The 57,671-nt window shown below is 67.0% G+C and carries 50 protein-coding genes, 4 tRNA genes, 1 pseudogene and 1 riboswitch (2 of these 56 cut by a window edge); of the genes and pseudogenes, 43 read left to right on the top strand and 12 right to left on the bottom strand.

The features are described 5' to 3' along the window. Positions 1-861: the 3' portion of an energy-dependent translational throttle protein EttA gene (ettA, locus tag AB0280_RS15835; protein ID WP_159631783.1), read on the top strand. 822 nt of this gene lie to the left of the window's left edge; the window shows 861 of its 1,683 coding nt (coding positions 823-1,683); its start codon lies beyond the left edge, outside the window; it ends in the stop codon at positions 859-861. Between the two features lie 126 nt (positions 862-987). On the opposite strand, the gene AB0280_RS15840 is transcribed toward ettA, so the two are convergent. Beyond that, positions 988-1,908, bottom strand: coding sequence for an acyl-CoA thioesterase (locus tag AB0280_RS15840; protein WP_224026317.1), 921 nt, complete (start codon positions 1,906-1,908; stop codon positions 988-990). Between the two features lie 64 nt (positions 1,909-1,972). Between AB0280_RS15840 and AB0280_RS15845 the strand changes: the two genes are divergently transcribed. Further along, positions 1,973-2,632, top strand: coding sequence for a hypothetical protein (locus AB0280_RS15845; protein WP_224026316.1), 660 nt, complete (start codon positions 1,973-1,975; stop codon positions 2,630-2,632). A 33-nt stretch (positions 2,633-2,665) separates the two neighbouring features. Here the strand turns inward: AB0280_RS15845 and AB0280_RS15850 are convergent, their stop codons facing one another. Both AB0280_RS15850 and AB0280_RS15855 read right to left on the bottom strand, forming a co-directional pair. Next, positions 2,666-3,124 (bottom strand): globin, encoded by a 459-nt coding sequence (locus AB0280_RS15850; protein ID WP_275180260.1) that lies wholly within the window; start codon positions 3,122-3,124, stop codon positions 2,666-2,668. Between the two features lies 1 nt (position 3,125). Then, positions 3,126-3,809 carry a mechanosensitive ion channel family protein gene (locus tag AB0280_RS15855; RefSeq protein WP_159631787.1) on the bottom strand — a complete coding sequence of 228 codons (684 nt, stop codon included), beginning with the start codon at positions 3,807-3,809 and terminating at the stop codon, positions 3,126-3,128. A gap of 66 nt (positions 3,810-3,875) precedes the next feature. Here AB0280_RS15855 and AB0280_RS15860 point away from each other — a divergent pair. Further along, positions 3,876-4,874: pseudogene (locus AB0280_RS15860) on the top strand (NAD-dependent epimerase/dehydratase family protein). Here the strand turns inward: AB0280_RS15860 and AB0280_RS15865 are convergent. Together AB0280_RS15865 and pepN are read right to left on the bottom strand one after the other, a co-directional pair. After that, positions 4,871-5,344 carry an OsmC family protein gene (locus AB0280_RS15865; RefSeq protein ID WP_224026314.1) on the bottom strand — a complete coding sequence of 158 codons (474 nt, stop codon included), beginning with the start codon at positions 5,342-5,344 and terminating at the stop codon, positions 4,871-4,873. The pseudogene AB0280_RS15860 and the gene AB0280_RS15865 overlap by 4 nt on opposite strands. Further along, positions 5,341-7,902 carry an aminopeptidase N gene (gene pepN, locus AB0280_RS15870; protein WP_366367760.1) on the bottom strand — a complete coding sequence of 854 codons (2,562 nt, stop codon included), beginning with the start codon at positions 7,900-7,902 and terminating at the stop codon, positions 5,341-5,343. The genes AB0280_RS15865 and pepN overlap by 4 nt, the downstream gene beginning before the upstream one ends. 172 nt (positions 7,903-8,074) lie before the next feature. Between pepN and AB0280_RS15875 the strand changes: the two genes are divergently transcribed. The 3 genes from AB0280_RS15875 to AB0280_RS15885 all read left to right on the top strand — a co-directional run bounded on the left by AB0280_RS15875 (position 8,075) and on the right by AB0280_RS15885 (position 10,632). Then, the gene (locus AB0280_RS15875) at positions 8,075-9,109 is read left to right on the top strand and encodes a hypothetical protein (protein WP_275180257.1); all 1,035 of its coding nucleotides are present in this window, start codon (positions 8,075-8,077) and stop codon (positions 9,107-9,109) included. A 69-nt stretch (positions 9,110-9,178) separates the two neighbouring features. Further along, the gene (locus tag AB0280_RS15880; protein WP_159631792.1) at positions 9,179-9,673 is read left to right on the top strand and encodes a ribose-5-phosphate isomerase; all 495 of its coding nucleotides are present in this window, start codon (positions 9,179-9,181) and stop codon (positions 9,671-9,673) included. Then, entirely contained in the window at positions 9,673-10,632 is a 960-nt protein-coding gene (locus tag AB0280_RS15885; RefSeq protein ID WP_275180256.1) for an Fpg/Nei family DNA glycosylase, read from the top strand. Before AB0280_RS15880 ends, AB0280_RS15885 begins: the two co-directional genes overlap by 1 nt. Before the next feature lie 49 nt (positions 10,633-10,681). Here AB0280_RS15885 and AB0280_RS15890 read toward each other — a convergent pair. Then, positions 10,682-10,755, bottom strand: a tRNA-Gly gene (locus tag AB0280_RS15890). Positions 10,756-10,887: 132 nt separating this feature from the next. Between AB0280_RS15890 and AB0280_RS15895 the strand changes: the two genes are divergently transcribed. From AB0280_RS15895 to AB0280_RS15920, 6 genes are all read left to right on the top strand, one after another. Continuing rightward, positions 10,888-10,962, top strand: a tRNA-Pro gene (locus AB0280_RS15895). Positions 10,963-11,044: 82 nt separating this feature from the next. Then, a complete protein-coding gene (gene tig, locus AB0280_RS15900) occupies positions 11,045-12,439 on the top strand; it encodes a trigger factor (protein WP_275180255.1) in 1,395 nt (464 codons plus the stop codon). Between the two features lie 233 nt (positions 12,440-12,672). Beyond that, on the top strand, positions 12,673-13,296 hold the full coding sequence (locus AB0280_RS15905) for an ATP-dependent Clp protease proteolytic subunit (protein WP_018761581.1): 624 nt from the start codon (positions 12,673-12,675) through the stop codon (positions 13,294-13,296). 38 nt (positions 13,297-13,334) lie between these two features. After that, on the top strand, positions 13,335-13,994 hold the full coding sequence (locus AB0280_RS15910; RefSeq protein WP_138606612.1) for an ATP-dependent Clp protease proteolytic subunit: 660 nt from the start codon (positions 13,335-13,337) through the stop codon (positions 13,992-13,994). Between the two features lie 175 nt (positions 13,995-14,169). Continuing rightward, positions 14,170-15,450, top strand: coding sequence for an ATP-dependent Clp protease ATP-binding subunit ClpX (clpX, locus tag AB0280_RS15915; RefSeq protein WP_366367763.1), 1,281 nt, complete (start codon positions 14,170-14,172; stop codon positions 15,448-15,450). 13 nt (positions 15,451-15,463) lie between these two features. Further along, entirely contained in the window at positions 15,464-16,078 is a 615-nt protein-coding gene (locus AB0280_RS15920; protein ID WP_159631796.1) for a DsbA family protein, read from the top strand. A gap of 349 nt (positions 16,079-16,427) precedes the next feature. On the opposite strand, the gene valS is transcribed toward AB0280_RS15920, so the two are convergent. Beyond that, positions 16,428-19,049, bottom strand: coding sequence for a valine--tRNA ligase (gene valS, locus AB0280_RS15925; RefSeq protein ID WP_366367764.1), 2,622 nt, complete (start codon positions 19,047-19,049; stop codon positions 16,428-16,430). 81 nt (positions 19,050-19,130) lie between these two features. On the opposite strand from valS, the gene AB0280_RS15930 reads away from it, so the two are divergent. Beyond that, on the top strand, positions 19,131-19,319 hold the full coding sequence (locus tag AB0280_RS15930) for a hypothetical protein (protein WP_275180253.1): 189 nt from the start codon (positions 19,131-19,133) through the stop codon (positions 19,317-19,319). Positions 19,320-19,337: 18 nt separating this feature from the next. Continuing rightward, positions 19,338-20,096 carry an SDR family oxidoreductase gene (locus tag AB0280_RS15935; RefSeq protein WP_224026307.1) on the top strand — a complete coding sequence of 253 codons (759 nt, stop codon included), beginning with the start codon at positions 19,338-19,340 and terminating at the stop codon, positions 20,094-20,096. 6 nt (positions 20,097-20,102) lie between these two features. Here AB0280_RS15935 and AB0280_RS15940 read toward each other — a convergent pair whose 3' ends face one another. Both AB0280_RS15940 and AB0280_RS15945 read right to left on the bottom strand, forming a co-directional pair. Further along, a complete protein-coding gene (locus tag AB0280_RS15940) occupies positions 20,103-21,080 on the bottom strand; it encodes an IS481 family transposase (RefSeq protein ID WP_366367765.1) in 978 nt (325 codons plus the stop codon). Positions 21,081-21,173: 93 nt separating this feature from the next. Continuing rightward, positions 21,174-22,181: an endonuclease/exonuclease/phosphatase family protein gene (locus AB0280_RS15945; protein WP_366367767.1), complete on the bottom strand. Its 1,008-nt coding sequence runs from the start codon at positions 22,179-22,181 to the stop codon at positions 21,174-21,176. A gap of 431 nt (positions 22,182-22,612) precedes the next feature. Between AB0280_RS15945 and ileS the strand changes: the two genes are divergently transcribed. From ileS to ndk, 4 genes are read left to right on the top strand one after another with little or no spacing between them, the layout of a single operon-like run. After that, positions 22,613-25,930: an isoleucine--tRNA ligase gene (gene ileS / locus AB0280_RS15950; protein WP_366367769.1), complete on the top strand. Its 3,318-nt coding sequence runs from the start codon at positions 22,613-22,615 to the stop codon at positions 25,928-25,930. Positions 25,931-25,933: 3 nt separating this feature from the next. Next, positions 25,934-27,292, top strand: a complete 1,359-nt coding sequence (locus AB0280_RS15955; RefSeq protein ID WP_224026304.1) for a bifunctional folylpolyglutamate synthase/dihydrofolate synthase — start codon at positions 25,934-25,936, stop codon at positions 27,290-27,292. Between the two features lie 2 nt (positions 27,293-27,294). Next, positions 27,295-27,759 (top strand): DUF4233 domain-containing protein, encoded by a 465-nt coding sequence (locus tag AB0280_RS15960; protein WP_275180249.1) that lies wholly within the window; start codon positions 27,295-27,297, stop codon positions 27,757-27,759. Between the two features lie 51 nt (positions 27,760-27,810). Continuing rightward, a complete protein-coding gene (gene ndk / locus AB0280_RS15965; protein WP_159631802.1) occupies positions 27,811-28,227 on the top strand; it encodes a nucleoside-diphosphate kinase in 417 nt (138 codons plus the stop codon). 95 nt (positions 28,228-28,322) lie between these two features. Here the strand turns inward: ndk and AB0280_RS15970 are convergent, their stop codons facing one another. Then, positions 28,323-28,991 carry a vitamin K epoxide reductase family protein gene (locus AB0280_RS15970; RefSeq protein ID WP_159631803.1) on the bottom strand — a complete coding sequence of 223 codons (669 nt, stop codon included), beginning with the start codon at positions 28,989-28,991 and terminating at the stop codon, positions 28,323-28,325. A 438-nt stretch (positions 28,992-29,429) separates the two neighbouring features. Here AB0280_RS15970 and AB0280_RS15975 point away from each other — a divergent pair, with 438 nt between their 5' ends. The 15 genes from AB0280_RS15975 (at position 29,430) to mctP (ending at position 45,218) form a co-directional block, all read left to right on the top strand. Further along, positions 29,430-32,825, top strand: coding sequence for an Rne/Rng family ribonuclease (locus AB0280_RS15975; protein WP_366367772.1), 3,396 nt, complete (start codon positions 29,430-29,432; stop codon positions 32,823-32,825). A gap of 180 nt (positions 32,826-33,005) precedes the next feature. Next, positions 33,006-33,103, top strand: a riboswitch (TPP riboswitch). A gap of 7 nt (positions 33,104-33,110) precedes the next feature. Continuing rightward, positions 33,111-34,631 (top strand): bifunctional hydroxymethylpyrimidine kinase/phosphomethylpyrimidine kinase, encoded by a 1,521-nt coding sequence (gene thiD, locus AB0280_RS15980; RefSeq protein ID WP_275180284.1) that lies wholly within the window; start codon positions 33,111-33,113, stop codon positions 34,629-34,631. A 263-nt stretch (positions 34,632-34,894) separates the two neighbouring features. Then, on the top strand, positions 34,895-35,203 hold the full coding sequence (gene rplU / locus AB0280_RS15985) for a 50S ribosomal protein L21 (protein ID WP_003803420.1): 309 nt from the start codon (positions 34,895-34,897) through the stop codon (positions 35,201-35,203). 61 nt (positions 35,204-35,264) lie between these two features. Continuing rightward, the gene (rpmA, locus tag AB0280_RS15990; protein WP_009372867.1) at positions 35,265-35,528 is read left to right on the top strand and encodes a 50S ribosomal protein L27; all 264 of its coding nucleotides are present in this window, start codon (positions 35,265-35,267) and stop codon (positions 35,526-35,528) included. Positions 35,529-35,646: 118 nt separating this feature from the next. Next, the gene (gene obgE / locus AB0280_RS15995; protein ID WP_159631805.1) at positions 35,647-37,236 is read left to right on the top strand and encodes a GTPase ObgE; all 1,590 of its coding nucleotides are present in this window, start codon (positions 35,647-35,649) and stop codon (positions 37,234-37,236) included. A 4-nt stretch (positions 37,237-37,240) separates the two neighbouring features. Further along, positions 37,241-38,377, top strand: a complete 1,137-nt coding sequence (gene proB, locus AB0280_RS16000) for a glutamate 5-kinase (RefSeq protein ID WP_275180246.1) — start codon at positions 37,241-37,243, stop codon at positions 38,375-38,377. A gap of 26 nt (positions 38,378-38,403) precedes the next feature. Then, positions 38,404-39,786, top strand: coding sequence for a glutamate-5-semialdehyde dehydrogenase (locus tag AB0280_RS16005; RefSeq protein ID WP_366367773.1), 1,383 nt, complete (start codon positions 38,404-38,406; stop codon positions 39,784-39,786). A 78-nt stretch (positions 39,787-39,864) separates the two neighbouring features. Then, positions 39,865-40,104 (top strand): hypothetical protein, encoded by a 240-nt coding sequence (locus AB0280_RS16010; protein WP_159631808.1) that lies wholly within the window; start codon positions 39,865-39,867, stop codon positions 40,102-40,104. Between the two features lies 1 nt (position 40,105). Further along, positions 40,106-40,774: a nicotinate-nucleotide adenylyltransferase gene (gene nadD, locus AB0280_RS16015; RefSeq protein WP_370871783.1), complete on the top strand. Its 669-nt coding sequence runs from the start codon at positions 40,106-40,108 to the stop codon at positions 40,772-40,774. 7 nt (positions 40,775-40,781) lie between these two features. Next, the gene (locus AB0280_RS16020; protein ID WP_224026298.1) at positions 40,782-42,035 is read left to right on the top strand and encodes a hypothetical protein; all 1,254 of its coding nucleotides are present in this window, start codon (positions 40,782-40,784) and stop codon (positions 42,033-42,035) included. 42 nt (positions 42,036-42,077) lie between these two features. Continuing rightward, on the top strand, positions 42,078-42,479 hold the full coding sequence (gene rsfS / locus AB0280_RS16025; RefSeq protein WP_275180243.1) for a ribosome silencing factor: 402 nt from the start codon (positions 42,078-42,080) through the stop codon (positions 42,477-42,479). A 114-nt stretch (positions 42,480-42,593) separates the two neighbouring features. Beyond that, a tRNA-Ala gene (locus AB0280_RS16030) sits at positions 42,594-42,666 on the top strand. 239 nt (positions 42,667-42,905) lie between these two features. Continuing rightward, positions 42,906-42,978: transfer RNA gene (locus AB0280_RS16035), tRNA-Ala, on the top strand. Positions 42,979-43,173: 195 nt separating this feature from the next. After that, positions 43,174-43,545, top strand: a complete 372-nt coding sequence (locus AB0280_RS16040; protein ID WP_275180242.1) for a DUF3311 domain-containing protein — start codon at positions 43,174-43,176, stop codon at positions 43,543-43,545. After that, a complete protein-coding gene (gene mctP, locus AB0280_RS16045) occupies positions 43,542-45,218 on the top strand; it encodes a monocarboxylate uptake permease MctP (protein WP_224026295.1) in 1,677 nt (558 codons plus the stop codon). The genes AB0280_RS16040 and mctP overlap by 4 nt, the downstream gene beginning before the upstream one ends. Before the next feature lie 89 nt (positions 45,219-45,307). Here mctP and AB0280_RS16050 read toward each other — a convergent pair whose 3' ends face one another. Next, positions 45,308-46,681, bottom strand: a complete 1,374-nt coding sequence (locus AB0280_RS16050) for an SAM-dependent methyltransferase (protein WP_275180241.1) — start codon at positions 46,679-46,681, stop codon at positions 45,308-45,310. 46 nt (positions 46,682-46,727) lie between these two features. Between AB0280_RS16050 and AB0280_RS16055 the strand changes: the two genes are divergently transcribed. From AB0280_RS16055 to AB0280_RS16080, 6 genes are all read left to right on the top strand, one after another. Beyond that, positions 46,728-47,810 (top strand): FAD-dependent oxidoreductase, encoded by a 1,083-nt coding sequence (locus AB0280_RS16055; RefSeq protein ID WP_224026293.1) that lies wholly within the window; start codon positions 46,728-46,730, stop codon positions 47,808-47,810. Between the two features lie 50 nt (positions 47,811-47,860). Further along, the gene (locus tag AB0280_RS16060) at positions 47,861-49,033 is read left to right on the top strand and encodes a class I SAM-dependent methyltransferase (RefSeq protein WP_366367774.1); all 1,173 of its coding nucleotides are present in this window, start codon (positions 47,861-47,863) and stop codon (positions 49,031-49,033) included. 181 nt (positions 49,034-49,214) lie between these two features. Continuing rightward, on the top strand, positions 49,215-50,414 hold the full coding sequence (locus AB0280_RS16065; RefSeq protein ID WP_159631815.1) for an ROK family transcriptional regulator: 1,200 nt from the start codon (positions 49,215-49,217) through the stop codon (positions 50,412-50,414). 7 nt (positions 50,415-50,421) lie between these two features. Further along, on the top strand, positions 50,422-51,774 hold the full coding sequence (locus AB0280_RS16070; protein WP_275180239.1) for an extracellular solute-binding protein: 1,353 nt from the start codon (positions 50,422-50,424) through the stop codon (positions 51,772-51,774). A 2-nt stretch (positions 51,775-51,776) separates the two neighbouring features. Beyond that, positions 51,777-52,658 carry a carbohydrate ABC transporter permease gene (locus tag AB0280_RS16075; RefSeq protein ID WP_159631817.1) on the top strand — a complete coding sequence of 294 codons (882 nt, stop codon included), beginning with the start codon at positions 51,777-51,779 and terminating at the stop codon, positions 52,656-52,658. After that, positions 52,655-53,485: a carbohydrate ABC transporter permease gene (locus AB0280_RS16080; RefSeq protein WP_366367776.1), complete on the top strand. Its 831-nt coding sequence runs from the start codon at positions 52,655-52,657 to the stop codon at positions 53,483-53,485. The genes AB0280_RS16075 and AB0280_RS16080 overlap by 4 nt, the downstream gene beginning before the upstream one ends. Here AB0280_RS16080 and AB0280_RS16085 read toward each other — a convergent pair. Next, positions 53,482-53,709, bottom strand: coding sequence for a hypothetical protein (locus AB0280_RS16085; protein ID WP_275180237.1), 228 nt, complete (start codon positions 53,707-53,709; stop codon positions 53,482-53,484). The genes AB0280_RS16080 and AB0280_RS16085 overlap by 4 nt on opposite strands. A 110-nt stretch (positions 53,710-53,819) precedes the next feature. On the opposite strand from AB0280_RS16085, the gene AB0280_RS16090 reads away from it, so the two are divergent. The 4 genes in view from AB0280_RS16090 to AB0280_RS16105 are tightly spaced (at most 6 nt apart) and all read left to right on the top strand, a layout consistent with a single transcriptional unit that may run on beyond the window. Further along, the gene (locus AB0280_RS16090; RefSeq protein WP_275180236.1) at positions 53,820-54,827 is read left to right on the top strand and encodes an AAA family ATPase; all 1,008 of its coding nucleotides are present in this window, start codon (positions 53,820-53,822) and stop codon (positions 54,825-54,827) included. Between the two features lie 6 nt (positions 54,828-54,833). Next, entirely contained in the window at positions 54,834-55,736 is a 903-nt protein-coding gene (locus AB0280_RS16095; protein ID WP_275180235.1) for a DUF58 domain-containing protein, read from the top strand. Further along, entirely contained in the window at positions 55,726-56,202 is a 477-nt protein-coding gene (locus AB0280_RS16100) for a hypothetical protein (protein WP_275180234.1), read from the top strand. The genes AB0280_RS16095 and AB0280_RS16100 overlap by 11 nt, the downstream gene beginning before the upstream one ends. Continuing rightward, a protein-coding gene (locus AB0280_RS16105) for a VWA domain-containing protein (protein WP_366367779.1) crosses the window boundary here: on the top strand, positions 56,193-57,671 show its 5' portion. 507 nt of this gene lie beyond the right edge of the window; the window shows 1,479 of its 1,986 coding nt (coding positions 1-1,479); it begins with the start codon at positions 56,193-56,195; the stop codon falls past the right edge of the window. Before AB0280_RS16100 ends, AB0280_RS16105 begins: the two co-directional genes overlap by 10 nt.

Below are 57,671 nucleotides of genomic sequence, written 5' to 3' on the forward strand. Positions count from 1 at the left end.
GTCCGCTCCAACGCCAAGGGCCGCCAGACCAAATCAAAGGCCCGCCTGGCCCGGTACGAGGAAATGGCCGCAGAAGCGGACCGCACCCGCAAGCTCGACTTCGAGGAAATCCAGATCCCGCCGGGACCGCGCCTGGGTGGCCTGGTCCTGGAGGCCAAGAACCTCCAAAAGGGCTTCGACGACCGTGTCCTGATCGACGGGCTCTCATTCAGCCTGCCGCGCAACGGCATCGTGGGTGTCATCGGTCCCAACGGTGTGGGCAAGTCCACGCTCTTCAAGACCATCGTGGGCCTGGAACCGCTCGACGGCGGCGAGCTGAAGATCGGTGACTCGGTCAAGATCTCCTACGCCGACCAGAGCCGCGGCGGCATCGACCCCAACAAGACCCTGTGGGAGGTCGTCTCCGACGGACTCGACTTCATCCAGGTGGGCAACGTCGAGATGCCGTCCCGTGCCTACGTGGCAGCCTTCGGGTTCAAGGGTCCGGACCAGCAGAAGAAGGCAGGCGTGCTCTCCGGCGGTGAGCGCAACCGCCTGAACCTGGCCCTGACCCTCAAGCAGGGCGGGAACCTGCTGCTCCTCGACGAACCCACCAACGACCTCGACGTCGAAACCCTCAGCAGCCTGGAGAACGCGCTGCTCGAGTTCCCCGGCTGCGCCGTGGTGGTCTCGCACGACCGGTGGTTCCTTGACCGGGTGGCCACGCACATCCTGGCCTACGAAGGTGACGACGAGAACCCCTCCAAGTGGTACTGGTTCGAGGGTAACTTCGAATCCTACGAGGAGAACAAGGTGGAGCGTCTGGGCCCGGACGCTGCCAAGCCGCACCGCGTCACCCACCGGCGCCTGACCCGCGACTAACAGCGCGGAACCGGGCCAAAAGCCTGACAGCACAAAAGAAGGCCGGCACCCCGACAATTTTCGGGGTGCCGGCCTTCTGCGTGCCTGCGGGGTCAGCGTGCCTGCACGGATGCGGTGCCTTCGACGTCAGGCGCCCGCGGGGTCGGTGGGAATGCGCACCATCCCCTCCTGCGCAACGGTGGCGACATGCTGGCCCCCGCGGTTGAAGATCTTGCCGGTTGCCAGGCCGCGCGCGCCGTGGGCGCTGGGGGATTCCTGGACGTAGAGCAGCCACTCATCAACCCGTGCGGGCCGGTGCCACCACATCGCGTGGTCCAGGCTGGCAACATTCATTCCAGGCGTGATCCAACTCAGTCCGTGCCGCCGAAGGATGGATTCAAGCAGCGTGTAGTCGCTGGCATAGGCCAGGGCGGCCCGGTGCAGGTTGGAGTCGTCCGGCATCGGCCCGAAGGTCTTCATCCAGACAGCGTTGCGGGCTTCCCGCGGGCCGGCCGCTGAAACGTACAGCGCCGGGTTGACGTGCCTGATGTCGAAGGGCCGCTCATACGCCCAGTGCCGTGCCACCGGATGATCGAACTTGCCCAGCAGGTCCGCCGTGCTGGGCAAAGAGTCGGGGTCCGGGATTCCTTCCGGCATAACAGACGAGTGCTCGACCCCTTCGTCCTCTCCCTGGAACGAGGCGATCATGGACAGGATGGGCACGCCGTCCTGGTAGGCGTGGACCCGCCTGGCCGAAAAAGACCGGCCGTCGCGCAGCCGCTGCACCCCGAAGGTGATGGGTTTGTTGGCGTCGCCGGGCCGCAGGAAATAGCCGTGCATGGAGTGGACGAACCGTTCGGGGTCAACTGTCCGGATCGATGCCACCAGCGACTGCGCCAGCACCTGCCCGCCGAATACCCTGTGGTGCGGCTGCTGCTGGGAGGGGCCCAGGAAAATATCCTCATCCGTGCGGGCGCCCTCAAGCTCACCAAGGTCCAGCAGTTCGATCAGCGATGAGGTGGGGTCGCCAGTGGGCGGCGCCAGCAGTCCGGCTTCGGCTTCAGTCATGGTCCGACTCTAGACGGCGGCCCGCAAACCACTCAACCGGAGTGCAGCCGGTAGTGTTCTAGATGTGTCTGAACTTCTCACCTCGTCCTTCCGTTTCGCAGACCCGCGGGATCTCGCCGACCTGAAGACCTTCGCCACCCGGGCCAAAGCCATTGATGACGGTGCCATCCGCCTGCAGGCCGCCGGCTCCGTCCTGGCCGCCTACGTGTGCGTCCTGCGGCCAAGGCTCCTGGGCGAATCCACCCCGACGATCCTGGGCCTGCGCACCATGGCACTGGCGGAACCGTCCGGAACGGATGTCACCGTTGCATTGTCATCCGTCCTGGACAGGCTGGCACGGGCAGGGGAGGGCGACGTCGAATTGCCGGTTCCACCCACCACCGTCACCGAGTCCTGGACCGGGGTAGGCGCCCCCCGGGGCGGATGGGAACTGTTGGGGTCCGTCAGCGATTCCCGCCTGCGGGCGGCAGCCGAGGCGGGCATCGCCGAGGTGGCCGGCATTGTGCCGGACAAACCGGGCGCACTCATCGTGAACAACGCACGGGCCGCGGTATGGGGGCGGGAACTGGACGACGCCGGCCTGCCCGCCGGCGCTGCCTTCGCCGCCTTCGCGCTGGGGTTCCTGGGCGACGGCGACCAGAAGCTCTACCGGGCCGGCCGCTGGTTCCGGCTTACCGGACCCCGCGGCCACGTCCTGGCGCGCACCGGCAGCGGCCTGCTCTAGGCCAGACCGCAGGGCGCCGGCCGGATAAGAGACTCAGGAACCGGAGGGGCTGTTCACCATGGACAGCGCGGCCCGCTCCATGTAGTCCCACAGTGTTCCCTCGTACAGCGGCGGCAACTCCAGGGCGTCCACGGCGGTGCGCATGTGGAACAGCCACCGGTCCTTTGCCTCCGGCGTGACCTTGAAGGGCATGTGGCGCATGCGCAGGCGCGGGTGGCCGCGCTCCTCGCCATACGTTGTGGGCCCGCCCCAGTACTGCTCAAGGAACATCAGGAAGCGGCGCTTCGCGGGCGCCAGGTCCTCTTCCGGATACATCGGCCGCAGCAGGGGATCGGTGGCCACTCCGTCGTAAAAGACGTCAATGAGCTTCACGAAGGTCTCGTGGCCGCCCACGGCGTCGTAGAAGCTGTCGGTGTAATCCGGCTTGCTGAAGGGATCATTCTGCATCAACTGGGGCCGCTGCCCGGGGCGCGGCTCAATGGGAAGCGACATGCTAGTCCCCGGCTTTCTGGTCAGTCTTCTTGGTCTCAACGTGCGCCGAGCCCTGGTCGGTGGTGCCGTCGTCGGACTCATGCAGTGGAACGTACCGTCCCTGCGACCGGTTGCCCACGCGCAGGATCTCGCCGTTGCGCAGGTACCAGATGGCGCCGTCGTCCGAGCGGACGCGGGTGATCCGCAGTCCCATGGACTCCACAACGCCCACCACTTCGCTGGTTTCGATCACATCACCGATCCCGTACTGGTCTTCAATGGTAATGAAGATCCCGGCCAGGAAGTCGCGAATCAGCTGCTGGGCGCCGAAGCCGATGGCCACACCGAGGATACCCACGCTGGTCAGCAGCGGGGCGATGTTGATGTCCAGGTTCTGCAGCACGTACATGCCGGTGATGATGACCACCAGCACGCCCACCACGCTGTTGAGCAGTGAACCGATGGTTTCGGCACGCTGGACCCGGCGTTCGTGGTCAAGGGCCCTAAAGGCCGGAGCAGCCCACCTGAACGTGGGCTTCTTGAAGAAATTGCTCCCCGACGCCACCCGCTTGGTGATGCGGGAAATGATGAACGTGGCCACGAGCCAGACGGCAACGCCGACGCCGAGGCTGATCACGATGCCTGGGAGGCTCACGCCACTCGGCTGGCTGGTGGCTGGGGGAAGGATGGACAACATGCTGACCATGGGTGGAAATAGCTCCTTGGGATATTGCGCTGTTCTCTTTCAACCCTAGCGCCGTAGCGTGGAGCAATGCGCATCCTCATCCTCGGCGGAACAGCCTTCCTCTCCCGGGAAATCGCCAGGCAGGCGGTGGCCGCGGGGCACCACGTCGCGTGCCTGGCCCGGGGAGTGTCCGGTGAGCCGCCGCCCGGCGCCGAGTGGGCCAGGGCGGACCGATCGGCGGGCCCGGCAGCGTAGTCCGGCGCAGCCGGCACGTGGGACGCCGTGATCGAGGTTGCCCGGGACCCTGCACCTGCCCGGGACGCCCTTGCCGCCCTCGCTCCGAAGGCCGGCCACTGGACCTTCGTTTCCAGCTGCTCAGCCTATGCGGACCATTCCGTCCCCGGAGCGGCAGAGGACGCCGCGCTCCTGCCGGCGCTTGCCCCCGGAACTCCTTCCACCCCCGGGAACTACGGCGAGTCCAAAGTGGCCATCGAGCAGGCCACCCTGGACGCCACACGCGGCAGGGCCCACATCTGCCGCGCCGGCCTGGTCAGCGGCCCTGGCGACCCCACCGACCGCTACGGCTACTGGCCGGCCCGCTTTGACCGCAAACAGGGGCCGGTGCTGGTCCCGGACATCGGGCACCAGCCCACCCAGGTCATCGACGTCCGGGACCTGGCGGCGTGGATCCTGCGTGCAGCCGAACAGGGAACCACCGGCCCGCTGAACGCCAACGGAGACCAAGTGGCCTTCGCAGAGCTCACCAGCGCCTGCGGCGAACTCTCCACCGCCGGCACGCCCGCCACCGTCACCGCCGGTGAAGAATGGCTGGTGGCGCAGGGCGTTAACTACTGGTCAGGGCCCGATTCCCTTCCGCTCTGGCTCCCGCCCCATCACGAGGGCTTCATGGCCCGCAGCAACCAGGCAGCCAAGGCTGCGGGAATGGTGCTGCGGCCCTGGCAGGAAACCCTGGCCGACACCCTGGGAGATGAACGCGTCCGCGGGCTGGACCGGTCCCGGAAGGCCGGCCTGCAACCCGCCACGGAGCATCGGCTCGCCAAACTGCTCCAGGGCAGGGAAGCCTAGGCGGCCACCGTCACCGGTTGGTGCTCCACCGGGAAGTTCACGCTCCGGGCAATGAAACAGACCTGGTTGGCCTCATGGTGCAGCGAGGCGGCCAGTTCCGCCTGCGCGGCGTCGGCCACCGTCACGTGCGGGTGCAGGGTGACCCGCTCGAACTGGCCGCTGCCGTCCCGGTTGAGCCGCATCAGTCCGGTGGCCTCATCCCGGTAATCCGTGACCAGCACGCCGTGCTTCACCGCTACGTGCAGGTAGGACAGCATGTGGCACTGGGCCAGCGCAGCCAGGAGAAGCTGCTCCGGGTTGTACCGTTCCCGGTCTCCATGGAAGGTGGGATCTGCCGAGCCCTTGAGGACCGGCAGGCCCGGAACCAGCACGTCATGGTCCCGGGAGTAGCTCCGGTAGGACGACGTGCCGCCGCCCCGGTTGCCTGTCCACTGGACGGTCAGCGAGTACCGGTGTTCGTTGAGGCTCACGCCGGGCTGCCCTCCTGCAGGACATCGGCGGCTCGGGCACGCAGGGCGCGGGCCACGCCGTCGCGGTTCTCCAGCATCATCCGCCGCAGCGCAGCGCTTTCCGCCGGCAGCGACGCCAGGAAGGCGTCCGTCCGGTCGATGGTGGCCTGCGTGGTCAGCAGCGCCGGGTAGAGGCCGACGACGATCTGCTGGGCGAGTGCGTGCGTGCGGGTTGCCACGATGCCCGGCACAGCCGCGAAGTACAGCTCCGAGAACGGCTCCAGCAGCGAACGGTCCAGCACCCGCATGAAGCCGGTCACCGCCGATCCCTGCAGCGCGTTGGACAGTTCTCCCTTGACCACAATGGATTCCCAGGCCGCGGCCTTCGCCTCCGGGGTGGGGATGGCAGCCTTGGCCAGGGCGGCCGCGTTCTGGCCGCTGGAGGTGTTGTCCCGCTCCAGTTCGGCGTCGATGCCGTCCTGCCCCATCCGGCCGCCGGAAACCAGCGAGGCCACCAGTTCCCAACGGAGGTCCTGGTCAACGCTCAGGCCTTCCAGGACCACGGACCCATCCAGGAGGCCGGACACCCGGTCCAGCTGGGACGCGCTGCGGGCCAGCAGCGCGAAGGACTTGATGAACTGCAGCTGGCCGTCGGAGCCGCCGGGAACAGTCGAAGCCAGATCCCACAACCGGTCCACGGCCGTAACGGTGGTGGCTTCGCGGTGTTCCTCGGCCACGTAGAAGTTCAGGGTGGTGGCCAGCTGCCGCAGCTGGACCAGGATCACGGAAGAATCCGTCTCCGCAGCGACGTTGGCCAGGATCAATTCCACGTACTTCCGTGCCGGACTCTCACCGTCACGGGCAGCATCCCACGCGGAGTTCCAGACGAGGGTCCGCGGCAGGCTTGCAGCGAAGTCCTTCAGGTGCGCGGTGGCGGTGGCCAGGGACGCCGGGTCCAGCCGCACCTTGGCATAGGCAAGGTCGTCGTCGTTGATGAGGATCAGGTCCGGCCTGGCCAGGCCAGCCAGCGCCGGCACCTCCGTGTGTTCGCCGTCGACGTCGAGTTCCTCGCGGTGCACCCGGGTGAGCTTGCCGGCGTCGTCCAGGTTGTAGAACCCCACGGCAAGGCGGTGCGGGCGGATGGTGGGCCACTCCGGAACCGCGGACTGCAGGATGGCAAAGGACCGCAGCTTTCCGTCGGAATCCACCTCCACTTCGGGAGCCAGCGTGTTCACTCCCGCGGTCTCCAGCCACTGCCGGCCCCAGCGGTCCAGGTCGCGGCCGCTGGCCTTCTCCAGCTCCACCAGCAGGTCCTGCAGCTCCGTGTTGTGCCAGGAGTGCTTGGCGAAGTACTCACGGACACCCGCCATGAACTGTTCCGGCCCAACCCAGGCCACCAGCTGCCGCAGCACCGAGGCGCCCTTGGCGTAGGTAATGCCGTCGAAGTTGACCTCAACATCCTGCAGGTCGTTGATCTCCGCGAAGATCGGGTGCGTGGTGGGCAGCTGGTCCTGCCGGTACGCCCAGGACTTTTCCACGGAGGCGAAGGTGGTCCAGGCGCTGGTGAAGGACGTGGCCTCCACCGCCGCCAGGTGGGACATGTACTCGGCGAAGGACTCGTTGAGCCACAGGTCGTTCCACCACCGCATGGTCACCAGGTCCCCGAACCACATGTGCGCCAGTTCGTGCAGCACAGTGATGGCGCGCCGCTCGATCTGGGCGCCAGTGACCTTGCTGCGGAACACGTAGCCTTCCAGGATGGTCACCGCCCCGGCGTTCTCCATGGCCCCGGCGTTGAACTCGGGAACGAACAGTTGGTCGTACTTCTCAAACGGGTAGGGGCAGCCGAACTGTGCTTCGAAGAATCCGAAGCCCTGCCGCGTGAGCTCGAAGATGTTGTCCGCATCGAGGTACTGCATCAGGGATTTGCGCGCGAAGACGCCCAGCGGGATGACCCGCCCGTCAGAGCTGGTGACCTCGCTGCGGACAGACTCGTACGGGCCCGCGATCAGGGCGGTGACGTAGGAGGACAGCCGGGGCGTTGGTGCGAAGGTCCACACGGACCGGGCGCCGTCGCCGGCCTCCACGGGAGCAGGTGTGGGGGAGTTGGAAATGACATCCCAGTGGGACGGCGCAGTGACGGTGAAGGCGAACGTTGCCTTCAGGTCCGGCTGCTCGAAGACGGTGAACATCCTGCGGGAATCGGGAACCTCGAACTGGGTGTACAGGTAGACCTCGTTGTCCACCGGGTCCACGAACCGGTGCAGCCCTTCGCCGGTGTTCATGTAGGGCATGTCCGCCACGACCGTCAGCTCGTTGTGCTCCGCCAGGTCCGGCAGCTGGATCCGCACGCCGTCGGCCACGGTGGCCGGATCAAGGGACCGGCCGTTGAGGGTCACGCTGTGCACGGTGCGGGTGACGGCATCGATGAAGCTCGCCGACCCCGGCGCCGCCGTGAATTTCACGGTGGTGGTGCTGCCGAAGACCTCTCCGCCCCGGGTCAGGTCCAGGCTGACATCGTAGGACTCGACGGTGATCAGTTCGGCGCGCTCACGGGCTTCGGCGCGCGTCAGGTTCATGCCTGGCAAAAGAGGGCCTCCAGAGAAGTTTCGGCTGCCGGCCGGTGGTCCCGGTTCCGGCACTGTCATGCATTCTTTCATCCCTGGGGTCCTTGGCAAGTTGCGCAGCTCACAGCCGCCTCCGCCCGGGCGGGGCGCTTGGCCGGGCAGCCACAGGGGTAGCGTTAAATGCATGGGAAAGCTGCTGGATTCGGTGGACACCAAGGCACTGCGCTTCGCCGTCGGGTTCCCCGTCGTCCTGGCCGCCGCCTTTGCCTACTGCGCGTCGCTGCTGCGCCCGGACCTTCCGGAGCCGGTCGCCATCCGCTGGACGGACGGCGGCGGGGCCAACTTCGCGCCCTTCGGCGCCTACGTGGGGGTTGGCGCCGCCGGAATTGTCCTTGCCGGCTGGCTGGTCCTGCTCCAGGCCGTGCCCCTTGGACGGCCGGTCATGATGCGGCGGATCATGATGGGTGCCGGACTCTTCCTCAGCCTGTTCATCACCTCCGCCCTTGCCGCGGGCCTGATCGGCCAGACCGGGCTGGCCGACGCCCGGCAGTCGCATGTGGACATGACGGTGCTGGCCCTTGGCAGCGGCGCCGCGGTATCGCTCGGGGTGACCATGGCCATGGTCTACAAAGCTGACCGGCAATGGTCGCCGGATGACGACAGGGCGCTCCAGGTCGCCATCGCCAAGGAACTTGACCCCGACCTTGCCCGGGACAGCATCAGGCTCTGGGTCCACGCCCGCAGTTCCGTCTTCGTCATGATCGCCATCGCCTCCCTGTTCCCGGCGGCCCTCATCGCCGTCGTGGTGCCCTGGCTGGGGATCCTGCTCGTGGTCCTGGCCCTGGTGGGGACAGCGTTCCTGTTCGCCCGCATCAAGGCGGACCGGCGCGGACTCAAGGTCCTGCTGGCCGGGGTGGTGCCGGTCATGGACGTGCCTGCCGGGGCCATTTCCGACGCCAGTGCCGCTGAGGTGAGGGCCGCAGACTACGGCGGGTGGGGCTACCGGCACCACCACGGAACCGCAGCCATGCTGGTCAGCAGCGGCCCCGCCGTCGTCGTCAGCAAGACCGACGGCCAGCGCCTTGCCGTCAGCGGCGGCAGCCAGGCGTCGGCCGCGCGGCTTGCCGAAGTCCTGACGCGGGTGGCCGCCAGGGCCCGCCGCGGGGGCGGAACGCCGCCACCTGTGGAAGGCCAGAGCCCCGACCCCGGGCTGCCCTAGTATCCTTATCCGTGTCGTTCCGGCCCCACCCGGTGGCCGCCAGCTCCCACAACCGAACGGACTTAGCACGTGACCACTACCCCTGCCTACCCGCGGGTCCATATCGCCACCGACCATGCAGGCATGGAGCTCAGCGCCCACCTGGTGTCCCACCTGACCGGGAAGGGATACGAGGTGGTTGACCATGGCCCCAAGGTCTACGACGCCCAGGACGACTACCCCTCGTTCTGCATCAACGCGGCACTCGCCGTGGTGGCTGACCGGGAGGCCGGCGTCCATGCCCTGGGCATCGTGCTGGGCGGCTCCGGCAACGGCGAACAGATTGCCGCCAACAAGGTGAGGGGCATCCGCGCCGCCCTCGCCTGGAACCTTTCCACGGCCACCCTGGCCCGCGAGCACAATGACGCCAACGTGGTGGCCCTGGGCGGCCGCCAGCACACGGTGGAGGAAGCCACCGAGCTGGTCGAGGCATTCCTGGCCGAGCCCTTCAGCAACGATGAACGCCACATCCGCAGGATCGAAAAGATCGCTGTTTTTGAGGCCACCGGCGAGGTCATCGAGTAGTGCCCGAGGGCCATTCCGTCCGCAGGCTCGCCCGCCAGTTCGGCGACGTATTCCTCGGCGAGGCACTGGCTGTGTCCAGCCCCCAGGGCAGGTTCAGCGGGGGAGCGGCGCTGCTGGACGGCCACACCATGGTCGCTGCCGAGGCTCATGGCAAGCACTTGTTCCTGCACTTCGACAACTCGCTGGTGCTGCACGTCCACCTTGGCCTGTACGGGGCCTGGAGCTTCGGTGGTGACAGCACCTTCGCCGGCGCGTCAAGCATCGGTGCGCCGCGGCGGGTAGGGGAGCAGGAGGCGTTCTCCGACGGGGACGACGATGGCGGCGCGCCCTACGCAGGTCCGCCGGCGCCCGTCGGGGCCGTCCGGGTCCGGCTCGCCGGCAGCCACGGCTGGGCGGACCTTCGCGGGGCCACCACCTGCGAGACCATCACCGCAGCAGAGGCCGACGCCGTCCTGGCGCGGCTGGGGCCGGATCCGTTGCGGAACCTTCGCGGGGACGCCGGGCGGTTCGCCGCCAATGTCCGGACCCGGAAGACCCCGCTGGCGGCCCTGCTCATGGACCAGAAGGTGATTGCCGGCGTCGGGAACGTCTACCGTGCCGAAGTGCTGTTCCGCCGCCGCCTCGATCCGTTGCTGCCCGGCACCGCGCTGCCGGACAACGACGCCCGCAGGCTGTGGCGCGACATCGTCGCCGTCATGAACGACGGCGTGGCCGATGGGCGGATCATCACCACCCCGCCCAAATACTGGGCGCTCGATGGCACCACGGCCGCCAAGGCGGCCGCGGCAGGGGAACCGGTGCCGCCCAGGAGCGCACATTTCCCGCACCGCGACGACGTCCACTTTGTCTATAAAAGGCACGGGCTGCCCTGCAGGGTGTGCCGCACCATCGTGCTCATGGCCGACCTTGCCGGCCGGAACCTCTACTGGTGCCCTTACTGCCAGCAGCCGCAGGCGTAAAAGAACAGACGCAAAAAGGCCCCTCGGTCGAGGGGCCTTTTTGTTGTCCTGGAGGGGACGACGGGAATCGAACCCGCGTAATCAGTTTGGAAGACTGAGGCTTTACCATTAAGCTACGTCCCCGAAGGAAGATCCGATTTTCAGCGGAAACTCCGGGCTGGCTGTTCAAGCCGGATACAACTAAACCTAATCCATGGCCTACGTGTCAAATGTGCAATCGCGACGCGTATCACCGTAGACTTGCCTGTGCACTTACGGGGTGTAGCTCAGCTTGGCTAGAGCGCCTGCTTTGGGAGCAGGAAGTCGCAGGTTCAAATCCTGTCACCCCGACTCTGCGGCCAGGACCAGCAGGCCTGGACACACATTGCGTTTGCAGAAAACCCCCATCCCACAACCCAGGAGTACTTAGACCGTGAAGAGCGCTGTCGAGAACCTCACCCCCACGCGGGTCAAGCTCAATGTTGAGGTCCCCTTTGAGGAACTGAAGCCCAGCATCGACTCGGCCTACAAGACTGTTGCCTCGCAGATCCAGGTCCCCGGGTTCCGCAAGGGCAAGGTTCCCGCCAAGCTCATCGACCAGCGCGTTGGCCGTGGCTACGTCCTGGAGACCGCCATCAACGACGGCCTCAACGGCTGGTACCAGGCTGCCGTGCAGGAATCCGGCATCCGCCCCCTGAGCCGCCCCGAGGTGGAAATCACCGAGGTTCCCGACCCCTCCGCCACCGACGGTGGCCTGAAGTTCGCCGCCGAGGTTGACGTCCGCCCCGAGATCGAACTCCCGGACTACGCCGGCATCGAGGTCCAGGTTGCGGCTGCGGAATCCTCCGACGAAGACGTGGACAAGGCCCTGGACGAACTGCGCGGACGCTTCGGCACCCTTAAGTCCGTTGACCGTCCCGCTGCCGACGGTGACTTCCTCACCATCGACATCACCGCCACCATCGACGGCGAAGAGGTTGACTCCGCTGCCGGCCTGTCCTACCAGGTTGGCGCCGGCACCATGCTCGAGGGCATGGACGAAGCCGTGACCGGCCTCAGCGCCGACGAGGACGCCATCTTCGACACCACCCTGGTGGGCGGCGACCACGCCGGCGAGGCCGCCCAGGTCAAGGTCGTCGTCAAGGCCGTCAAGGAACGCGAACTGCCCGAAGCGAACGACGACTTCGCCCAGCTGGCCTCCGAGTTCGACACCCTCGCCGAACTCCGCGAAGACCTGGCCAAGCAGGCCGCAGAGTCCAAGATCGTGGAGCAGGGTGTTGAAGCCCGCGACAAGGTCCTGGACAAGCTGGTGGAACTCGTCGAGGTTCCGGTTCCGGACTCCGTCGTCGAAGAGCAGCTCGAAGCCCACTTCCAGGAGGGCAACGGCCACGGTGACGGCGAGCACGACACCGAAGAGCACCGCGAAGAGGTCCGCGCCAACACGGCCCGCGCCTTCCAGAACGAGATCATCCTCGACGCCATCGCGGAGAAGGAAGAAGTCAATGTCAGCCAGAACGAGCTGATCGACTACATCGTCACCACCGCCAGCCAGTACGGCATGGACCCCAACCAGTTCGCCCAGATCATCGATCAGAGCGGCCAGGTCCCCATGATGGTTTCCGAGGTCCGCCGCCGCAAGGCACTGGCCGTCGTGCTGGGCCAGGCCACGGTGACCGACACCGAGGGCAAGACTGTTGACCTGAGCGACTTCGTCCGCCCCGCCGGCGAAGAGGCACCTGCCGCAGAAGCTGCCGACGCCGACGCAACCGAAGCTGCCGAGGCAGAGGTTGTCGAAGCCGAGGACACCACGGCAGACGCCAAGGCATAGTCCTTTTTGAACCGCAGCAACGGCCCCCGGATCCTTTCGATCCGGGGGCCGTTCGCGTTGGACCGGAAGCGGCCCGCTGCTGATTCGCTGATCGTGCGCCGTCAGCGAACAGCCGTCGGTGCGCGAACAAAACACCCGTGAAACCGGTTAGTGTCCAAGTAGTGATTTTCAGTGATGTCACCGTCACCAGTGAGAGGTAAGTAAACATGTCACAGCACTCAGAGGCCCCCCGGATGGCGACCGTCGATCCTGCAGCCCAGGACAACTACATTTACAACCGCCTTCTCAAGGAGCGGATCATCTGGCTGGGCTCGGAGGTGCGTGACGACAACGCCAACGCGATCTGCTCGCAGCTGCTCCTGCTCTCGGCCGAGAACCCGGAAAAGGACATCTACCTCTACATCAACTCGCCCGGCGGCTCCGTCACGGCAGGCATGGCCATCTACGACACCATGCAGTTCATCCCCAACGACGTCGTGACCGTCGCCACCGGCCTTGCCGCGTCCATGGGACAGTTCCTGCTGTCCTCCGGCACCAAGGGCAAGCGGTACGCCACGCCCAACGCCCGCGTGCTGATGCACCAGCCGTCCGGCGGAATCGGCGGCACCGCTTCCGATATCAAGATCCAGGCCGAACTCATCCTGCACATGAAGAAGGTCATGGCGGAACTCACCGCCGAGCAGACCGGCCAGACCGTTGAAACCATCCTCAAGGACAACGACCGCGACAAGTGGTTCACAGCCACCGAAGCACTCGAATACGGTTTCTTCGACAAGATCGCCGCGCACGCCGGCTCCGTCTCAGGCGGCGGCGGAACGTCCAACGGTTCCTCCGGCGAGTCAGCCTCCCAGAACTAACCGGCATCCAGAACCCCTTTCGATCAGGAGCAAACACAATGAACTACAACTTCGGGTGGTCAGCCGGCAATCTTCCGTCCAGCCGCTACGTCCTGCCGCAGTTCGAGGAACGCACCCCCTACGGCTTCAAGCGCCAGGACCCGTACACCAAGCTCTTCGAGGACCGCATCATCTTCCTCGGCGTGCAGGTGGACGACGCTTCCGCTGATGACATCATGGCCCAGCTGCTGGTCCTGGAGTCCACGGATCCGGACCGCGACATTACGCTCTACATCAACTCGCCCGGCGGCTCCTTCACCGCCATGACGGCGATCTACGACACCATGCAGTACATCCGCCCCGAGATCCAGACTGTCTGCCTGGGCCAGGCCGCCAGTGCGGCTGCCGTCCTGCTGGCGGCGGGTACACCCGGCAAGCGGCTGGCACTGCCCAACGCCCGCGTCCTGATCCACCAGCCGGCACTGTCCGGCGGCCAGGGCGGCCAGGCCTCCGACCTGGAGATCCAGGCCGCTGAAGTCATGCGTATGCGCTCCTGGCTGGAGGACACCCTGGCCCAGCACTCCGGCCGCACGTCGGAGCAGGTTAACAACGACATCGAGCGCGACAAGATCCTCACCGCCGACGAGGCCCAGGCATACGGCCTCATCGACCAGGTTCTTGATTCACGCAAGATCAAGCCCCAGGCGATCACGAGGTAGCAGTACCGAAAGCCGGTGCGGTCCAGTTCATTTGGCCGCACCGGCCTTTTCATTCCACCCTTGGGGCCGAATGTGACCTAGAGTGGATGTTGTCACAAACCGTGCCGTGCCGGCCGGGAAAGATTTCAGCAATGGTGCAGGGCTGCCTGGCAGCAGGATACTAAGGGGTTCATATATGGCTCGGATTGGCGAGAGCACGGATCTGCTGAAGTGCTCTTTCTGCGGAAAGAGCCAGAAGCAGGTGCGCAAGCTCATTGCCGGCCCCGGTGTCTACATCTGCGATGAATGCATCGAGTTGTGCAACGAGATCATCGAGGAGGAGCTCGCGGAGGTCGCTGATCTCGGCAGCTTCGAACTGCCCAAGCCGCGTGAAATCTTCGACTTCCTGCAGGAATACGTCATCGGCCAGGAGCCCGCCAAGCGGTCCCTCGCCGTCGCGGTCTACAACCACTACAAGCGCATCCAGGCGGGCCATGCGCCGAAGTCCGGAAACCTGGGGGACGGCGGCCATCACGACGACGTCGAGATCGCCAAGTCGAATATCCTCCTCATCGGACCCACCGGCTGCGGCAAGACCTACCTGGCCCAGACCCTCGCCCGGCGGCTGAACGTGCCGTTCGCCGTGGCGGACGCCACCGCCCTGACCGAGGCCGGATACGTGGGTGAGGACGTGGAGAACATCCTCCTCAAGCTCATCCAGGCCGCTGACTATGACGTCAAGAAGGCCGAACAGGGCATCATCTACATCGACGAGATCGACAAGATCTCCCGCAAGAGCGAGAACCCCTCCATTACCCGCGACGTGTCCGGCGAGGGCGTGCAGCAGGCCCTCCTGAAGATCCTCGAAGGGACCGTGGCCTCGGTACCGCCGCAGGGCGGACGGAAGCACCCGCACCAGGAATTCATCCAGATCGACACCACCAACGTGCTGTTCATCGTCGCCGGTGCCTTCGCCGGCCTGGAAGAGATCATCGGCTCCCGCTCCGGCCGCAAGGGCATCGGTTTCGGCGCCCCGCTCAACGAGGCAAGCAAGAAGGTGGACTCCTACGGTGAGGTCATGCCGGAGGACCTGCTGAAGTTCGGCCTGATCCCTGAATTCATTGGCCGGCTCCCCGTGATCACCACCGTCTCCAACCTGGACCGGGACGCCCTGATCCAAATCCTTTCCACCCCCAAGAACGCCCTGGTGAAGCAGTACCAGAAGATGTTCCAGATCGACGGCGTCGAGCTGGTGTTCGACGACACCGCCCTGGAAGCCATTGCCGACCAGGCATTGGAGCGGGGCACCGGTGCCCGTGGCCTCCGCGCCATCCTGGAGGAGGTCCTGCTTCCCGTGATGTTCGATCTTCCCAGCCGCGAGGACGTGGCCAGCGTGGTGATCACCGAGGACGTGGTCCTGCGGGACGCCGAGCCCACCATGATTCCGCACGTGGCCAAGCGCCGTAAGTCTGCCTGACCGAGAGGACTCCGTGACTTCACCTTCCAAGAACAAAGCCGACTTCTGGTTCGACCCCCTCTGCCCGTTCGCCTGGGTCACCTCCCGCTGGATCGGGGAAGTGGAAGCCGTCCGGGACATCGAGACGGAATGGCACGTCATGAGCCTGGCTGTCCTGAATGAGGGACGTGACCTGGAGCCCGGCTACCGGGAATCCATGGACAACGCGTGGGGCATGGTCCGCGTGATCATCGCCGCCCGGGAAGAGCATGGGCCGCAGGTCATCAAACCCCTGTACGACGCCATGGGAACGCTGATCCACAACCAGGGCGAAAAAGACCGGGCCGTGGTCATCACCAAAGCCCTTGCCGAATGCGGCCTCCCCGCCTCCCTGGCCGACGCCGCCGCCACGGACGCCTACGACCAGCAGCTCCGGGCCAGCCATGAGGAAGGCATTTCGCTGGTGGGACAGGATGTTGGAACCCCGGTGGTGGCCTTCAATGGAACAGCCTTCTTCGGGCCGGTCCTGACCCGCATTCCCCGTGGTGAGGAAGCCGGCAGGATTTGGGATGCCACCACGGTTATCGCCGCGTATCCGCACTTCTTCGAGCTGAAGCGCAGCCGCACCGAAAGCCCGGAATTCGACTGAAACGCCGGACACTGACGCGCTGCAAGGGCCCCGGGAAAACTACCGGTATGTAGTTCTCCCGGGGCCCTTGCACGTGGTCCGGCACAGGAGAACAATGGTTCCTACCACTTCGAAAGAAGTGGACGCAGGAACCAAAGATTCAGTGATATGTAAGTCGACGCAGCCATCGGCAAAGTTGAATGCAAGCTACCAGTGACGGGGTAGTAAGACCTGAAGTTCAGCGGATCCTGCCAGACCATCAGAGCACGTCACCGGATGGCCGAAAAAGTCGAAGCCCCACCAACGGCAAAACGCTGATGGGGCTTCCCCTTTGCCCGGAAACCGGGGCTGGCCCGGATCCGGTCCGGTGTCAGGCCTTGGCGGGCTCGTCGCTTGGAGCCAGGGCGACGTCAGTGACCGTGAGGTCACCGTCACCCACGGCCAGGGTGATCTCCCGGGCGTTGGACGCAGCCTTCAAATCAGCCAGACCGGCCTGCAGCTGTGCGGTCAGCGCCTCCGGGGCAGTGATGGTCGCCGACAGCACTTCGGTGCGCTGCTTGACCTTGGCCTCAGACTTGGCTTTGCGGACACCGCTGAGTGCCACGCCCACGGTCGCAAGCATGGTGGTATCCCCGCCGGGGATCTCCAGGGCGGCAGGCCACTGGGCCCGGTGCACCGACCCGGTACGCCACCAGCTCCATACTTCCTCGGTGGCGAAGGGCAGGAACGGGGCGAAGAGCCGCAGCAGGGTGTCCAGCGTGGTGGCCAGCGCGGCCAGCACGGAAGCCTGCTCCGCTTCGCCTGCGGCCCCGTAGGCCCGGTCCTTGATCAGTTCCACGTAGTCGTCGGTGAACTGCCAGAAGAACGACTCCGTGAGCTGCAGGGCCCGGGCGTAGTCGTAGTTGTCGAATGCCTTGGTGGACTGCGCCACCACCTCGGCCAGCTGGGCCAGGAGTGCACGGTCCAGGGGATTCGTCAGCACGGCAAGATCGCCCGAGAGCACTGAGTTCTCGGTGGCGCCCAGGTTCAGGACGAACTTGGAGGCGTTCAGGAGCTTGATGGCCAGGCGGCGGCCGATCTTCATCTGCGCGATCTCGTAGGCGGTGTCGGCGCCCAGCCGTGCAGAGGCGGCCCAATAACGGACGGCGTCTGAACCGTACTCGTTCAGCACGTCCGTGGGCACCACCACGTTGCCCTTGGACTTGGACATCTTCTTGCGGTCCGGGTCCAGGATCCAGCCGGAGATGGCCGCGTGCTTCCATGGTGCGCAATCCTGCAGTGCGTCGGCGCGGACCACCGAGGAGAACAGCCAGGTGCGGATGATGTCGTGGCCCTGGGGGCGCAGGTCGAACGGGTACACCTTGGCGAACAGGTCCTCGTCCCGGCTCCAGCCACCCACGATCTGCGGGGTCAGGGAGGACGTGGCCCAGGTGTCCAGGACGTCGGCGTCGCCGGTGAAGCCGTTGGGCTGGTCGCGCTGTGCCTCGTCGAAGCCGGGGGCGGCGTCCGCGGCGGGGTCGACCGGGAGCTGCTCGTCGGAGGGCAGGACGGGGTGGTCGTAGTCCGGGTTTCCCTGCGCGTCGAGCGGGTACCAGACGGGAATGGGCACGCCGAAGAACCGCTGGCGGGAGACCAGCCAGTCACCGTTCAGGCCGGCGATCCAGTTTTCATAGCGGGAGCGCATGAAGGACGGGTGGAAGTCGATGTCCTTGCCGCGGCCAATGAGGCGTTCGCGGCGGTCCTCGTCGCGGCCGCCGTTCCGGATGTACCACTGGCGGGACGTCACCACTTCCAGGGGTTTGTCGCCCTTTTCGAAGAAGTTCACCGGGTGCGTGATCTTCTTGGGTTCCCCATCGAGCAGGCCGGCTTCCTTGAGCAGCTCCACCACGGCTTCCTTGGCGGAGAAGGCAGTCTTCCCGGCGATGGCGGCGTACGCCTCCTTGCCGGCCTCGCTGGTGATCCACTCGGGGGTTTCGGCAATGATGCGGCCGTCGCGGCCCATGATGGCGCGGGTGGGCAGCTGCAGTTCGCGCCACCACGTGACGTCGGTCAGGTCACCGAAGGTGCAGACCATGGCGATGCCGGAACCCTTGTCCGCCTTTGCCAGCGGGTGGGCCTTGACCTCGAGCTCAACGTCGAACAGCGGGGACTTCACGGTCTTGCCGAACAGCGGCTGGTACCGCTCGTCGTCGGGGTTTGCCACCAGAGCGGCACATGCTGCAAGGAGCTCCGGGCGGGTGGTCTCGATGAAGATCCTCCCGCCGTCTTCGGTGAAGAAGGGGTAGCGGTAGTAGGCGCCCGGGACCTCACGGTCCTCAAGCTCGGCCTGGGCCACGGCGGTACGGAACGTGACGTCCCACAGCGTGGGAGCCTCGGCCATGTAGGCGTCACCGGCGGCCAGGTTGGCCAGGAAGGCACGCTGGGACACGGCGCGGGACGTGTCATCGATGGTGCGGTAGGTCAGGTCCCAGTCGACGGACAGGCCCAGGGTCTGGAACAGGTTCTCGAAGACCTTCTCGTCCTCAACGGCCAGTTCCTCGCACAGTTCGATGAAGTTCTGCCGGGACACGACGTCGAAATCGCGCTGGTTCTTGGCCGGCTGGGCGGGCGGCCGGTAGTCGGCGTTGTAGGGGATGGCAGGATCGCAGCGGACACCGTAGTAGTTCTGGACGCGGCGTTCGGTGGGCAGGCCGTTGTCATCCCAGCCCATGGGGTAGAAGACGTTCCTGCCGGTCATGCGCATGTACCGGGCCTGGACGTCCGTCTGGGTGAAGGAGAACATGTGCCCCACGTGCAGGGATCCCGACGCGGTGGGCGGGGGAGTGTCGATCGAGTAGACCTGCTCCCGGGTGGTGTCGGGGTTGAACTTGTAGGTTCCCTCGGCCAGCCAGCGCTGGGTGAGCGCGGCTTCGAGGCCTTCGAGGGCCGGCTTGTCCGGAACATTGATGGGGGCGGTGGTGGGCGTGTCTGTACCCTGCGTGTCTTCAGCCATTTGCCAATTCTTTCATGCCCGCTTGCGTCCCACCCAACCCGTGCCGCCCGCACGGACGCGGACACGGGTAGCATGCGGGCCATGGGAGAGTTCCGGGCAACCTTCGGCGTGAAGCGCATCTACGACCCACCGGCGGACGACGACGGCTTCCGCGTGCTGGAACTGGCGCGCGCACACCCCCGGATCACCCTCCTCTACGCTGCCCGGAACACCGGGGCGAACAATGCGCACGTCCTGCTTGATTACCTCCGGGGACAGTCCGCCGGCTGATCCCGCTAGGGTGGTGCCATGACTGAGGACTTGCAGAAAAAGGCAGCATTGGTGACCGGCGCGAGCAGCGGAATCGGAGAGGCAACAGTGCGTGCGCTGCGCGCCGACGGGTGGACGGTCTTTGCCGTGGCACGCCGGGCTGACAGGCTCGCGGCGCTGGAAGGCCGGACAGGCGCCGTCGCGATTCCCGCAGACATTGCAGAGGACGACGACGTGTCCCGGCTCCTCGCCCAGGTCACCGAAGCGGGCGGCATCGACACGCTGATCAACATCGCCGGTGGTGCCCGGGGTGCTGACAAGGTAGGCGATGCCAACACCGCCGACTGGGAATGGATGTATCGCGTCAACGTCCTGGGAACCCTCAAGCTCACCCGCGCGTTCCTTCCGATGCTGCGGGCCACCGGCGCGGGAACCGTCCTGAACCTCACCTCCACAGCGGGGCTGGACGCCTACGAAGGCGGGGGCGGCTACAACGCTGCCAAGTTCGGGCAGCACGCCATGACCAACGCCCTCCGGCTCGAAGAGGCTGAGCACAACGTCCGGGTCATCGAGGTGGCGCCCGGGCTGGTGCAGACCGAGGAGTTCGCCCTCAACCGGCTCGGGGATGCGCAATCCGCAGAAAAGGTCTACCAGGGCGTGGAGAAGCCGCTCACCGCGGAGGATGTGGCAGACGTCGTCCGCTACGCCGTCAGCGCCCCACACCACGTCAACCTCGACCAGATCGTCATCCGGCCGGTGGCCCAGGCGGCTACGCACAAACTCATCCGGAAGGCCTAGGTGTACTCAGCCAGTAGGTTGGTTGCACCTGCTGATGGGTGGCTTGCCTCCAAGGCTCCCGTGGGGCCGGTGGTTGTTGTAGAAGTTTAGCCAGGGCTGCAGGGCGTCTGTCCGGGCCTGGTTTGAGGTGAATGGCTGGCGGTAGGCCCAGCCTTCCTGGAGCGTGCGGTTGAAGCGTTCTGCTTTGGCGTTCTGCCAGGGGTGGCGGGGTTTGATCAGGATGTGTTTAGCGCCCAGGGCAGCGAGTGCGTCCTGGAAGTCGCGGGAGAGCCGGTAGGCGAAGGCGTTGTCGGTCATGACGCGTTTGACGGGCGCGCCGCCGTTCGCTGCCATGGCGGCGGCGGCCCGGGTGAGGAACCCGGCGCAGGTCGGGCCTTTCTCGTCGGGCAGAACCTCGGCGTAGGCGAAGCGGGTGTAGTCGTCCACGGCGACGTGGACGTAGTCAAAGCCCATCCTTTGATGCGACTTGCGGTGGTTTGCCGCGCTCTGGGAAGGGTCGGCCCGCCAACCGCCGCCGTCAGGGATCCGGCCAAGTTTCTTGACATCGATATGGATCATGTCCCCTGGGGCGTCGCGTTCGTAGCGGCGGTCGGTAGCCTGGGAAGCGCGGATCCGTTGCCCGGTCACCGGGTCCAGATCCCACAACCTGGGCATGCCCGCCCTGGCCAAAATCCGGGAGACCGTCCGGGCGCTCGTGCCGCAGCGCAATGCCAGGTCCAGTGGCCCTTCGGGGTACTCCACGCGCTGGATCAGAACATCGGCAACGACTTCCGCCGAGGTGGCGTGGGGGCAGGATCTTGGTCGGGAGCTGCGGTCCTCGAGGCCGTCCCAGCCGTGGGTACGGTACCGGCTGAGCCAGCGGTGCGCGCAAGTCCGCGAGACGCCCATTTCCTTCGCCACGTGAGCGACGGGACGGCCGGCGAGGACGCGCTCGACGAGGATGCGCCTACCATTCCGGGTCAGGCGGGCATTACGGTGGGACATGAGGACCTCTTAGTCGTTGGCTGTGTGTGGTAACCACCAACCTAAGAGGTCCTCACCTATTCACGATGTAACCAACGTCCTGACTCAGTACACCTAGGGCACGGGGATGCGCAGGGTGGCCACCACTGCGGCATGGTCGGTTCCCTCGATCCGGTGGACTGAATAGCCGGAGGCGGTAATGTCGCGGCTGGTCACCAGATGGTCCAGCGTGATCCCGGGCAGGCGGTACCCACGCATCGGCCAGGTGGGCACCAGCCTGCTGCCCAGGGAGGCGGCCACGTCCACCAGCGTCCGGCCGCCTCCCTGGCCCGCCAGCAGCGCCCTGAATTCCCGGTGGTCGTAGGTCGCGTTGAAGTCCCCGGCCAGCAGCAGGGGACCGGACCCGCTGTCCGCCCTGGCCACCGTGGCCAGGTCCCTGCGCCACTGGCCAAGGGCGTCACCCACCGGCGCCAGGGTGTGCACAGCCACCACCCGAAGGGCGGCCCCACTGCCGTCCGCCAGGTCCAGGCTGGCTACCGGCATGGTGAATTGGGTGGCCGGAAGCACTCCGCCGTCCTTCAGGCTTAGCGAGGAATAGATGGCCGTACCGCCGGCGCCGTCCCTGGGATGGGCAACCCGGTGCGGGAGCAGCCCGTCGAGGCCCGCCGCGGTGAGCCGCCGTGACAGCTGGGGCGTGTATTCCTCCACCGCCAGCAAATCCACGTGCTGTTCACGGACCAGGTCCACGATGCCGGCAGCGTCCGCATCCCCCAGCTCCGCGTTGATGCTCATCGCCACGAGGGAAACCGGCCTTCCGGCGGCCTCGGCCGCAGGCCCGCGGACGTCCACCGGGAAGAGCCAGAACGCCTGGCACGCCAGCAGGGACCCCGCCAGGACCCGCTGCCACCGGCTGCGCCCAAGGAAGGCCAGGACCAGCGCTGCCGCGGCAGGCACTGTGAGCCAGGGCGTGAAAGCCACCAGCTCGACCCCCAGGACGGGCCACTCGACGGGGACAGCGCGCACTACGGACACCGCTGCGACGGGCAGCGCAAGGGGAATGAACAGCCACCGGCATGCGGCGGCCGCGCGCCTCCGCCCGGCAGGGCGCCCGGAAGCTGTCATGAGCCGAGTCTAGGGAATGCGCGGTGGTGGCGTCAGCCCCAACGGCCCCTGGATGCTCTGAGTGGCACGGGACGCTGTGAATGGCGGGGATGCTCTGAATGGCAGGGACGCGCTGAATGGCACAGGACGCTGCGGCGATAGTAGACTCTTTATGGCTATGACCCGGCAATCACCGGTGAGCTTCCGGAAGAACGCGCAGTGTGCCCCTGCAGGGTGGCTGTGCCAGTAGAACCGGACGGGTAAGCCCGTCACAGCAGTAATGAGAGGCCGGGGCGGCAGGTGTTCCTCACGGAAGACACGCGGCGCCGGTAAGTGAGGTGGTACCGCGGTGGGCGTGCAGTCTTTCGGGACGGCGCGGCAGCCGTCCTCGCATCCTGAACGGAACCTCCGGCCCCGCCGGGGTTCACCACGCTCAACCCAGGATGTCGAACATGACGTTTTACCCCAAGGCCTCAGCCTCCAGCACCTCGTCCAACGGCAGTGCCGGCGTTTCCGCCTCCGTGAAGTTCCCGGAGATCGAAGAGCGCATCCTGAAGTACTGGGACCAGGACGGCACCTTCCAGGCCAGCATCGACCAGCGCAGCGCCGACGTCCCCGGCGGCGAGCCCGGCAGCAACGAATTCGTGTTCTACGACGGCCCGCCCTTCGCCAACGGCCTGCCGCACTATGGCCACCTCCTCACCGGCTACGCCAAGGACCTGGTGGCCCGCTACCAGACCCAGCGCGGCAAGCGCGTGGAGCGCCGCTTTGGCTGGGACACCCACGGCCTCCCCGCCGAACTTGAAGCCATGAAGCAGCTGGGCATGACGGACAAGACCCAGATCGAAGCCATGGGCATCGACAAGTTCAATGACGCCTGCCGCGCCTCCGTGATGAAGTACGCCGACGAATGGCGCAGCTACGTCACCCGGCAGGCGCGCTGGGTGGACTTCGACAACGACTACAAGACCCTCAACGTCGAGTACATGGAATCGGTCCTCTGGGCGTTCAAGCAGCTGCACGACAAGGGCCTGACCTACAACGGCTACCGCGTCCTCCCGTACTGCTGGAAAGACGAAACGCCGCTGTCCAACCATGAGCTGCGCATGGACGACGACGTCTACAAGAACCGCCAGGACCAGACCGTCACCGTCACGTTCCCCATCCTCGCGGGGGAGTCGGAGGTTTCCAGGGAGCTTGCCGGCGTGCAGGCCCTCGCCTGGACCACCACCCCCTGGACGCTGCCCACCAACGCCGCGCTCGCCGTCGGGCCTTCCATCACCTACGCCGTGCTGCCGGCCGGCCCCAACGGCATCAAGGCGGCCTCCGCAGACGCCCCGGTCACCGGGAGCTTCATGCTCGCAGCGGACCTGCTGGGCAGCTACGCCAAGGACCTTGGCTACGACAGCTTCGAGGACGCGGAAGCCGCAGTGGTCTCCACGCACACCGGCGCCGAGCTGGAGGGACTGGAATACCAGCGCCTCTGGGACGACTTCGCGGACAACGAGAAGTACGGCATGGAGAACGCCTGGCGCTTCGTGGTGGCCGACTACGTCACCACCACGGACGGCACCGGCATTGTGCACCAGGCGCCCGCCTACGGTGAAGACGACCAGAAAGTCTGCGAGGAGGCAGGCATCCCCGTGGTGCTCTCCGTGGATGAGGGTGCAAAGTTCCTGCCACTGTTCAAGCACGGCGACCTCCACGACATCGTGGGGCTGCAGGTCTTCGAGGCCAACAAGCCCATCACCCAGGTGCTCCGTGCCCAGGGCCGCCTGGTCCGCCAGGCCAGCTACGAGCACAGCTACCCGCACTGCTGGCGCTGCCGCAACCCCCTGATCTACCGTGCGGTGTCCTCCTGGTACGTGGAGGTCACCAAGTTCAAGGACCGGATGTCCGAACTGAACCAGGAGATCAACTGGATCCCCGGCAACGTCAAGGACGGCCAGTTCGGCAAGTGGCTGGAAAACGCCCGCGACTGGTCCATCAGCCGCAACCGCTTCTGGGGCAGCCCCATCCCGGTGTGGCAGTCAACGGACCCCGAGTACCCCCGCACCGACGTCTACGGCTCCCTGGCCGAGATCGAGGCGGACTTCGGCCGGCTGCCGCTGAACAAGGCCGGCGAGGTGGACCTGCACCGCCCGTTCATCGACGAGCTGACCCGGCCCAACCCGGACGACCCCCGCACGCCCGAAGAAGGCCAGTCCGTGATGCGCCGCGTGGAGGACGTCCTGGACGTCTGGTTCGACTCCGGCTCCATGCCGTATGGCCAGGTGCATTACCCGTTCGAGAACGAGGCCTGGTTCAACACCCACAACCCGGCTGACTTCATCGTCGAATACATCGGGCAGACCCGCGGCTGGTTCTACATGCTGCACATTCTGTCCACGGCACTGTTCGACCGGCCGGCGTTCCGCAACGTCATCAGCCACGGCATCGTGCTGGGCTCTGACGGCCAGAAGATGTCCAAGAGCCTGCGTAACTACCCGGACGTGTCCGAGGTCCTGGACCGCGACGGCTCCGACGCCATGCGCTGGTTCCTCATGTCCAGCCCCATCCTGCGCGGCGGCAACCTGATCGTCACCGAGCAGGGCATCCGCGACGGCGTCCGCCAGGTGATCCTGCCGCTGTGGAACGTGTACAGCTTCTTCACGCTCTACACCAACGCGGCAAACAGTGGCGGGGGATACGACGCGAAGCTGCGCTACGACGGCTATGCGGACACCCTAGACCAGTACCTGCTGGCCAACACGGGCGACCTGGTTCGGAACATGACCGTGCAGCTGGACACCTACGACATCTCCGGTGCGTGCGACTCCCTGCGCAGCTACCTGGACATGCTCACCAACTGGTACGTCCGCCGCAGCCGGCAGCGCTTCTTCGACGAGGACCAGGACGCCTTCGACGCCCTGTTCACCGCGCTGGAGACCGTCACCCGTGCTGCTGCGTCGCTGCTGCCCCTGGTCTCCGAGGAGATCTGGCGCGGCCTGACCGGCGGCCGCTCCGTGCATCTGGCTGACTGGCCGGACGCTGACCTCTTCCCGGCCAACCCGGCCCTGGTAGAGGCAATGGACCGGGTCCAGCAGATCTGCTCCACCGGGTCCTCGCTCCGCAAGGCAGCCAACCTGCGTGTCCGCCTGCCCTTGCAGGAACTCACCGTTGTGGCACCCGGGGCGGATGCGCTGGAAGGCTTTGCCGCCGTCGTCGCCGATGAACTCAACCTCCGGTCCGTCCGCCTGCTGGACGCGGCCACCGCTTCCCCCGAGGAATTCGGCATCCAGCAGAAGCTGGTGGTGAACGCCCGTGCTGCCGGCCCGCGCCTGGGCAAGAATGTCCAGGTTGCCATCAAGGGTTCGAAGTCCGGCGACTGGTCAGTGGACGACGACGGCGTGGTTACCTCCGGGGGCCTGCAGCTGGAGCCCCAGGAGTACACGCTGGAGACCGTGGTGGCAGAGTCCGAGGGCGGTTCCGCCGCTGTCGCCGTGCTGCCTGGAGGCGGGTTCGTGGTCTTGAACACGGAAGTCACCCCCGAGCTGGAGGCCGAAGGCCTGGCACGCGACCTGGTCCGCGCCATCCAGCAGGCCCGCAAGGACGCCGGGCTCAACGTCAGCGACCGGATCCGGACCACCGTCACGGCCCCGCAGAACGTGGTGGACGCCCTGCTGGCCAACGCTGAACTGGTCAAGGGCGAGACCCTGACGGTGGAGCTGGCCGCTGAGCCGGGCGATGTGCCAGAACCGGCCGTCGCGGTCGAAAAAATGGAGGCCTAGGACATGACCGACGAATTTTCCGTGGAAAGCGTCTACGCCGAACTGCTGGGCCGGGCGCCGGAAAACAAGATGGAGCCGCGCCTGGCGCCGCTGTTCCGCGCCATGGACGTGCTCGGCGAACCCAACAAGGCCTTCCCGATCATCCATGTGACCGGAACCAACGGGAAGACCTCCACCTCCCGGATGATCGAATCCGTGCTCCGCGCCCATGGCCTGAGCACGGGACGCTACACCAGCCCGCACCTGTCCAAGGTCACCGAACGGATCAGCATCGACGGCCACCCCGTCTCCGATGAGACGTTCGTCAGGATCTGGGACGAAATCCGGCCCTACCTGCAGATTGTGGACTCCGAGCTGGAAGCCGAAGGTCAGCCGCGGCTGACCTACTTCGAGTGCCTCACCATCCTGGGCTTCGCCATCTTCGCCGACCAGCCTGTCAACGTGGCCATCATCGAGGTGGGCCTTGGCGGCATCACCGACGCCACCAACGTGGGCGACGGCCAGGTGTCGGTGGTGACGCCGATTTCGCTGGACCACACCGACCTGCTGGGCGACACCACCGAGGACATCGCCTACGAAAAGGCCGGCATCATCAAGCCCGGCGGCTACCTCATCAGCGCAGCGCAGCCCCTTGATGCGGCCCAGGTGCTGCTGGAAAAGGCCAAGGAAGTGGGCGTGCCCTTCCGCTTCGAAGGCGTGGAGTTTGGCGTGGAGTCCCGGACTGTGGCCGTTGGCGGCCAGATGGTCACCATCCAGGGCATCGCCGGCCGCTACCCTGACCTCCTGGTACCGCTGCATGGCGCCCACCAGGCGCAGAACGCCGCCGTGGCGGTAGCCGCCCTGGAAGCGTTCTTTGGCGGCGAAAAGGAGCTCGACTTCGAGGTCCTGCAGGAAGGCTTCGCCGCAGTGACGTCACCGGGCCGCCTCGAAGTGGTACGCACGGCACCCACCATCATTGTGGATGCCGCGCACAATCCCGACGGCATCAAGGCCTCTGCTGCAGCCCTGCAGGAAGCGTTCACCTTCACGCGCCTGGTACCCGTGGTGGGCGTGCTCAAGGAAAAGGACGCAGAAGAAATCCTGCGGGAGCTGAGGGAATCCCTGGGGGACGTGGCCGTGGAGTACTGCTTCACCCAGTCCAACTCACCGCGCGCCGTACCGGCAGCGGAACTGGCAGAGCTTGCCATTGACCTGGGCTTCGGCGAGGACAACGTCCACGTCGCCGAGAAACTGGATGACGCCCTGGAATGGGCCGTGGAGCGGGCCGAAGCCAACGAGGACCTGTCCGGGGCCGTCCTGGTCACCGGATCGATCACCTTGGTGGCCGAGGCCCGGATCCTGCTCGGAAAAACGGAGGCGTGAGCATGGCCAGACTGACAAAAGCCCAGCGGGAATGGCGTCCCGGCATGCCCAAGAAGCGCCGTTCCACCAAGGTGATGTTTGCCTCCACGGTGCTGCTCCTGGAAGCGTTCGTCATGTTCTTCGCCACCCTGGTGGTGTTCGGCCTGCGGCGCGGGGAGTTCCCGCCGGCCCTGATCCTCGGCGTGGGCATCGCCCTCAGCGTGGTCATGATCTTCGCCTGTGCAGTCCTCAACAAACCCTGGGGCATCGGCCTGGGCTGGATCCTGCAGCTCGTCCTGATCCTCACCGGCATTTTCGAGCCGGCCATGTTCCTGGTGGGTGCACTCTTCGCCGTGGCCTGGTGGTACGGGATCCGGACCGGCATCCGGCTGGACCGGGAAGCCGCGCAGCGCGCACGCGAACAGGCGGAATGGGAAGCCGCCCACCCGGACCAGGCCACCGGTCCCGCCCAGCCCCAATCCCCGTAAGCCCGTCCCCGTAGACTTATCCCGAAACCCCACCAACGCATTGGAGCAGTTGTGACTACTGAGCGCACCCTCGTCCTGATCAAGCCCGACGGCGTCGCCCGTAACCTGACCGGCGCCATCCTGGCCCGGATTGAAGCCAAAGGCTACAGCCTTGTTGAGCTGAAGAAGGTCGACGCCACCCGTGAGCTGCTGGAGCAGCACTACGAGGAGCACGTGGGCAAGCCGTTCTACGAGCCCCTGGTGGAATTCATGCTCAGCGGCCCCGTGGTGGCGGCCATCTTCGAAGGCCACCGCGTCATCGAAGGCTTCCGCTCCCTGGCGGGCACCACGGATCCCACGACGGCGGCCCCGGGCACCATCCGCGGTGACTTTGGCCGGGACTGGGGCCTGAAGGTACAGCAGAACCTGGTGCACGGCTCCGACTCCACGGATTCCGCGGACCGCGAGATCAAGATCTGGTTCCAGTAAGCCAGGGGAAATAACAGATAAGGCCAATGTTCTTCGTGAACATTGGCCTTATCTGTTATACGTATGCGGCGCAGGGGAGCTCGGGGATTAGGGGTCTAGAACCCCGACGTTCCTGCGAAGACCTGGATGAACGCGAAGAAGATGGTGGCGATGACGGCCACGTACAGCAGCGCGGTGATGATCCAGCCGGAATCACCCAGGACCCGGGCTGCACCTGCAGGCATGGGAATGACACCGGCCGTGATGTTCCGGATGGTTGTCCACACGAAAAGCGGGATCATGGCCGCCCAGACGATCATGCAGAACGGGCACAGGATGTGGATGGCGTACAGAGCCTGGGACCACAGCCAAACGACGAACGCGAAGCCGAGCGTGACGCCCACCTGCAGTCCCAGCCAGTACCAGCGGGCGAAGGTCGCCCCGGACAGCAGGGCCATGCCCACCGTGATGGTGATGGCGAAGGCCACGATCCCGATGAACATGTTGGGGAAGCCGAACAGCGAACTTTGCCAGGTCTGCATGACCTGGCCGCAGGAGATCCAGGGATTCACGTCGCACACGGTGGTGTGGTTGGGGTCCTTGAGCACTTCGAGTTTTTCCAGGACCAGGGTCCCGGAGGCAAGCCAGCCGACGATTCCGGTGATGACCAGCAGCCAGCCGAAGGGCCGGTTCCGGGCCATGCGCGGGATGCTGCCGGCGGCGCTGGTCTGCGGATCGGCGGCGCGTTCCTCTTCATGGGCGCTGACGGGGGAGATGCTGGGCATGGGTGTTGCGTCCTTTTCGTCCGGTGCTCCTGTGCCTGATTGTAACGCCGGTGGCTGGACCCACCACACAGCAACGGGAACAGCAACGCCCGCTTCCGCGGCGATCCAGCGCGGGTATGAGAGAATGAACGTGGCTGGAAGCCGATCCACATTCGGACTCCGGTCCGGTGGTTTGTTCCCAAGACCGCCAATGATGAGCAGGGCAGGCTTTGGATTCTTCCGGCACACCCGCGACTCCATTGGGCGGCACCTGGTTGTGGCACGCAGAACAACGGGTTTTCAGAACATCCACCGGCTCCCACGGGCTGCCGCACCCCAATGACGGTGCGAACCTGGGAGTATCCACTTGACTTCTGTCAATGCCTGCGGGTGTTGACAATATGTGCCCCAATGGGTGCCGGATGTGGCGGTACGTCAGGGGCAGGAGTGTTGCCACATATGGACAATGATCAAGAGCTGGCCGTTAACGACGAAGCAGTGGCTGCCGGCGCTGCTGCCCCCAAGAGGGCTCCGCGGACCCGCCGCAAGGCGGCTTCCAGGGCCGGGGACGCCCCCACGGATGCCGTGAGCACGGCACCGGAAGTTGCCGAAGCACCCGCCGCTGAAGAAGCCGGCACTGAAGAGGCCACCACAGCGGCCAAGGCTCCCGCCCGGCGCACCCGGTCCCGGAAGAAGGCGGACGCAGCAGAACCGTTGCCCGCTTTCGCCGCCGAAGCGGAACCGGCCGCCGCTGCCCCCAGTGGCACCCCCGCCACCGCGTCGGGTGCAGCTGATGAAAGCGCCGCTGCCGTTCCTGCCCCGGACACAACGGCAGACGCCGAAACCAAGCCGGTCCGCCGCCGTCGGGTAGCTACCCGCAAGGCTGCGTCGCCGGTTTCCGCCCCGGAAGCGGCCTCCGCAGCCGCCGCCGAAGTGGCGCCGGAACCGGCCGGGCCCGAAGCCGTGGTGCCCGAAGCCGCGGACCAGGCCGCCGCGCAGAACGTGGAGCAGGCGCAGGAGCCCGCCGCCCAGGAACCCGCCGCCGCGCCCGCAGCTGCCGCCGCACCGGAGGCCGCCCGGCAGGAGCAGGCGCCTGACGCCGCCGGAACGAAGGACGGCGGCGCCGCCGCCAGCCCGTTTGGCTCCCTCTTCCTGGAACCGGCGTCGCCGACGTCGGTGCTCTTCCAGGCACCGGACCTCAGCACCGTGGTCCGGCCCGCCGCGCCCGTCGCGGAGGAGCCTGAAGAGGAAGAGACCGAAGACACCGACGATTCCTCCAGCCGCCGCCGGCGCCGCAGCCGTGGCCGCAGGGGCCGCAGCCGCATCGGCGACAGGACGGAAGAGGACAACGAGGACGGCAGCGCTGAGGCTGACGCCGAGGACGAGGCTGACGAGGATACCGCCGGCCAGCTGGAGGACGGTGTAACCTCCCGCCGCCGGCGCCGCCGCCGCCGCGGGGACCAGGACCTTGAACTCACGGGCGGCGGGGATGACGACCCGCCCAACACGGTGACCAGGGTCCGTGCGCCGCGCGCCGTCAGTGAAGCACCCGTGAGCAACCGCGTGACCAGCGTTAAGGGCTCCACCCGCCTGGAGGCCAAGAAGCAGCGCCGCCGCGAATCCCGTGACACCGGCCGCCGCCGCACGGTCATTACCGAGGCCGAGTTCCTGGCGCGCCGGGAGTCCGTGGACCGGCAGATGATCGTCCGCCAGCGCGACGACAGAATCCAGATCGCCGTCCTCGAAGACGGTGTCCTGGCCGAACACTTCGTGTCCAAGACGCAGCAGGACTCGCTGATCGGCAACGTGTACCTGGGCAAGGTCCAGAACGTGCTGCCGTCCATGGAAGCCGCATTCGTGGACATCGGGCGCGGCCGCAACGCCGTCCTGTACGCGGGCGAGGTCAACTGGGAGGCCGTCAACCTGGAGGGCAAGCAGCGGCGCATCGAAAACGCGCTGAAGTCCGGTGACACCGTCCTGGTCCAGGTGACCAAGGACCCGGTGGGCCACAAGGGTGCCCGCCTCACCAGCCAGATCTCCCTGCCCGGCCGCTACCTGGTGTACGTACCCGGCGGTTCCATGACCGGCATCTCCCGCAAGCTGCCCGACGTCGAACGCAACCGGCTCAAGCGCATCCTCAAGGACCGCCTGCCGGAGCACGCCGGTGTGATTGTCCGTACCGCGGCCGAGGGCGCTTCCGAGGAAGAGCTGACGCACGACATCAACCGGCTTCGCGCCCAGTGGGAGGGCATCGAAAGCCAGTCCGCGTCCACCAAGATCCTGGCTCCCGAGCTGCTCTACGGCGAACCCGATCTGACCATCAAGGTGGTCCGCGACGTCTTCAACGAGGACTTCTCCAAGCTCATCGTTTCCGGTGAGGAAGCCTGGGACACCATCGAGGCCTACGTCACCTATGTGGCGCCGGACCTTGTGGGCCGCCTTGAGAAGTGGACCAAGGACCAGGACATCTTCGCCGCCTGGCGCATCGACGAGCAGATCCACAAGGCGCTTGAACGGAAGGTCTTCCTGCCCTCCGGCGGCTCCCTGGTGATCGACCGTACCGAGGCGATGACCGTGGTGGACGTCAACACGGGCAAGTTCACCGGCAGCGGCGGCAACCTTGAGGAGACCGTCACCAAGAACAACCTTGAGGCAGCCGAGGAAGTGGTGCGCCAGCTGAGGCTGCGCGATATCGGCGGCATCATCGTGATCGACTTCATCGACATGGTGCTCGAATCCAACCGCGACCTGGTCCTGCGCCGCCTGGTGGAGTGCCTGGGCCGTGACCGGACCAAGCACCAGGTGGCCGAGGTCACCTCGCTTGGCCTGGTCCAGATGACCCGCAAGCGCATGGGCACCGGACTGCTGGAAGTCTTCGGCGAGCAGTGCGAGGCCTGCGCCGGCCGTGGCGTTGTGACCCACGACGATCCCGTGGAGCACCGCCGCGCCAACATCGTTGCCGCCGAGCACCACGTCCAGCGCACCGACAACCGGCCCGAAGCCCGCGCGGAAGCCCGTCCGGAAGGGCAGCGGAACGACAATGCCCAACCCGGCGTGCGTACTGAACGCAAGCGGCGGCGCGGACGCGGCGGGCAGCAGCCCGAAGCGGCCCCGGCACCTGCCGTCCACGTGCACACGGTCCAGCCCGACCCGTCGGACGCCGAGCGGCACGCCAAGGCGGAGGCCACCAGGCTTGCCCTGGCGAACATTGCCGCTGCGGCCCACGCTGCCCACCTGCATGACGATGAGGTGGCGGCAGCCCGGCAGGTGCCTTCCGTGGAGCCTGCGCCGGCGCCCGTCGAGGAGAAGCACGACGCCGATGCCCCGGCACGTCCTGCGGCTGTCCTGACGTTCGGCGGCGAGGAAGTCCCGCTTCCGTTCGTGGAGCACGCTGAGGAACAGCATCCCCTGCCTGCCCTCACTCTGGACCGGCTCGCGGAAGCGTTCGCCCACCTTGGCCAGCCGGCTTCCCCTGTGGAGAACGCGCCTGCCAAGACCGCCGAAGCCGTGAAGGTGCCGGAGGCTGCGGTGCCGGAACGGCAGCACGACGGCGGGGGAGCGGAAGCCCGCGCCGCCGCAACGGAAGCTGCAGCCGGAAAGGACTACTCCGACCACACGCTGGAGCAGTCGCGACAGCGCAGGCCGCGGCGCCACCGTGCCGCCAGCCGTGCCCAGGGTGCCGCCAACGAGACCGCCGTCCAGCATCACGAAAACGTCCAGGCGGCAGGCGCAGGCCATTCGCACGCGGCCAAGGCTCCCGAACCCGTGAAGCCCCAGCAGGCACCGGCGGAACCGGGCAAGGCGCCCGAGGAACCCATCATCCTCGGCGTGGGTGTGCCTGCCTCGGAGCTCTAGGCGCAGGAGTTACCGGCCAAACGGCCACGCAGTAAGGAATCCCCGTCCTGCGGACGATTCACCCGGGAAGCACCGTGGGAATCGGCCGTGTGGCGGGGATTCCTGCTGCTGCGAGGTTGTTGTTTCCTTGACCCGAGGGCTGTCATCCTTTCCTCCTGGTGCGGCCTACGGGCTAGGGTGGAAACCGACACGGGGTGCCGCGCAGAAGGCCGGCTGAGATCCAGACCCGTTGAACCTGTCCGGCTAGTACCGGCGAAGGGATGTCTCTTGTCTTCGACCCTTTCCATGCCCCTTCCTGCTGCCTCCGGCGTTCCCACCGCGCTGCCCCCGGGCCGGGACGTCCCGCGGGTCCTCTCGATCGCGGGCTCCGACCCGTCCGGTGGCGCCGGCATCCAGGCCGACCTCAAAAGCATTGCCGCCCACGGCGGATACGGTATGGCTGCCATCACCGCCCTGACGGCACAGAACACCCGTGGCGTGCAGGCTGTCCACGTTCCTCCGGCCGCTTTCCTCGCCGAACAACTGGACGCGGTCAGCGACGATATCTCCATCGACGCGGTCAAGATCGGCATGCTGGGCGACGAGAGCGTCATCCGCACTGTCCGGCATTGGCTGGAGAAGGTGCGCCCCGCCGTCGTGGTCCTCGACCCCGTGATGGTGGCCACCAGTGGTGACCGGCTGCTGAAGGAATCCGCGGAGGCTGCCCTCCGCGAACTGCTGCCCCTGGCGCACCTCATCACTCCCAACCTCCCGGAGCTTGCCATGCTGGTGGGCGGGGACCCTGCCGGGACCTGGCCGGCGGCGCTGGACCAGGGAAGGCGCCTTGCCGAAGCCACCGGAGCCACCGTGCTGGTCAAGGGTGGCCACCTCGCGGGTGCAGACTGCCCGGACGCGCTGGTCAACACGGCCGGCCTCCTGTCCCAGGAAGTGGTGGAAGTGCACGGCAAACGAATTTCCACCCGCAACAGCCATGGCACCGGCTGCTCCCTGTCCTCCGCGATGGCCACCGTCCAGGCACGCCTTGGGGACTGGGAGGCATCGCTCCTGACGGTCAAGCCATGGCTGGCCGGCGCCCTTGAGAACTCGGAGCAGCTTGAGGTGGGCCAGGGCAACGGCCCCGTGCACCATTTCCACCATGTGCGGCCGGCCCCCGCGGAAGGCGCTTTCGCTGCCCGGCTGTGGACGGAAGCCCAGCAGGACGTGGCGGACATCTACGCCCTGGACTTCATCCGCGGCCTGGCCTCCGGAGACCTTGCTGAGAAGGACTTTGCCTACTACCTGGCGCAGGATGCCCTGTACCTGAACGGCTACTCCCGCGTCCTCGCCCGGGCCAGTGCCCTGGCCCCCTCCGAAGCGGAGCAGCTGTTCTGGGCCGGATCCTCGCAGCAATGCCTGGAGGTGGAGTCGGAGCTGCACCGCTCATGGCTCAGCACCCGCCCTGCCCAGGGCGGACTTGGCCCCGTCACCAAGGCCTACGTGGACCACCTCACTGCAGCGTCGGCGTCGGGAAGTTACGCCGTCCTGGCCGCCGCTGTTCTGCCCTGTTTCTGGCTCTACGCCGAGGTAGGGGAAAAGCTGCACGCCCAGTTCCTCGCCTCGGGAGCGCCTGACGGCCACGCCTACGCAGCCTGGCTCCGGACCTACGCCGACGAGGGCTTCGCCGAAGCCACCCGGCGGGCCATCGCCATCGTGGACGCGGCAGGGCGGAAGGCCTCCGACCATGAACAGGCGGCGATGGTGACCGCCTTCAGGCAGTCCTGCCGCCTGGAAGTGGAATTCTTCGACGCGCCGAGGCTGCATGCCTGACCCCTGCGGGCAGCACCGCCGCTATTATGGAGGGGCATGGTTGCGGTGCAGCTTGTCGGGGTGTGGTTACTACCACAGCCGGGCCGCCGGAACCAGCCTCATTTGCGGCCGTAGATGGATTTAGCGTATTCTGGATCTTCGGTGCTTACGCCAACACTTGGGTTATGACCCCACGGCGTTGAGGCACAGCGAGAACCCTGGCTTTTCCGAGTCGGTTCCGCACGCAAATTTTGTAATAAACGTCGAGAGAAGTGAGTTCCCAAGTGGTGTACGCGATTGTCCGCGCAGGCGGCCGCCAAGAGAAGGTTTCCGTTGGAGACTTCGTTACCCTGAACCGCGTCGCCGGTGGAGCCGGCAGCACCATCGAGCTGCCCGCACTGCTCCTGGTTGATGGTGACAAGGTCACCTCCGCCGCCGCTGACCTGGCCAAGGTAACTGTTACGGCTGAAATCCTCCAGGACCTGCGTGGTCCTAAGATTGTCATCCAGAAGTTCAAGAACAAGACCGGCTACAAGAAGCGCCAGGGTCACCGCCAGGAACTGACCAAGGTCAAGATCACCGGCATCAAGTAACCACCGGTTACTGTTCAGGTATTTCAACAGATTCCCCAGAATTTAGAGGCAGGCATTTCAGATGGCACATAAAAAGGGCGCGAGCTCCACTCGCAACGGTCGCGATTCCAACGCTCAGTACCTCGGCGTCAAGCGCTTCGGCGGCCAGGTAGTTTCCGCAGGCGAGATCATCGTCCGCCAGCGTGGCACCCACTTCCACCCGGGCGCCGGCGTTGGCCGTGGCGGCGACGACACGCTGTTCGCACTGACCCCGGGCGCCGTTGAGTTCGGCACCCGCCGCGGTCGTCGCGTCGTCAACATCGTTGCTGCTGCAGCTGCAGAGTAACAACCAGTTCTGAAGCGGTGGAGCGGGCCTGAGGGTCCGCTCCACTGTTCTTTTAACCGCATTACAATCGATGTGGCGTCCGCGGGCGCCCATCTAAACAGCATTTGAGGAGATCCACGTGGCCAGCTTTGTAGACCGGGTAGTCCTGCACGTATCCGGCGGAACCGGCGGCCACGGATGCGTCTCCGTCCACCGCGAGAAGTTCAAGCCGCTGGGCGGACCCGACGGCGGCAACGGCGGCAACGGCGGCGACGTCATCCTCCGGGTGGACCACCAGACCACCACCCTCCTCGACTACCACCACGCACCCCACCGGCACGCCAGCAACGGCGGACCCGGCATGGGCGACTGGCGCGGCGGAAAGAACGGCGAGACCCTCGTGCTGCCGGTGCCGGACGGCACCGTGGTCAAGACCAAGGACGGTGAAGTCCTGGCGGACCTCGTCGGCGAAGGTACCGAGTTTGTGGCTGCCGCCGGCGGCATCGGCGGCCTGGGCAACGCGGCCCTCTCCTCCCAGAAGCGCCGTGCCCCGGGCTTCGCGCTGCTTGGCATCGAGGGGGATTCCCGGGACATCGTCCTGGAACTGAAGTCCATTGCCGATATCGCCCTGGTGGGCTTCCCGTCCGCCGGCAAGTCCAGCCTGATCGCGGCCATGTCCGCTGCGCGGCCCAAGATCGCCGACTACCCGTTCACCACCCTGGTTCCCAACCTGGGCGTGGTGCAGGCCGGCGAAGTGCGGTTCACCATCGCCGATGTTCCCGGCCTCATCGAAGGCGCCAGCGAGGGTCGGGGCCTGGGCCACAACTTCCTGCGCCACGTTGAGCGCTGCGCGGCCCTGGTCCACGTACTCGATTGCGGCACCCTGGAGTCCGACCGTGACCCGCTCACGGACCTCGCCATCATCGAAGGTGAGCTTGAGAAGTACGCCGTCGACATGAGCTACGCGGGCCAGGACGGCGAAGTGGTTCCCCTGAACCACCGCCCGCGGCTGGTCGCGCTGAACAAGGTGGACCTGCCCGACGGCAAGGACATGGCCGAGTTCGTGCGCCCGGAACTCGAGTCGCGGGGCTACCGCGTCTTCGAGGTGTCCGCCACCAGCCATGAGGGCCTGCGCCAGCTCGGTTTCGCCATGGCGGAGATCGTCAAGGCCGCCCGCGACGCGGTGGCGGCGGCCCCGCCCAAGGTACAGCCCGTGGTGCTGCGCCCGCGCGCCGTCAACGAAGCCGGGTTCAAGATCCGCCGCGAGGAAAAGAACCTGGAGCCGCTGTTCCGCGTCCTGGGCGAAAAGCCCGAGCGCTGGGTCAAGCAGACAGACTTCACCAACGAAGAGGCCATCGGCTACCTGGCGGACCGGCTTGCCCGGCTCGGTGTGGAAACCGAACTGTTCAAGCAGGGCGCCAAGCCCGGCGATACGGTGGTCATCGGTGACGATGACGGCGTCGTCTTCGACTGGGAGCCCACCATGATGGCGGGGGCTGAGCTGCTGGCCTCGCCGCGCGGCACCGACGTCCGGTTCGCCGATATCGGCGACCGCCCCACCCGCAGCCAGAAGCGCGAAGAGCAGCAGGAGCGCCGCGATGCCAAGGCTGCCGCACGCGCCGAACTTGAGGCGGAGCGCAAGGCCGGCATCTGGACCGAGTCCGTCAGTGGCCGCCGTGCCGCCCAACCCGTCAAGGAAAGCGGACTGGAAGCGGACGATGACCTCTAGGGGCATGACCGCAGTACCGGCCGGACGTGCTGCGGACAGAAGCGCACTGGCCGGTGCCCGCCGGATCGTGGTCAAGGTGGGCTCCTCTTCCCTGACCAGCATCAAGGGCGGCATCTCGGAGGAATCGCTGACTGCCCTGGCTGACGCGCTGGCTGCCAAGCGCAACGCAGGCGCCGAAATCATCCTGGTGTCCTCCGGTGCGATCGCTGCGGGACTGGCTCCGCTCGGGCTGGCCAAGCGTCCCCGTGACCTGGCTACCCAGCAGGCCGCGGCCAGCGTGGGCCAGGGGCTCCTGATGGCCCGGTACACCCAGGCCTTCGGTGCACACGGCGTCACCGTGAGCCAGGTCCTGCTGACGGCAGAAGACCTGATGCGGCGCAGCCAGCACACCAATGCCCTCCGCGCCATGGACCGGCTGCTGAACCTCGGGGTGGTCCCCGTGGTCAACGAAAACGACACCGTGGCCACCCACGAGATCCGCTTTGGCGACAACGACCGGCTCGCGGCCCTGGTGGCGCACCTGGTGCGCGCCGATGCGCTCGTGCTGCTGTCCGACGTCGACTCCCTCTACGACGGTCCGCCCGCCCAGGGTGCCAAGCGCATCCCGCTGGTCACCGGCGCGCACGACCTCGAGGGCGTGTCCATCGGCAAAGCGGGCAAGGCCGGCGTGGGCACCGGGGGCATGATGACCAAAGTGGAAGCTGCCAGCATGGCGGCAGGATCCGGGATCCACGCCTTGGTGACCTCCACGCCCAATGCTGCCGCAGCCCTGAACGGCGAGGACGTGGGCACGTGGTTCTCCGTCAACGGATCCCGCAAACCGGTACGCCTCCTTTGGCTGGCACATGTTGCCTCGGTGCAGGGCCGGCTGGTGCTGGACGACGGTGCCGTGCGCGCCGTGCGGCACCACCGCACGTCCCTCCTGCCGGCTGGCATCTCCGCGGTCCACGGCGACTTTGAAGCGGGCGACGCCGTCGAACTGGCCGGAGCCGACGGCACCGTCGTTGCGCGCGGGCTGGTGAATTACTCGTCGGAGGAACTGCCGCGGATGCTGGGGCGGTCCACGCACGAGCTGGGCGAGGCACTGGGCAGCGGCTATGACCGTGAAGTTGTTCATGTTGACGACCTGGTGCTGGTCTGAGCTGCTGCCTCGCCTAAACTTGGATCATGACTGAAGCCCTGATCCATACTGCTGAAAATTCCGGAACCACCGCTGCGCAGGCGCAGCCGGGTCCCGTAGCAGAACCGGCATTGGCTGAGGTGCCCGTTTCGGGTGCGGACGTGTCCGCCGCGGAGGTGGAGGCGGCTGTCCACGCCATCACTGACCGGTCCCGCCACGCCGCCCGCAGGATGGCCACCGCCAACCGGGCCTGGAAAGACCGGGCCCTCCGCGCCGTGGGCGCCGCCCTGCAGGAGAACGTCCCGGCCATTCTCGCCGCCAACGCGATGGACGTGCAGCGGGGCAAGGCCAACGGCACCTCCGCCGCCCTCCTGGACCGGCTTACTCTTACCGAAACACGCGTAGCCGGGCTCGTTGCCGCCCTCGAGAACCTGGCCAACCTCCCGGACCCCGTGGGCAACGTGGTGCGCGGGCAGACGCTCCCCAACGGGCTGCGCCTCCGCCAGGTCAACGTGCCCATGGGTGTGGTGGCAGCCATCTACGAGGCACGGCCCAACGTCACCGTTGACATCGCCGGGCTGGCCCTGAAGAGCGGCAACGCCGTCATCCTCCGCGGCGGCAGCGCAGCAGAAGCCACCAACCAGGTGCTGGTCCGGATCCTGCGCGAGGCCCTGGAATCCGTGGGCCTGCCCGCTGACGCAGTCCAGACGGTGGACCAGTACGGCCGTGCGGGCGCCGCCGTCCTGATGAAGGCCCGGGGCAGGGTGGATGTCCTGATTCCCCGCGGCGGCCGGGACCTGATCCAGACCGTGGTCACCAACTCCGCCGTGCCGGTCATCGAAACGGGGGAGGGGAACGTCCACATCTTCATCGATGAGTCCGCCGACGAGAACATGGCCGTGGAGATTCTGCTCAACGCCAAGACGCAGCGGCCCAGTGTCTGCAATACCGTGGAGACGCTGCTGGTCCATTCGGGCTCAACCGTCTTGCCCGCCGTCGCTGCCGCCCTGCGCAGCGCCGGTGTCCGCCTCCATGTGGACGGGCGCATCAGCGCCGCGCTGCCTCCCGCCATCGAAACCGAGCCGGCGACGGACGTGGACTGGGGAACCGAATACATGGACCTGGACCTGGCTGTGGCCATGGTGGACAGCCTGGACGAAGCCGTCCAGCACATCCGGACCTGGTCCACCGGACACACGGAAGCGATCCTCACCAACAGCCTCGCCAACGCCGAGCGGTTCATCGCCGAGGTTGACTCCGCTGCCGTGATCGTCAACGCCTCCACACGGTTTACCGACGGCGGGGAGCTGGGCCTGGGTGCCGAGGTGGGCATCTCCACGCAGAAGCTCCACGCCCGCGGCCCCATGGGCCTGACCGAGCTCACCACCACGAAGTGGATCGTCCAGGGCGAAGGCCAGGTCCGCGGGTAGCAACGCGGTAACATAGACCAGAACCCGGAAGGCAGTGGAAAGTTCCGCTGCCTCTAAATCCTTGAACAAAGGGAGAAAATGCTGCTCCAGCAGATTGCCACGTCCGTCGCCGCCGCAGGTGAATCAGGCCATGAGGAGCTTGCGCCGCTGTGGGCCGAGCCGTGGGTCTTTGGCGTATCCATGTTCGCCATCCTGGTCGTGCTGATGCTCATCGCCTGGTCCTACAACAACCTCGGCAACCGGCACGCCGCCACGGACGAGCACGCGGATCCGCACCGCCAGCACCCCAACAAGCACGATCGCGGGCAGGGCCACTAAGATTTCCCACAACCTGCAACGCAATGGGGCCCGGGGGAGGCTGCGGCTGGGCGTGATGGGCGGAACCTTCGATCCCATCCACCACGGCCACCTTGTGGCTGCCAGCGAAGTCGCGGCGGAGTTCGACCTCGATGAGGTGGTCTTCGTCCCCACCGGGCAGCCATGGCAAAAGTCCCATAAACAGGTCAGCGAGCCCGAGCACCGCTACCTGATGACCGTCATCGCGACGGCGTCCAATCCGCGCTTCACCGTCAGCCGTGTCGATGTTGACCGCCCGGGTCCCACCTACACCATCGACACCCTCCGCGACCTGAGGGCCCAGCGCCCCGACGCAGACCTGTTCTTCATCACCGGCGCGGACGCCCTGGCGCAGATCCTGTCCTGGAAGGACATCGACGAACTGTGGTCACTCGCGCACTTCGTGGGCGTCACCCGGCCCGGCCATGTCCTTGACGGCATGGGCCGTGATGATGTCAGCCTGCTCGAAGTGCCCGCCATGGCCATCTCGTCGACGGACTGCCGTGCCCGCGTGGCTGCGAACAACCCGGTCTGGTACCTGGTCCCGGACGGGGTAGTCCAGTACATCGCCAAGTACGGCCTGTATTCCGACGCACCCGCAGGCGCGGATGACCCAACTTCCGAAGCACGCGAACCAGCCAGTACTGAATGAGTTCTCAATGAGTCAGGAACAGCCCCCAATCCGCAGCCGCCGGGAACTCCGGAAGGCCAGGGACGCCCAACAGGCTGCCCTGCCTGCCACGGAGCAGCGCCCGCCTGCCGCAAACCGGCCGGCTGACAGCGCGCCCTCGCGGGACGGCAAGGACCCGGCGGCCCGTCCCGGTCCTGCCGCGGGAGCCGCCCCTGCAGCGCGCCCGCAGCCAGCTCCGGACCCGACGGCTACGCAGCGCTCCTCCCAGATCCGGGCCCGCGACCGCGCCGCGCTGCGCACCATCAAGGAGCTTGAGGAAAAGGAAGGGCAGCTTGCTGCGGGCGGCCCGCCTACCCGGCGCCAGCTGCGGTTGCAGCAACTCAAAGAGCAGGCGCTGACTGCCGCCAATCCCATCGTTCCGGCCGCCGCTGCTCCGGCACCCAAGGCCGCGCCCGCACGTGAAGACGGTGCGGCGGGGGAGAAGGCGGAGGATGTAAAGACTGCGCCCGGAACCGCTCCGGACGGCATGACGGTGGAACAGGCCCTGGAAGCGCGCGCCCTCATCGCCGCGCAGGCCAGGAACCAGATCGCCAAGATGGAGCACATTGCCTCCCTGGATCCGGAAGTCGTGGATCCGGACATCCTGGCGGAACAGATTGCCCTTGCCGAACGGGCCGCGGTCATGAACCGCCGGGCCATGGCACGGCAGAAGCTTGCCGAACAGGCCGGCAGCCCCGCCGCCACCGGCAGCCCTGCCGCTCCGGGCAGGGACTCCGCGCCGAAGGACAAGCCCGGCCCGTCCACCGCCAGCAACCTGGCCATGGTGACGCCGCTGGAGTTCGTGCAGGTGCCCGGCGTCGAGCGGCCGGTCATGAAGCCGCCGGCCACCTCCCATGTCCCGGTCACCACCCGGCCCGGAACCAAGGTCCCCGGAACCAAAGTCCCCGGCGCTGGAAAACGGCGGCCTGCTGCCCGGCCCAAGGCACCCGCCCCGGACTCCGCGACCGGCCGCTCCCAGGTCATCGCGCGTGCCGAGGCAGCCGCCAAAGCCGCCAACCGCCCTCAACCCGTATCGCGCCCGGCAGAACAGTCGGAGGACCTCTTCGAGGACCTTCCCCGGGTTCCTGCCCGGTCCGCCTACGGACTCGATCCCCTGGACGCCGCCACGGCGGGCCTGGGCAGGGCCCGCCGGAACCGGATCCTCCAGTTCTGCATCCTCGCGTTCGGGATCCTGGCCCTCGTCGCCGGCATCATCCTGATCGTCAGCGGCATGTCCCGCTGACCCGCCGGCCGGCATCAACACTTAACCCAAACAAGGAGTCCCGTGACTGCAACAGAATCGTCCATCGCCATAGCCCGCACGGCTGCCAAAGCTGCCGCGGACAAGATCGCCCAGGACATCGTCGCCATGGATGTGAGCGAACGCCTGTCCCTCGCCGATGTCTTCCTCATCGCCTCGGCGCCCAGCGAACGCCAGGTCAACGCCATCGTCGACGGCATCGAGGAAGAACTCGCCAAGCAGGACCTTCGCCCGGTCCGCCGCGAGGGCAGGTCCGGCGGCCGGTGGGTCCTGCTGGATTACGCCGACGTCGTGATCCATGTCCAGCACGAGGAAGACCGCGTCTTCTACGCCCTGGAACGCCTCTGGAAGGACTGCCCCGTGGTGGACCTGCAGCTCGGCGACGACTCCTCCGCCAAAGCCGCTGCGGTTTCCGACAGCGAGTAGCCTCCGCCCGGCGGTGAATATTCCCGATTTGGAATTTTCGGAATTGCTGTTCTAAGATATTTGAGTTGCTTCGGGGGAGACCCCGGGGAAAGCAGCACAGAGCAGCAACAATCCGGGGCTGTGGCGCAGCTGGTAGCGCACCTGCATGGCATGCAGGGGGTCAGGGGTTCGAGTCCCCTCAGCTCCACCGGTAAGTCCGCCGGAACCACTTTGGTTCCGGCGGACTTTTTTGTGCCCACATTCCGGATGCCCGCATTGCACCTGCGCCCGGACTTTGCAACCCCCGCGTTCCCCGGTGATTTGTCCACGAGCGGGTGCATTAAGGGCCTGGGCGGCGGCAGATGGCGGCCGATTGGCGTCCAGCGGAAAAGTGCATTACTCTGGTCAGGTTGCTCCGGGGAATTCGACCGGAAGCGGCAAAAGTACGGGGCTGTGGCGCAGCTGGTAGCGCACCTGCATGGCATGCAGGGGGTCAGGGGTTCGAGTCCCCTCAGCTCCACCGATACGCCGGAAAAGGGAACCATCACCACGTGATGGTTCCCTTTTTTGTTGCCACCGGCAACCGATAGGGGCGCTAACCCTTCCGGCGCAGGTCAAAGCGCGGTACAACTGTGATTGAGGGCACATCGTCCCGCCTCCGGACTGCTTTCATCCAAGGCGGCGGCCGCGGGACGGGCTGACGAGGAGGTCGCAGATGTCCCACGCAGACGGCTACAGCCCGGACGGCGAAGCCTTTCCCGAAGAATCCCGCCTGACGCGGGACACCGCCATCCGCGGACCTGCCAGGCCCGCTCCCTACATAGGCGCCGGCATCCTGCTGGCCGCCGCCATTCTCTTTCCCCTCATGCCGCAGCTCTACGCTTTTGATGCGCCACGGCTCGGCGGGATGCCATTCTTCTACTGGTACCAGCTGCTGTGGGTGCCGGTCTCCGCGATCCTGACCGGCAGCGCGTACTGGCTGGTCACCAGGGAAGACCGACGACGGCGGGCCGAGGCCCGTGCAGGCGGCCCGCCCCAGGCAGGCGCTGCCTCCGCCGGGACCGGCTTGGGAGGGGACCGGCCATGAACACCCGCGAGATCAACTGGACAGCCCTGATCATTGTGGTGCTGCTCTTCGTCATCGTGGCCGTGATGGGCTTCCTGGCCGCCAAGTGGCGCCGCAGCACGGAAGTGGAGGGGCTGCACAGCCTGGATGAGTGGGGCCTGGGCGGGCGTGGCTTCGGCACCTGGATCACCTGGTTCCTGTTGGGCGGGGACCTCTACACCGCTTACACCTTTGTGGCAGTGCCGGCGGCAATGTGGGCCACCGGCGCCGTGAGCGGTTTCTTCGCCGTGCCGTACACGATCGTCCTGTATCCGATCATCTTCATCATCATGAGCCGGTTGTGGTCCGTCTCCCACCGCCATGGCTACGTCACCTCGGCGGACTTCGTGGGCGGCCGCTACGGCAGCCGCTGGCTGTCCCTGGCCGTCGCCGTCACCGGGATCGTGGCCACCATGCCCTACATCGCGCTGCAGCTGGTGGGCATCAAGGCGGTGCTGACCGTGCTTGGTCTGGGGAGCTCCGGCAACGTCCTGCTGACCGACCTGCCGCTGATCCTCGCCTTCGTGGTCCTGGCCGCATACACCTACACCTCGGGCCTGCGCGCCCCGGCGATGATCGCGGTCGTCAAGGACCTGCTGATCTACCTCGCCGTCATTGTGGCCGTCATCTACCTGCCCATCAAATTCGGTGGCTGGGACACCATTTTTGGCGCAGCCCAGACCAAGCTCGGCGCGGTGAACCAGGCCACGGGCAAGCCGGCAGGGGTCTTTGTCCCCGGCGCGGCCAACTACTCCGCCTACTGGTCCCTGGCACTCGGCTCGGCCATGGCGCTGTTCATGTACCCGCACTCAGTGACGGCGGTGCTGGCCTCGAAGGCCCGCAACACCATCCGCCGCAACGCCGCCATCCTGCCGCTGTACTCGCTGATGCTCGGCTTCCTGGCACTGCTGGGTTTCGTGGCCATCAAGGCGGGTACCAAGCCGATCGACCTGGACGGATCAGTCAATCCGCAGCTGGTGGTTCCCCAGCTGTTCCTTGACCACTTCCCGGCCTGGTTTGCCGGAATCGCACTGGCCGCGATCGCCATCGGGGCCCTCGTGCCGGCAGCGATCATGTCCATTGCTGCCGCAAACATGTTCACCCGGAACATCTACCGCGACTTCATCCGCCCGGACGTCGATCCAAAGACCGAGGCAAAGGTGTCCAAGATTGTCTCCCTGGTGGTGAAGGTGGGCGCCCTGGTCTTCGTGATCGCCATGGACCAGTCGGCAGCCATCAACATGCAGCTGCTGGGCGGCATCTGGATCCTGCAGACCTTCCCCGCCGTCGTGGCCGGCCTCTACACCCGGTGGTTTGACCGCTGGGCCCTCCTGGTCGGCTGGGCGGTGGGCATCATCTTCGGAACCGTCTCCGCCTACAACGTGGTCAACCCGGTGACCAAGGCGCACTTCGGCGGGTCCGTGGCTCCGATCCCCGGCACCGACTTCAGCGTCTACATCGCGGTGTCGGCGTTCGCACTGAACCTGGTGGTCGCCGCCTTGCTGACCCTGGTGATGCGGGCCCTCAAGGTCCGGACCGGCGAAGACCTCACCCGGCCCACGGACTACGCCGCCGACGAAACGGATCCTAAAGTGGTGCAGATCGAAAAGACCCAGCATTTCACCCAGCCTGGCGGACCTTCCCCGGTGGCCTAGCCGAACTGAGGCCTGGCCCCGGGGTCACCAAGCCGCCCTCCTGCCGGGTTACGTCCCGGCAGGAGGGCGGCTTCGCCACAGCGCTTTCGTCACAGCCAGGAAGTCCGGCGCAACGGCGGTTCCTCCCCGCCCGGCCGGCGGACCAGGACCTGGTTGACTCCGGTGAGTCCATTTTCGAATCCAATGGCGCTGGCTGCCATGTACAGCCGCCACACCCGTGCGCGCCCCTCCCCGGCCAGACGTATCGCTTCCGCCCAGTTCTGCTCCAGCCGCCTGACCCAGGCCCGGAGGGTCAGTGCGTAATGGGGCCGCAGCGCCTCCACGTCGAGGACTTCGAACCGGGCAGTTTCCAGGGCGGACACCATCTCGCCGAGGCTGATCATTTCACCGTCGGGGAAGACGTAGCGGGGGATGAACGAGTCGGGATCGGGGGCGGTGGGGCCGGCGTTCCAGGAGATGGCGTGGTTCAGCAGCCGTCCACCGGGGCGCAGCAGCCCGAAGAGCGCGGCGGCGTACTCGGGGGTCTGGGCCCGTCCCACGTGCTCTGACATGCCGATGGAACTGATGGCGTCGTACGGCCCGTCCTGCACGTCGCGGTAATCCTGGACCCGGATTTCGATACTGTCCGTGAGGCCGGCGTCTGCTGCACGCTTACGCGCCAGCGTGGCCTGCTCCGTTGACAGCGTCACGCCCACCACCGTGGCGCCGTACCTGGCTGCAGCGTGGAGAGCGAAGCTGCCCCATCCGCATCCCACGTCGAGGACCCGCATTCCGGGCTGGAGGCCCAGCTTGCGGCAGACAAGGTCCAGCTTGGCCTCCTGCGCGGCGTCGAGGCCATCACTCAGGCCATCATCAGGCCCAGCCTCCGCTTCCGGCCCCGACCCGGCAGCTGCGCCCCCGGTGACAGGGCCGTCCGGCCACACGGCGCATGAGTAGACCATGGACGGTCCCAGCACCAGGGCGTAGAAGTCGTTGCCGACGTCGTAATGATGCGAGATGGCGGCCGAATCCCGGCCCCGGGAGTGCGTCCGGCCCTTCTTCGCGACGCGCGCCTCTTCGGGCGGCGGAGCAGGGTTGGGTCCGATGGCGCCAAGCCGGGCTGCGGTGCGCAGCAGCAGCCAGAGCTCACCGGCGGACAGCGGGCGGAACGGACCGGGTTCCGCGAACTTGCCCGCCGAACTCAAGGCCGTAAAGGCTGCGAAGATGTCACCGGGGGCCTCGATGTCGCCGGCCACGTACGCCCGGCTCAGTCCCAGCTGCCCCGGTGACCAGAGCATGCGCCGCAGTGCCTTGCGGGACTTGAACTCCAGCACCGGCGCGTCCGGCGGCCCGGCTTCCGAGCCGTCCCAGGCCCGCAACCGAAGGGGTATCTCTCCGGTCCCCAAAACCACTCCCAGGGCCTTTTCCAGCCGGGCGGCGTGCCCAGGGGTTCCCGTTCCCGCTGATGCTGCGTCAGTGTCCATGCGCCCACCCTACGGCCGGGCTGCCCTCCACGACTATCATGGGGGAGTGATTCCTGACCCAACCGATGTGGTGGTCATCGGGGCGGGCCAGGCAGGCCTGTCGGCCGCGTACCACCTGCAGCGCCGGGGGCTGGACTTTGCCGTGCTCGACGCCGAGGAAGGTCCCGGGGGCGCCTGGCGGCACCGCTGGAAGAGCCTGCGCATGGGCACCGTCAATGGGATCAGTGACCTGCCCGGCATCGCCAAACCCGACGTGGATCCTGCCGAACCGAGCTCCGAGTTCCTGACCCGCTATTTCGGGACCTATGAGGCCGAGGTGGGCCTTAACGTCCACCGCCCCGTTAAGGTCCGGGCCGTCAGGCGTGAAGACGGCGATCCGGCGGGGCGGCTGCGGATCGAAACGTCCGACGGCGACTGGAGCGCCAAAGCACTCATCAACGCCACGGGCACGTGGACCCGTCCGTTCTGGCCCATTTATCCGGGGCAGTCAACGTTCCGCGGCAGGCAGCTGCACGTGGCCGACTACGTCTCCGCGGAGGAGTTCCGCGGCCGGCATGTGATCGTGGTGGGCGGGGGCATCTCCGCCGTGGGTCTGCTCGAGGAGATATCACGCATCACCACCACCAGTTGGTTTACCCGCAGGGAACCGGTCTGGCGCGACGCTGGGTTTGATGCCAGGGCGGGCCACGACGCCGTGGCGCTCGTGGAGGAGCGGGTCCGCCAGGGGCTTCCGCCGCAAAGCGTTGTCTCGGTGACGGGCCTTATCTGGACGCCCGCCCTGCGCGCAGCCAGGGAGCGGGGCGCCCTGGACCGGCAGCCCATGTTCACCTCCATCGAACCCGGGGGTGTCCGCCGCGCCGACGGCAGCCTGCTGAGGGCCGACGTCATCCTCTGGGCCACCGGCTTCAGGGCCGAACTGGAACACCTGGCGCCGCTTCACCTGCGGGGGCCGGGCGGCGGGATCGCCATGGACGGAACCCAGGTGGCAGCCGAGCCGCGCGTCCACCTGGTGGGTTACGGCCCGTCGTCGTCCACCATTGGCGCCAACCGGGCGGGGCGCGCAGCAGTGGCTGCGATCCTGAAGCTGCCGGGCATTGCGGCGGCAGCGGAAACGGTAACGTTGGGGTGATGCCCCGGGTCCCGGGGCCGGCAAAAGCAACAGAAGGCGGCAGGACACCGGTGGCAGTAAACACCCTGGCGGACATCTTCGACGTACTGCGCCGGCGGCCCGATGTTGAGGCGCCCAACCTGCAGGCGTGGGACGCCACCGACAGGCTGCTGCTGGAGACCGCGGTGCAGCTTGGACGGGCAGGCACTGCCGTGGCCGTCATCGGGGACCGCTACGGGGCGTTGACGCTCGGCGCCTCCGAACTGCTTGCCCCGGACTCGCTGCGCGTACACCAGGACCTGGTCACCGGGGAACGGGCGCTGCGGCTTAACGCTGCCGAACTGTCGGCCAGGCGTGAGGCTGCCGGGCTTCCGGCGGACAGCGCCGGGTCCGGTTTCGTGCAGCTGCCCCTGGGGCCCGAACTGCTGGCCGGAGCGGACACCGTCCTGCTGCAGCTCCCCAAGACCCTGGCGGAGCTGGAGGAGATCGCTGCCGCCGTGGCCGGGCACGCCGCGCCGGATGTCCGCCTGCTGGCGGGTGGCCGGGTGAAGCACATGTCACTGGGCATGAACGCGGTCCTTGAACGGTACTTCGTTTCCGTGCAGCCCCAGCTCGCACGGCAAAAATCGCGGGTTCTCCTTGCTGCCGGCCCCAAAACCGCCACGGCCGCCCCGCGCTTTCCCGTGGTGGAGCACCTTGACGGGCTGGACCTGGACGTGGCCGCGCACGGCGCTGTTTTTGCCGGCGCCCGGCTGGACATCGGCACACGCTTCCTGCTGACGTTCCTGCCCGCCATGAAGCCGGCGCAGCACGCCGTCGACCTCGGCTGCGGCACCGGCATCCTCGCCGCGATGTATGCCAGGCAGTTCCCTTCGGCCGCCGTCACGGCAACGGACCAATCGGCGGCCGCCGTGCAGTCCGCGCTGGCCACCGCCCGCCTGAATGGACTTGCGGACCGGATCACGGTGCTGCAGGACGACGCGCTCAGCACCTTCCCTGACGGCTCGGTGGACGCCGTACTCCTGAACCCGCCGTTCCACGTTGGTGCCGGTGTGCACGCCGGTGCGGGGCTGAAAATGATCGAAGCGGCGGGACGGGTCCTGGCGCCCGGCGGCGAGCTGTGGACGGTCTACAACCGGCACCTGGCCTACCTCCCGGCGCTGGAGCGGCACGTAGGACCCACGGTGGTAGAGGGCCGGAACCCAAAGTTCACGGTCACCCGCAGCACACGCAGCTCACGCTGAGCCAATCCCCGGCCTCACCGGCCAAAACATCCGCCGCGCCGCTGCCCGCGCATGTGGGCGCGGGCGCACGCTTGACGTACGATTCAAAGCATCACCACCGCCAGGTAGCCGAAGACGTTTAGGGGACACAGTGTCTGAGATCCGCCAATCCTCTCCGAGGCGCGGAACCAACTTGCCCAGGATGGGGGACTTCAACCTCACCGTCATCCTCGACGCAATCCGCAGGACGTCCGGGGGACTCAGCCGGGTGGAACTCGCCCAGATCGTCGGCCTGTCGCCCCAGACCATTTCGAACATTTCCCGCCGGCTGCTGGACCAGCACCTGATCGTCGAGGCAGGCAAGGAGGGCAGCGGCCCCGGCAAGCCGCGCACCATCCTCCGCCTCAACCCCGGTGGCATGTACGCCCTGGGGGTCCACCTGGACCCGGCCGTGACAACGTTCGTGGTGCTGGACCTCGTCGGAGCAGTGGTACGGCACTCACGGATCAAGACCCCCGGCGGAAACGATCCGGCCGCCGTCATTGCCACCATCGCCGCGGAGCTGGCCCAGCTCGTGGAGGATTCCGGCGTGGACCAGGGCCGCATCGCAGGACTCGGAGTGGCCGCTCCCGGCCCCATCGACCTCGACCACGGCACCGTGGTGGACCCGCCGCTTCTTCCCGGGTGGGACCGGGTGGAACTGCGGGACGCCCTGGCCAAGGCCACCGGCTACTCCGTGCTGGTGGACAAGGATGTGACCAGCGCCGCCGTGGCGGAAACGTGGGCCGGCGGCCCCAGCGGCGCCGGCAGTTTCGTGTTCATGTACATGGGTACCGGCATCGGCTGCGGGATCGTCCTCAACGATGAAGTGGTCCGGGGGACGTCCGGCAACGCCGGCGAAATCGGCCACATCATCGTGGACCCGGGCGGACCCCTTTGCGACTGCGGACAGCGCGGCTGCGTCAAATCCTCCGCCATTCCGCAGGTCTTGGTGGCGGAAGCGGTGGCCGCGGGAATCCTGGAGGGCGCGCAGGCCGGGAGCGCCGCCGAAATCCAGCAGAGCTTTTCCGAGCTGTGCGCCCGTGCGTACGCAGGGGACGAAGGTGCCGCCGCCATCCTGGACAAATCCGCCGTCCTGGTTGCCCGGGCGGTCTCGGTGGTCACCAACACCCTCGATGTTGAACGGGTGGTCTTCGGCGGCCCGTTCTGGACCTGCCTGTCGCAGCGCTACCTCGAACTGGTCCCGCCGCTGCTGGACGCCAACAGCGCCGCCCGCCTGATCCACCCCATCGAAGTTGTGGGCACCGGGGTGGGGGAGGACGTCGGCGCCATCGGCGCAGCCTCGCTGGTCCTTGAACATACGCTCGCGCCCCGCGCCCAACGGCTCCTGCTGGAAAGCTGACCGCGACATGTTTCGCCGGGCATCCAAGACATTATCCGTGGTGGCCGCCGCGGTCATGGTCCTCGCAGCCTGCACGCCTGCCGATCCGGCGGGCGGAAACAGGACCATCAAGGTGGCATACCAGAAGACAGACTCGTTCACCGCCCTGGACACCATGTTCCAGAACGCGAAGAAGGAGTTCGAAGCCGCAAACCAGGGCGTCACGATCGAACTGCAGCCCATCCAGGCCAATGACGACGACTACGGCACCAAGCTGGCCCTGGCGCTGCGGTCGCCCTCCACCGCCCCGGACGTCTTCTACGAGGACACGTTCAAGGTCCGCTCCGATGTGGACGCCGGCTACCTCCTGAACCTCGACAGCCGCCTGTCCGGGTGGGGGGACTGGAACACGTTTGACGCGGGCGCCAAGGAAGCAGGCAAAGCGGACGACGGCGGCACGTACGCGGTGCCGCTGGGCACCGACACGCGCGCCATCTGGTACAACAAGAAGGTTTTTGAGGCTGCCGGCATCGGCCTGCCGTGGCGCCCGTCCAGCTGGCAGGACATCCTGGACACCGCCAGGAAGATCAAAGCCTCCCAGCCGGATGTGATCCCCTTCAACATGTATGCCGGCAAGGGCACCGGTGAAGGAAGCGTGATGCAGGGTTTCTACGAGCTCCTGTACGGCACCGGTGCGGGCCTTTATGACCAGGATTCGAAAAAGTGGGTCGTTGGCTCGGCCGGCTTCAAGGATTCGCTGACCTTCCTCGAAACCCTCTATGGGGAAAAGCTCGCAGTGCCCCCGGCCCAGGCGCTGGACCCGAACATCTGGAAGAAGGTGTTCGGCGAATGGTTCCCCAAGGCAAAACTTGGCGCAACCGTGGAAGGCTCCTACGCGCCGTCGTTCTGGCAGGACGGCGGAAGCTATGCCTGGCCGGGCTACGGGCAGGACATGGCAGTGGCACCGTTCCCAACCCAGACCGGGGCCGCGCCCGGTGCAGTGAGCATGTCCGGAGGGTGGACGTTGGCCCTTGGCGCGGAAACCAAGCAGCCCGACCTCGCGTTCAATTTCCTGACCACCGCCCTGAACGCAAAGAACTCCCTGGCGTTCACGGTGGACAGCTCGCAGATCGCCGTCCGCACCGACGTCGCCGCCGACCCCGGCTACCAGTCGGCCAACCCGTTCGTGAAGGACGTGTCCAGCCTGGTCGCGGTCACCAAATACCGGCCCGCGACGTCCGACTATCCACGCATCTCCGCTGCCGTGCAGGAGGCCACCGAGGCCGTGATCACCGGCAGCAGGACGCCGGAGCAGGCGGCGGCGGATTATGACACGGCCGTGGCCGGCATTGTGGGCGGCGACAAAACCATCCGGAAGTAGCGGTGCCCGCCAGCCACCGCACACGGCAAGTGCTCCGCTACCTGCCGGTCCTGCCCGCCGTCGTGCTCCTGCTCGTGTTCCTCGCCGGCCCCGTGCTGTGGGCTTTCCACGCCTCGCTCACCAACGCCGGACTGACCGGCCGGCATGCCAGGAACCCCGAATGGGTGGGGCTGGACAACTACCAGCGGCTGCTGCAGGACCCGGTCCTTCCGCTTTCGCTGGCCCTGACCGTCCTGTTCGTCGCCGGTTCGGCGATCCTGGGCCAGAACGTACTGGGCCTCGCCCTTGCGGTCCTGATGCGGCGTGCACGGCCCGTGGTCTCCGCAACCGTTGGGACCGCCGTCGTGGCCGCCTGGGTCCTGCCGGAAATCGTGGCGGCGTTCGCGGCCTACGCCTTCTTCAGCCGCGACGGGACACTCAACCAACTCCTGGGCCGGCTGGGGGTGCCGGAAACCGACTGGCTCTATACGGTTCCCATGGCGGCCGTGATCCTGGCCAACGTGTGGCGCGGAACCGCCTTTTCCATGCTGGTATACCGGTCCGCACTCAGCGGGGTCCCCGGCGAGCTGACCGAGGCCGCGCAGATGGACGGAGCCGGCGCCTGGCAGCGGCTGGCGTTCATCACACTGCCCGTGATCCGGGGCAGCATTGCCACCAACCTGATGCTGGTCACGCTGCAGACACTCGCCGTCTTCACCCTGATTTGGGTCATGACCGCCGGGGGCCCTGCCAACGGCAGCACCACGCTGCCCGTCATGGCCTACCAGGAAGCCTTCAAATTCGGCGACATCGGCTACGGCACTGCCGTCGCTACGGTCCTGATCCTCATCGGCGCCGTGTTCGGGGCAGCCTACCTCCGCCTCCTCAGGGAGCAGAGACCGTGACCGCCCGCAACGTACGTGCCCGCAGCACCTGGGCGGACGTGGCCCTGCTGCTGACCGGCGCCTGCTTCCTGCTGCCCCTGCTCTGGCTGGTCCTCGGTTCAGTGGACCCCTCCGCCGGACACGCGGTCAAGGTCCCCCAACAGCCCGGACTGGATAACTTCGCCGCCGTCCTCACTCCTGAACTGCTCTTCCGCCCGCTGTGGAACAGCCTCCTGCTGTCCGCGGGTACCGGGCTGGTGACGCTGGCGGCGGCCGTGCTTGCCGCCTACCCCCTGTCCCGCTACCGGTCACGCTTCACGACGCCCTTCATGTACGGCATCCTGTTCGGCACCTGCCTGCCCATCACGGCCATCATGGTGCCGGTCTACGGCCTGTTCGTGCAGCTCCGGCTGCTGGATTCCCTGCCGGCCACGGTGCTGTTCCTGGCCGCCACCAGCTTGCCCATGGCGATCTGGATGACCAGGAACTTCATGGACGCCGTACCGCTGGCTCTGGAGGAAGCCGCCTGGGTGGACGGCGCCTCCAGGCTGGCCGGGCTGCGTTCAATCGTGCTTCCCCTCATGGGCCCGGGCCTGGGCGTGGTGTTCATCTTCGTGTTCATCCAGGCCTGGGGGAACTTCTTCGTCCCGTTCGTGCTGCTGCTCTCCGAGGGAAGGCAGCCGGCAGCAGTATCGATCTTCAGCTTCTTCGGCCAGCACGGGGCAGTGGGGTACGGCCAACTGGCCGCATTCTCCATCCTCTATTCGGTTCCTGTCCTGGCCCTTTACGCCATCGTGGCGCGCGGGTCCGGCAACTCACTGGCCCTGTCGGGAGCTGTCAGGGGCTAATCGATGTCCTCGAGCACCACGCCGAACGGCAGGGTGTCGTCCAGGTGGGCCTGGTGGCCGTGATGGGTGTCCACCACGCGGACGCCGTGGAGTTTATCGGCAGCGGACTGCATCAGGACGGGCCTGACAGTGTCGATCACCATCTGGCTCTTGCCGGCGAGATATTCCTTGTAACTGGCTGGGAGCTCAATCATGGCAAAAGGATAGACCTGCCGGACCCGCATGGGGAGGGGTGCCCATTGCCGGACCCGGGCTGCCCGGCTTGGATAGGATGGCGGACGGGACACAGCCGGCCCGGACCCGCGCGCCCAAAACCGTCATCAGGGGGAAACCAGTGCTTTCGACCAGCGTGCCCGCAAGAATCCAGCCTGCGGAGCTGGCCAGGGGGCAGCAAGTGGCCGCCAACATCTCACGCAGTTTCGATGCGAAGGTTGTGGGGCAGTCCCGGCTGCGGGAATCGCTGCTGGTGGGCCTGCTGACCGGCGGCCACATCCTGCTGGAGAGCGTCCCGGGACTGGCCAAGACCACCGCCGCGCAGACCCTGGCCGACGCCGTCAGCGGTGAATTCCGCCGCATCCAGTGCACCCCGGACCTGCTGCCCAGCGACATCGTGGGAACCCAGATCTACGATGCCGCGAAGGGCAGCTTCCACACCCAGCTCGGCCCGGTCCACGCCAACATCGTGCTGCTGGATGAGATCAACCGCTCCAGCGCCAAGACCCAGAGCGCCATGCTGGAGGCGATGCAGGAACGCCAGACGTCCATCGGCGGCCAGGACTACCGGCTGCCCTCCCCGTTCCTGGTCCTGGCCACCCAGAACCCCATCGAGCAGGAGGGCACGTACCAGTTGCCTGAGGCGCAGATGGACCGCTTCATGCTCAAGGACGTCCTGGACTACCCCAGTCCTGCGGAAGAGGCCGAGATCATCCGCAGGATCGACGCCGGCGTCTACACCCCCGGACAGAAGCCCGCCGCAGCCGCCTCCCTGGATGCCGTCACCGAGATCCAGGAACTGGCCACCCGCATCTACATCGATCCGGCCGTCATCAACTACATCGTCGGACTGGTGTACGTGACCCGGAACGCGTCCCAGTACATCGACGCCAGGCTTGCCGGGTTCATCGAGTTCGGCGCCAGCCCCCGTGCCAGCATCGCCTTCAGCCGGGCAGCCCGTGCGGTGGCGCTGCTGAACGGCAGGGACCACGTCATCCCCGAGGACGTCAGGTCGCTGGCCCACAGGGTGCTGCGGCACCGGCTTATCCTGAACTTCGATGCGGTGGCCGAGCAGGTTCCCGTGGAATCGGTGATCGACGCCGTCGTGGCCGCCGTCCAGACTCCCTGACCCCGCATGGCCAGCCTCCTCCAGCGTGTGAAATCGAAGATGGCCATCTTCGCGCACCGCAAAGCCCGCGTCATGCTCGACGGCGAGTACGGGTCGGTGTTCAGGGGCCGCAGCCTGGACTTCGATGACCTGCGCGCCTACGTGCCCGGCGACGAGGTCCGCGATATCGACTGGAAAGCGTCGGCGCGCCACGGCTCACCCCTGATCCGGCGTTACGTGGCTGTCCGCCGCCAGACTGTCCTCCTCGTCACCGACACGGGGCGCAACATGGCCGCGGAGGCGCTGTCCGGTGAAGTGAAAAAGGACATCGCCGTGCTGTCCCTCGGCGTCCTGGGCTACCTGGCCCACCGGCACGGCGACGTGGTGGGGCTGGTATGCGGTGACTCATCGGCCACCCGTTCCTTCCCGGCTAAAAGCGGGGAGGCCCACCTGGAACGGCTGCTGCGGCACGTGGACTCACACACCGGCCTGGAAGCGGCAGCCAGCAGGATCCAGGACCAGCTCGACTACGTGGCGCGCAACATCAAGGGCCGCCACCTGCTCTTCGTCGTCGCTGACGAACTGGCCGCGGACGATGCCACTGGCCGGCTCCTGCGCCGGCTGCGCGCCCAGCACGAGATCCTCTGGCTGACGCTCAGGGACGCGGAACTGGCGCCCTCACCCGTGGCCGGGGCAAGCCCACACATCGGCGGGGACTCCTACAGCGTGGCCGATTCCTCCCTCCTGGCCTGGCAGCCGGCCACGTCCGCGGCAGTGGCGGCCGCCTACGCCACAGCCGCCGAAGAACGCGGCGCGGGCCGCAAGGCAATGTTGCGCGCCGCCGGGATCACGGAGGGTGAAGTGGCCGGCAGCGGGGACGTCATCACCGGCCTGTTCGCCCTCCTGGAAAGGCACCGGCGTGCAGGCTGATCCCGGCTTCTACGGCCCGTTGCAGTACAACCCCGCCTGGATGTGGTGCGGCGCGGCACTCCTGGCCCTGGTGGCCGGGTGGTACGTCTTCGTGCTTGCCACCACCCGCCCGGCTGCCCGCTCCCAACCCGGCAGCGCCAGCTCCCGGTCCGCCCTGACGGAACTGCCTGCACTCAAGGCGGCGTACCTCCAGCGGATCCATGATGTGGACCGGGAAGCGGCGGCCGGAAACCTTGCCGAACGTGCCGCGCACCAGGAGATCAGCCTCCTGCTGCGCGGGTTTGTCCGGGACGCAACGGGTGTCGATGCCACCAGGATGACCCACCAGGACCTGGCCCGGCACCCGCTCCCGGCGGCCGCCGCTGTTATCGAAGCCCTTTACCCCGCCGAGTTCGGGCCCGGCCCGCTGCCATCTGTCACTGCGTCGGCGGCAAGGGCTTCCGAGGCGGTGCGGGCGTGGAACTGATCTTCTGGTGGCTGCTGCCGCCCGCCGCTGTTGCTGCCGGCGCTGCGGCATGGATCGCGTTGCGCAGGAACCGGCGCCCCAATGAACGACGACGGCCCGTGGCGCACGCCGACAGGCTCACGCGGCTCCCGGAATACCAGGCAGCCCTCAGGCGCCACCGCCGCCTGCTGGCCGCGGCCGGAACGGCCTGCGCGGTGCTGCTGGCCTCTGCGGCTGTTGCGGCAGCACGGCCGGCTGACGTGACCACCATCCGCCCGGAGCAGCACAACCGCGACATCATGCTGTGTCTGGATGCGTCCGGCTCCATGAGCAGTGCCGACGCCGCGGTAGTGGACGTCTTCGCCGGGCTGGCGAAAGACTTCGACGGCGAGCGGATCGCCCTGACCATTTTCGACAGCAGCGCCATCCAGGTCTTTCCGCTGACCGACGACTACGCCTACGCCCAGGAGCAGCTCCAGGGCGCCAAAGACGCCTTCAACGGCAAGCCCGGCAGTTCAGGATTCCTGGACGGCACCTGGAGCGGCAGGGGATCGTCACTGATTGGTGACGGCCTGGCATCCTGCCTCAACAGCTTCCCAGGCAGCACCGGCGGATCCTCCGCTGCTGCCGGGACCGCGGCAGGCGGGGACAGTACGCCCACGCGCTCGCGGTCGGTGGTGCTGGCCACGGACAACTTCCTTTCCGGCAAGCCGATCATGACCCTGGAGCAGGCTGCGCAGCTGGCCAAGGAGCGGTCCGTGCGCGTCTACGCCTTGAATCCGGGCGACCTGGACTATGGCAGCGGTTCCGACCAGCCCGGTGCCCAGCTGCGTGCTGCAGCGGAGTCCACCGGCGGTTCGTACTACGCCCTGGACAGTCCCGATGCTGTGCCGGGAATTGTCGCCGCCGTGGAGCAAACCGAAACGGCGGGAATCCAGGGGGCGCCACGCGCCGTGTTCTCGGAAGTTCCGGCACTGCCGCTGGGTGTTGCGTTGTTGTCCGGGCTGGTCCTGTGCGCAATCCTGTGGCGCCTGCAGCGGACACCCCTGCGCAGCATGGCGTGGCTGCGGCGGGGGACCATTGTCCTGTTGCTCCTGGCAGCAGCCCTGCGGCCCAGCCTGCCCGGCGGCTCCGTGCAGGCTGCCACAGCCGACCTCAACGTGTTCTTCGTGGTGGACACCACCACCAGCATGGTGGCCGAGGACTACGGCAATGGCGCTCCGCGGCTGGAGGGCGTCCGCAAGGACATTAAGGCCATCGCAGAACGGCTGCCCGGCGCCCGTTTCTCCGTGATCACCTTCGACACCAAGGCGCACGTACGGATGCCACTCAGCACCGACACGCTGGCGCTGGAAACCATCACGGACGTCATGGAACCCCAGGTGACCGCCTATGCCAGGGGCAGCAGCATCACCGCCGCCAGGCAGGTGCTCTCCGAGCGTCTGGCCGCTGCCCGGGACAGCCAGCCCGGGCGGCCCAGGCTGGTGTAC

This window comes from Pseudarthrobacter sp. 902506025 (assembly GCF_040702325.1).
In the GTDB taxonomy this organism is placed as follows: domain Bacteria; phylum Actinomycetota; class Actinomycetes; order Actinomycetales; family Micrococcaceae; genus Arthrobacter.

Excerpts from the sequence above, each read along its gene's own strand:
- AB0280_RS15840 (WP_224026317.1), bottom strand. The coding sequence starts at position 1,908 with ATGACTGAAGCCGAAGCCGGACTGCTGGCGCCGCCCACTGGCGACCCC.
- AB0280_RS15850 (WP_275180260.1), bottom strand. The coding sequence starts at position 3,124 with ATGTCGCTTCCCATTGAGCCGCGCCCCGGGCAGCGGCCCCAGTTGATG.
- AB0280_RS15855 (WP_159631787.1), bottom strand. The coding sequence starts at position 3,809 with ATGGTCAGCATGTTGTCCATCCTTCCCCCAGCCACCAGCCAGCCGAGT.
- pepN (WP_366367760.1), bottom strand. The coding sequence starts at position 7,902 with ATGAACCTGACGCGCGCCGAAGCCCGTGAGCGCGCCGAACTGATCACC.
- AB0280_RS15875 (WP_275180257.1), top strand. The coding sequence starts at position 8,075 with ATGGGAAAGCTGCTGGATTCGGTGGACACCAAGGCACTGCGCTTCGCC.
- AB0280_RS15905 (WP_018761581.1), top strand. The coding sequence starts at position 12,673 with ATGGCGACCGTCGATCCTGCAGCCCAGGACAACTACATTTACAACCGC.
- AB0280_RS15910 (WP_138606612.1), top strand. The coding sequence starts at position 13,335 with ATGAACTACAACTTCGGGTGGTCAGCCGGCAATCTTCCGTCCAGCCGC.
- clpX (WP_366367763.1), top strand. The coding sequence starts at position 14,170 with ATGGCTCGGATTGGCGAGAGCACGGATCTGCTGAAGTGCTCTTTCTGC.
- valS (WP_366367764.1), bottom strand. The coding sequence starts at position 19,049 with ATGGCTGAAGACACGCAGGGTACAGACACGCCCACCACCGCCCCCATC.
- AB0280_RS15930 (WP_275180253.1), top strand. The coding sequence starts at position 19,131 with ATGGGAGAGTTCCGGGCAACCTTCGGCGTGAAGCGCATCTACGACCCA.
- AB0280_RS15935 (WP_224026307.1), top strand. The coding sequence starts at position 19,338 with ATGACTGAGGACTTGCAGAAAAAGGCAGCATTGGTGACCGGCGCGAGC.
- AB0280_RS15940 (WP_366367765.1), bottom strand. The coding sequence starts at position 21,080 with ATGTCCCACCGTAATGCCCGCCTGACCCGGAATGGTAGGCGCATCCTC.
- AB0280_RS15945 (WP_366367767.1), bottom strand. The coding sequence starts at position 22,181 with ATGACAGCTTCCGGGCGCCCTGCCGGGCGGAGGCGCGCGGCCGCCGCA.
- ileS (WP_366367769.1), top strand. The coding sequence starts at position 22,613 with ATGACGTTTTACCCCAAGGCCTCAGCCTCCAGCACCTCGTCCAACGGC.
- AB0280_RS15955 (WP_224026304.1), top strand. The coding sequence starts at position 25,934 with ATGACCGACGAATTTTCCGTGGAAAGCGTCTACGCCGAACTGCTGGGC.
- AB0280_RS15960 (WP_275180249.1), top strand. The coding sequence starts at position 27,295 with ATGGCCAGACTGACAAAAGCCCAGCGGGAATGGCGTCCCGGCATGCCC.
- AB0280_RS15970 (WP_159631803.1), bottom strand. The coding sequence starts at position 28,991 with ATGCCCAGCATCTCCCCCGTCAGCGCCCATGAAGAGGAACGCGCCGCC.
- AB0280_RS15975 (WP_366367772.1), top strand. The coding sequence starts at position 29,430 with ATGGACAATGATCAAGAGCTGGCCGTTAACGACGAAGCAGTGGCTGCC.
- thiD (WP_275180284.1), top strand. The coding sequence starts at position 33,111 with ATGCCCCTTCCTGCTGCCTCCGGCGTTCCCACCGCGCTGCCCCCGGGC.
- rpmA (WP_009372867.1), top strand. The coding sequence starts at position 35,265 with ATGGCACATAAAAAGGGCGCGAGCTCCACTCGCAACGGTCGCGATTCC.
- proB (WP_275180246.1), top strand. The coding sequence starts at position 37,241 with ATGACCGCAGTACCGGCCGGACGTGCTGCGGACAGAAGCGCACTGGCC.
- AB0280_RS16005 (WP_366367773.1), top strand. The coding sequence starts at position 38,404 with ATGACTGAAGCCCTGATCCATACTGCTGAAAATTCCGGAACCACCGCT.
- AB0280_RS16010 (WP_159631808.1), top strand. The coding sequence starts at position 39,865 with ATGCTGCTCCAGCAGATTGCCACGTCCGTCGCCGCCGCAGGTGAATCA.
- AB0280_RS16020 (WP_224026298.1), top strand. The coding sequence starts at position 40,782 with ATGAGTCAGGAACAGCCCCCAATCCGCAGCCGCCGGGAACTCCGGAAG.
- AB0280_RS16040 (WP_275180242.1), top strand. The coding sequence starts at position 43,174 with ATGTCCCACGCAGACGGCTACAGCCCGGACGGCGAAGCCTTTCCCGAA.
- mctP (WP_224026295.1), top strand. The coding sequence starts at position 43,542 with ATGAACACCCGCGAGATCAACTGGACAGCCCTGATCATTGTGGTGCTG.
- AB0280_RS16050 (WP_275180241.1), bottom strand. The coding sequence starts at position 46,681 with ATGGACACTGACGCAGCATCAGCGGGAACGGGAACCCCTGGGCACGCC.
- AB0280_RS16065 (WP_159631815.1), top strand. The coding sequence starts at position 49,215 with ATGGGGGACTTCAACCTCACCGTCATCCTCGACGCAATCCGCAGGACG.
- AB0280_RS16070 (WP_275180239.1), top strand. The coding sequence starts at position 50,422 with ATGTTTCGCCGGGCATCCAAGACATTATCCGTGGTGGCCGCCGCGGTC.
- AB0280_RS16085 (WP_275180237.1), bottom strand. The coding sequence starts at position 53,709 with ATGCGGGTCCGGCAGGTCTATCCTTTTGCCATGATTGAGCTCCCAGCC.
- AB0280_RS16095 (WP_275180235.1), top strand. The coding sequence starts at position 54,834 with ATGGCCAGCCTCCTCCAGCGTGTGAAATCGAAGATGGCCATCTTCGCG.